The 57,671-nt window shown below is 67.5% G+C and carries 51 protein-coding genes and 1 tRNA gene (1 of these 52 running past the window's edge); 45 read left to right on the top strand and 7 right to left on the bottom strand.

What is annotated here, in order from left to right; translation table 11 throughout:
- Positions 1-1,967, bottom strand: the 5' portion of a protein-coding gene (locus tag FYJ68_RS06020) for a transglycosylase domain-containing protein (RefSeq protein WP_154435024.1). Its footprint begins 247 nt before the window's first position; the window shows 1,967 of its 2,214 coding nt (coding positions 1-1,967); its start codon is at positions 1,965-1,967; its stop codon lies off the left edge, out of view.
- A gap of 288 nt (positions 1,968-2,255) precedes the next feature.
- On the opposite strand from FYJ68_RS06020, the gene tyrS reads away from it, so the two are divergent.
- Together tyrS and FYJ68_RS06010 are read left to right on the top strand one after the other, a co-directional pair.
- On the top strand, positions 2,256-3,476 hold the full coding sequence (gene tyrS, locus FYJ68_RS06015; protein WP_154435022.1) for a tyrosine--tRNA ligase: 1,221 nt from the start codon (positions 2,256-2,258) through the stop codon (positions 3,474-3,476).
- 82 nt (positions 3,477-3,558) lie between these two features.
- Positions 3,559-5,151, top strand: coding sequence for a hypothetical protein (locus FYJ68_RS06010; RefSeq protein ID WP_154435020.1), 1,593 nt, complete (start codon positions 3,559-3,561; stop codon positions 5,149-5,151).
- Between the two features lie 334 nt (positions 5,152-5,485).
- Here FYJ68_RS06010 and FYJ68_RS10185 read toward each other — a convergent pair whose 3' ends face one another.
- Positions 5,486-5,710, bottom strand: coding sequence for a glycosyltransferase (locus FYJ68_RS10185; protein ID WP_229772072.1), 225 nt, complete (start codon positions 5,708-5,710; stop codon positions 5,486-5,488).
- Complete coding sequence (locus FYJ68_RS10180; RefSeq protein WP_229772071.1) at positions 5,707-5,883, bottom strand: hypothetical protein; 177 nt, start codon at positions 5,881-5,883, stop codon at positions 5,707-5,709. Before FYJ68_RS10180 ends, FYJ68_RS10185 begins: the two co-directional genes overlap by 4 nt.
- Positions 5,884-6,097: 214 nt before the next feature.
- On the opposite strand from FYJ68_RS10180, the gene FYJ68_RS06000 reads away from it, so the two are divergent.
- The 7 genes from FYJ68_RS06000 (at position 6,098) to FYJ68_RS05970 (ending at position 20,230) form a co-directional block, all read left to right on the top strand.
- Positions 6,098-8,638 (top strand): U32 family peptidase, encoded by a 2,541-nt coding sequence (locus FYJ68_RS06000; protein WP_154435018.1) that lies wholly within the window; start codon positions 6,098-6,100, stop codon positions 8,636-8,638.
- A 223-nt stretch (positions 8,639-8,861) separates the two neighbouring features.
- Positions 8,862-9,068 (top strand): NifU family protein, encoded by a 207-nt coding sequence (locus FYJ68_RS05995; RefSeq protein WP_326832256.1) that lies wholly within the window; start codon positions 8,862-8,864, stop codon positions 9,066-9,068.
- A gap of 101 nt (positions 9,069-9,169) precedes the next feature.
- Positions 9,170-10,009, top strand: coding sequence for a prolipoprotein diacylglyceryl transferase (gene lgt / locus FYJ68_RS05990; RefSeq protein WP_154435014.1), 840 nt, complete (start codon positions 9,170-9,172; stop codon positions 10,007-10,009).
- A gap of 362 nt (positions 10,010-10,371) precedes the next feature.
- Positions 10,372-16,755, top strand: a complete 6,384-nt coding sequence (locus FYJ68_RS05985; protein ID WP_154435012.1) for a DUF4430 domain-containing protein — start codon at positions 10,372-10,374, stop codon at positions 16,753-16,755.
- A gap of 3 nt (positions 16,756-16,758) precedes the next feature.
- Complete coding sequence (locus FYJ68_RS05980) at positions 16,759-17,922, top strand: DUF4430 domain-containing protein (RefSeq protein WP_154435010.1); 1,164 nt, start codon at positions 16,759-16,761, stop codon at positions 17,920-17,922.
- Positions 17,923-17,924: 2 nt separating this feature from the next.
- Complete coding sequence (locus FYJ68_RS05975) at positions 17,925-18,809, top strand: energy-coupling factor transporter transmembrane component T (protein WP_154435008.1); 885 nt, start codon at positions 17,925-17,927, stop codon at positions 18,807-18,809.
- A complete protein-coding gene (locus FYJ68_RS05970; protein WP_229772070.1) occupies positions 18,791-20,230 on the top strand; it encodes an ABC transporter ATP-binding protein in 1,440 nt (479 codons plus the stop codon). The genes FYJ68_RS05975 and FYJ68_RS05970 overlap by 19 nt, the downstream gene beginning before the upstream one ends.
- A 33-nt stretch (positions 20,231-20,263) precedes the next feature.
- On the opposite strand, the gene FYJ68_RS05965 is transcribed toward FYJ68_RS05970, so the two are convergent.
- Positions 20,264-20,668: a hypothetical protein gene (locus tag FYJ68_RS05965; protein WP_154435004.1), complete on the bottom strand. Its 405-nt coding sequence runs from the start codon at positions 20,666-20,668 to the stop codon at positions 20,264-20,266.
- A gap of 185 nt (positions 20,669-20,853) precedes the next feature.
- On the opposite strand from FYJ68_RS05965, the gene FYJ68_RS05960 reads away from it, so the two are divergent.
- From FYJ68_RS05960 to FYJ68_RS05910, 11 genes are all read left to right on the top strand, one after another.
- Entirely contained in the window at positions 20,854-21,606 is a 753-nt protein-coding gene (locus tag FYJ68_RS05960) for an ECF transporter S component (protein WP_326832246.1), read from the top strand.
- A gap of 12 nt (positions 21,607-21,618) precedes the next feature.
- A complete protein-coding gene (locus FYJ68_RS05955; RefSeq protein WP_229772069.1) occupies positions 21,619-22,533 on the top strand; it encodes an SGNH/GDSL hydrolase family protein in 915 nt (304 codons plus the stop codon).
- Between the two features lie 130 nt (positions 22,534-22,663).
- The gene (locus tag FYJ68_RS05950; RefSeq protein WP_154435002.1) at positions 22,664-23,461 is read left to right on the top strand and encodes a YebC/PmpR family DNA-binding transcriptional regulator; all 798 of its coding nucleotides are present in this window, start codon (positions 22,664-22,666) and stop codon (positions 23,459-23,461) included.
- Between the two features lie 90 nt (positions 23,462-23,551).
- Complete coding sequence (locus FYJ68_RS05945) at positions 23,552-24,586, top strand: J domain-containing protein (protein WP_154435000.1); 1,035 nt, start codon at positions 23,552-23,554, stop codon at positions 24,584-24,586.
- A gap of 857 nt (positions 24,587-25,443) precedes the next feature.
- On the top strand, positions 25,444-26,172 hold the full coding sequence (amaP, locus tag FYJ68_RS05940; RefSeq protein ID WP_154434998.1) for an alkaline shock response membrane anchor protein AmaP: 729 nt from the start codon (positions 25,444-25,446) through the stop codon (positions 26,170-26,172).
- Positions 26,172-26,564 (top strand): DUF2273 domain-containing protein, encoded by a 393-nt coding sequence (locus FYJ68_RS05935; RefSeq protein WP_154434996.1) that lies wholly within the window; start codon positions 26,172-26,174, stop codon positions 26,562-26,564. Before amaP ends, FYJ68_RS05935 begins: the two co-directional genes overlap by 1 nt.
- Positions 26,565-26,605: 41 nt before the next feature.
- Positions 26,606-27,196 carry an Asp23/Gls24 family envelope stress response protein gene (locus FYJ68_RS05930; protein WP_154434994.1) on the top strand — a complete coding sequence of 197 codons (591 nt, stop codon included), beginning with the start codon at positions 26,606-26,608 and terminating at the stop codon, positions 27,194-27,196.
- A 1-nt stretch (position 27,197) separates the two neighbouring features.
- Positions 27,198-28,550, top strand: coding sequence for a Mur ligase family protein (locus FYJ68_RS05925; protein ID WP_154434992.1), 1,353 nt, complete (start codon positions 27,198-27,200; stop codon positions 28,548-28,550).
- Positions 28,543-29,334, top strand: coding sequence for a type 1 glutamine amidotransferase (locus FYJ68_RS05920; protein ID WP_154434990.1), 792 nt, complete (start codon positions 28,543-28,545; stop codon positions 29,332-29,334). Before FYJ68_RS05925 ends, FYJ68_RS05920 begins: the two co-directional genes overlap by 8 nt.
- Before the next feature lie 16 nt (positions 29,335-29,350).
- Complete coding sequence (locus FYJ68_RS05915; protein WP_154434988.1) at positions 29,351-30,277, top strand: ribokinase; 927 nt, start codon at positions 29,351-29,353, stop codon at positions 30,275-30,277.
- Between the two features lie 11 nt (positions 30,278-30,288).
- A complete protein-coding gene (locus FYJ68_RS05910) occupies positions 30,289-31,305 on the top strand; it encodes an acyltransferase (protein ID WP_154434986.1) in 1,017 nt (338 codons plus the stop codon).
- 1,180 nt (positions 31,306-32,485) lie between these two features.
- On the opposite strand, the gene FYJ68_RS05905 is transcribed toward FYJ68_RS05910, so the two are convergent.
- On the bottom strand, positions 32,486-33,115 hold the full coding sequence (locus FYJ68_RS05905; protein WP_154434984.1) for an SOS response-associated peptidase family protein: 630 nt from the start codon (positions 33,113-33,115) through the stop codon (positions 32,486-32,488).
- Between the two features lie 66 nt (positions 33,116-33,181).
- On the opposite strand from FYJ68_RS05905, the gene FYJ68_RS05900 reads away from it, so the two are divergent.
- From FYJ68_RS05900 to FYJ68_RS05840, 13 genes are all read left to right on the top strand, one after another.
- Positions 33,182-33,436 (top strand): hypothetical protein, encoded by a 255-nt coding sequence (locus FYJ68_RS05900; RefSeq protein WP_154434982.1) that lies wholly within the window; start codon positions 33,182-33,184, stop codon positions 33,434-33,436.
- 95 nt (positions 33,437-33,531) lie between these two features.
- Positions 33,532-34,002 (top strand): MarR family winged helix-turn-helix transcriptional regulator, encoded by a 471-nt coding sequence (locus FYJ68_RS05895; RefSeq protein ID WP_229772068.1) that lies wholly within the window; start codon positions 33,532-33,534, stop codon positions 34,000-34,002.
- Positions 33,999-35,819 carry an ABC transporter ATP-binding protein gene (locus FYJ68_RS05890; RefSeq protein ID WP_154434978.1) on the top strand — a complete coding sequence of 607 codons (1,821 nt, stop codon included), beginning with the start codon at positions 33,999-34,001 and terminating at the stop codon, positions 35,817-35,819. Before FYJ68_RS05895 ends, FYJ68_RS05890 begins: the two co-directional genes overlap by 4 nt.
- The gene (locus FYJ68_RS05885) at positions 35,809-37,695 is read left to right on the top strand and encodes an ABC transporter ATP-binding protein (protein WP_154434976.1); all 1,887 of its coding nucleotides are present in this window, start codon (positions 35,809-35,811) and stop codon (positions 37,693-37,695) included. The genes FYJ68_RS05890 and FYJ68_RS05885 overlap by 11 nt, the downstream gene beginning before the upstream one ends.
- Before the next feature lie 141 nt (positions 37,696-37,836).
- Positions 37,837-39,789, top strand: a complete 1,953-nt coding sequence (locus FYJ68_RS05880) for a DUF4012 domain-containing protein (RefSeq protein WP_154434974.1) — start codon at positions 37,837-37,839, stop codon at positions 39,787-39,789.
- Between the two features lie 276 nt (positions 39,790-40,065).
- A complete protein-coding gene (locus FYJ68_RS05875; protein ID WP_154434972.1) occupies positions 40,066-40,779 on the top strand; it encodes a CPBP family intramembrane glutamic endopeptidase in 714 nt (237 codons plus the stop codon).
- 33 nt (positions 40,780-40,812) lie between these two features.
- Positions 40,813-40,962: a hypothetical protein gene (locus tag FYJ68_RS05870; protein WP_154434970.1), complete on the top strand. Its 150-nt coding sequence runs from the start codon at positions 40,813-40,815 to the stop codon at positions 40,960-40,962.
- Between the two features lie 203 nt (positions 40,963-41,165).
- Positions 41,166-41,242 (top strand) — tRNA-Pro (locus FYJ68_RS05865).
- Between the two features lie 553 nt (positions 41,243-41,795).
- A complete protein-coding gene (locus tag FYJ68_RS05860) occupies positions 41,796-41,996 on the top strand; it encodes a helix-turn-helix domain-containing protein (RefSeq protein WP_090862052.1) in 201 nt (66 codons plus the stop codon).
- Between the two features lie 139 nt (positions 41,997-42,135).
- Positions 42,136-42,357: a helix-turn-helix domain-containing protein gene (locus FYJ68_RS05855; RefSeq protein ID WP_154434968.1), complete on the top strand. Its 222-nt coding sequence runs from the start codon at positions 42,136-42,138 to the stop codon at positions 42,355-42,357.
- 57 nt (positions 42,358-42,414) lie between these two features.
- The gene (locus tag FYJ68_RS05850; protein WP_154434964.1) at positions 42,415-42,690 is read left to right on the top strand and encodes a helix-turn-helix domain-containing protein; all 276 of its coding nucleotides are present in this window, start codon (positions 42,415-42,417) and stop codon (positions 42,688-42,690) included.
- A complete protein-coding gene (locus FYJ68_RS05845) occupies positions 42,690-43,133 on the top strand; it encodes a hypothetical protein (protein ID WP_229772067.1) in 444 nt (147 codons plus the stop codon). The genes FYJ68_RS05850 and FYJ68_RS05845 overlap by 1 nt, the downstream gene beginning before the upstream one ends.
- A gap of 40 nt (positions 43,134-43,173) precedes the next feature.
- Positions 43,174-44,079 (top strand): ATP-binding protein, encoded by a 906-nt coding sequence (locus tag FYJ68_RS05840; RefSeq protein WP_154434960.1) that lies wholly within the window; start codon positions 43,174-43,176, stop codon positions 44,077-44,079.
- A gap of 402 nt (positions 44,080-44,481) precedes the next feature.
- On the opposite strand, the gene FYJ68_RS05835 is transcribed toward FYJ68_RS05840, so the two are convergent.
- Positions 44,482-44,715 carry a hypothetical protein gene (locus tag FYJ68_RS05835; RefSeq protein WP_154434959.1) on the bottom strand — a complete coding sequence of 78 codons (234 nt, stop codon included), beginning with the start codon at positions 44,713-44,715 and terminating at the stop codon, positions 44,482-44,484.
- Between the two features lie 149 nt (positions 44,716-44,864).
- Between FYJ68_RS05835 and FYJ68_RS10175 the strand changes: the two genes are divergently transcribed.
- Positions 44,865-45,035 (top strand): hypothetical protein, encoded by a 171-nt coding sequence (locus FYJ68_RS10175; protein WP_229772066.1) that lies wholly within the window; start codon positions 44,865-44,867, stop codon positions 45,033-45,035.
- A 164-nt stretch (positions 45,036-45,199) separates the two neighbouring features.
- Complete coding sequence (locus FYJ68_RS05830) at positions 45,200-45,490, top strand: hypothetical protein (RefSeq protein ID WP_154434957.1); 291 nt, start codon at positions 45,200-45,202, stop codon at positions 45,488-45,490.
- A gap of 256 nt (positions 45,491-45,746) precedes the next feature.
- Here the strand turns inward: FYJ68_RS05830 and FYJ68_RS05825 are convergent, their stop codons facing one another.
- Positions 45,747-45,899 carry a hypothetical protein gene (locus tag FYJ68_RS05825; protein ID WP_154434956.1) on the bottom strand — a complete coding sequence of 51 codons (153 nt, stop codon included), beginning with the start codon at positions 45,897-45,899 and terminating at the stop codon, positions 45,747-45,749.
- Between the two features lie 367 nt (positions 45,900-46,266).
- Between FYJ68_RS05825 and FYJ68_RS05820 the strand changes: the two genes are divergently transcribed.
- The 10 genes from FYJ68_RS05820 to FYJ68_RS05775 form a co-directional block, all read left to right on the top strand.
- A complete protein-coding gene (locus tag FYJ68_RS05820; RefSeq protein WP_154434954.1) occupies positions 46,267-46,881 on the top strand; it encodes a hypothetical protein in 615 nt (204 codons plus the stop codon).
- Positions 46,878-48,647, top strand: coding sequence for a VirD4-like conjugal transfer protein, CD1115 family (locus tag FYJ68_RS05815; RefSeq protein WP_326832245.1), 1,770 nt, complete (start codon positions 46,878-46,880; stop codon positions 48,645-48,647). Before FYJ68_RS05820 ends, FYJ68_RS05815 begins: the two co-directional genes overlap by 4 nt.
- Complete coding sequence (locus FYJ68_RS05810; RefSeq protein ID WP_229772065.1) at positions 48,644-48,943, top strand: hypothetical protein; 300 nt, start codon at positions 48,644-48,646, stop codon at positions 48,941-48,943. The genes FYJ68_RS05815 and FYJ68_RS05810 overlap by 4 nt, the downstream gene beginning before the upstream one ends.
- A 10-nt stretch (positions 48,944-48,953) precedes the next feature.
- On the top strand, positions 48,954-49,376 hold the full coding sequence (locus FYJ68_RS05805; protein WP_154434952.1) for a PrgI family protein: 423 nt from the start codon (positions 48,954-48,956) through the stop codon (positions 49,374-49,376).
- Between the two features lie 37 nt (positions 49,377-49,413).
- Positions 49,414-51,846: a VirB4-like conjugal transfer ATPase, CD1110 family gene (locus FYJ68_RS05800; RefSeq protein ID WP_154434950.1), complete on the top strand. Its 2,433-nt coding sequence runs from the start codon at positions 49,414-49,416 to the stop codon at positions 51,844-51,846.
- Complete coding sequence (locus FYJ68_RS05795; RefSeq protein WP_326832244.1) at positions 51,843-53,573, top strand: glucosaminidase domain-containing protein; 1,731 nt, start codon at positions 51,843-51,845, stop codon at positions 53,571-53,573. The genes FYJ68_RS05800 and FYJ68_RS05795 overlap by 4 nt, the downstream gene beginning before the upstream one ends.
- A 12-nt stretch (positions 53,574-53,585) precedes the next feature.
- Positions 53,586-54,323, top strand: a complete 738-nt coding sequence (locus tag FYJ68_RS05790; protein ID WP_154434948.1) for a hypothetical protein — start codon at positions 53,586-53,588, stop codon at positions 54,321-54,323.
- The gene (locus FYJ68_RS05785; RefSeq protein WP_326832243.1) at positions 54,290-55,315 is read left to right on the top strand and encodes a conjugal transfer protein TrbL; all 1,026 of its coding nucleotides are present in this window, start codon (positions 54,290-54,292) and stop codon (positions 55,313-55,315) included. Before FYJ68_RS05790 ends, FYJ68_RS05785 begins: the two co-directional genes overlap by 34 nt.
- 57 nt (positions 55,316-55,372) lie before the next feature.
- Complete coding sequence (locus FYJ68_RS05780) at positions 55,373-55,897, top strand: DNA gyrase (protein ID WP_154434946.1); 525 nt, start codon at positions 55,373-55,375, stop codon at positions 55,895-55,897.
- An 8-nt stretch (positions 55,898-55,905) separates the two neighbouring features.
- Positions 55,906-57,671 (top strand): MSCRAMM family protein (locus FYJ68_RS05775; protein WP_268233768.1); only part of this gene is annotated, 1,766 nt, incomplete at its 3' end.

Genomic DNA, 57,671 nt, shown 5'->3' with positions numbered 1-57,671 from the left:
TTGCTGTACGAGTACGTCTTGGACGACGTGGTGCCGCTCGTCTTGCTGAACGTCCACTCGCCGTTGGCCTTGTACGTGGCCTTCTCGTCTGTGGTGGGGAACTCCTGGCGCGTCTGGCCGGCGAGCGCCTGGTTGATGAAGCTGATGAAGATGGGGACGGACGTGGTGTAGGGGTGTCCGTAGGCGCCGTTGATGGTGACCGCCGCCTCCTCGCGGTAGCCGCACCAGATCGAGACCGACAGCTGCGGGGTGATGCCGCAGAACCAGAGGTCGCGGTAGTCCTCGGAGGTGCCGGTCTTGCCGGCCACGGGCTGGTCGACGGTCATGCCTGTCGAGACCGCGCTCGCCGTGCCACCCGCCTGGACCACGCCCTCCATCACCGAGCGGACGTCCTGGGCAACTGCGGCGTCGACGACCTGTTTGGGGTCGTCCTTGTGCTCGTAGACCGTGTTGCCGTTGCGGTCGAGGATCTTGGTGATCGCAATCGCGTCGCGGTGGACGCCGTTGGTGGCGATGGTCGCGTAGGCCTCCGCCATCTGGATGGGCGGCACGCCCACGGTGCCCAGCGTCAGCGAGTCGTAGGCGGGCAGGTCGACGTCAATACCCATGTCCTTTGCCTCGCTCACCACCTTGTCGGCCCCGACTGCCTGTATCACCTGGACAAAGGCCGTGTTGGACGAGACCGCGAAGGCCTTCCTCAGGGTGATGGTGCCGTAGCTCTCGTTGCCAAAGTTCTGGACCTTCCAGGTGGAGGAGAAGGTCATGGGCGAGCTCGCGTTGATGTAGATGTCCGGGCTCATGCCGTTTGCCAGGGCCGCGGTGAGGGTGAAGAGCTTGAAGCTGGAGCCCGGCTGCCTGCGCGCCTGCGTGGCGAGGTTGAACTGGTTGGTGTTGTAGTCCCTGCCGCCGACCATGGCGACGATGTAGCCGTTGGTGGGGTTGACGGCGACCAGGGCGGAGTCGAGCTTGTCGTTGCCCAGGTCGTCCAGGGTGCTGGTGACCGCGTTCTGGGCGGCCTCCTGGGTGGCGGGGTCGAGCGTGGTGTAGACCTTGAGGCCGCCCTTCATGACGGTGTCCTCGCTAAAGTCCTCGAGCAGGACCGACTTTACGTAGTCGGAGAAGTACGGGTAGTTGCCGGTGGCGTCGTCAAACGACCCCTCGTTGCACTGCATGGGCTCAGCCACGGCCTTGTCATGCTCCTCCTGGGTGATGTCGCCCTGCGAGAGCATGTGGTCCAGGACCTCGTTGCGCCTTGCGGTGGCGGCGGAGGGGTTGACGAAGGGGTCGTAGCTGGAGGGGGACTGGGGAAGGCCGGCGAGGGTCGCCGCCTCGGCGAGCGTGAGGTCCTTAGCGTCCTTGTTGAAGTACGTCTTGGCTGCCGCCTCGATGCCGTAGGCGCTGTGGCCAAAGTAGATGGTGTTGAGGTACATGTTGAGAATCTGGTTCTTCGTGTACATCTTCTCCATCTGGATGGCCAGGTACGCCTCGCGGACCTTGCGCCTGAGGGTCATCTCAAACTGCTCGTCCGAGAGGATCGTGTTTCTCACCAGCTGCTGGGTGATGGTCGAGGCGCCCTCCGAGCCACCCGCGAGCTGCACGTAGACGGCGCGCAAGATGCCTTGCAGGTCGACGCCGTGGTGCTGGTAGAAGCGGACGTCCTCGGTGTCGACCACGCCCTCCAGGACGTAGGGGGAGATCTCGGAGATGTCCACGCTGCGGCGGTTCTGCAGGTAGTACTCGGCTATGACCGAGCCATCCGCGGCGTACACCGTCGTGGGCTCTGAGACGAGGTAGGCGTCCGCCGACGTGTAGTCGGGGAGGTCCTGCAGCCAGGTGTTGACGAGCGCCCCAAGCGAAATCGCGAGGGCCGCTACGAGCAGGGCGGTAAAGCCAAGGAAGCCGGCGAAGCCAAACGCAACGATGTGCGTGCGCGAGTGCCGGTGGGCCCTGCGGGTGCGGATTCCCATGTAATCCTCCTCATTCGAGACAGTCGGAGGACATTATAGTTGAGGACCCCATGGCGGCTCCGCGTGTGGAGGCAATCGCTCTAGTCTACAGAATCCTGGCGAAACGGGGTGGCATCCATCAGCGTATTAAAAGGTCTGTGCCGTCTACGGGCCGGCGGGTGGGGGGTGCCGGAGGAGGTCACCGCCGCCTCGCGGTGGCTTGCGGCCTGCGTGCGGTATCCTTGCAGGGGCTCCCACGCCTGCGGGCGGGGGGAGGACGTTTCGCGCAACAACATGGAGGACAGAGCATTGCTGCCAGTCGACGAGCAACTTAAGGTCATCACCTCGGGCACCATGCAGATCGTGCCGCTCGAGGAGCTCAAGGAGAAGCTGAAGAGGGGCAAGCCCCTTACCATCAAGATGGGCGTTGACCCCACCAGCCCCGACCTCCACCTGGGCCATGCCGTCCCCCTGCGCAAGATGCGCCAGTTCCAGGATCTGGGTCACAACGTCACACTCATCATCGGTGATGGCACGGCGCTCATCGGCGACCCATCGGGTCGCGACAGCACCAGGCCGCCCCTCACCGAGGAGCAGGTCAACGCAAACGCCCAGACCTACGTCACGCAGGCAATGAAGATCCTTGACCCCGAGAGGACCACCGTCGTGCACAACGGGGACTGGATTAAGTCGATGGACCTTGGCAAGATGCTGGGGCTCATGAGCAAGTTCAACGTGGCACGCATCCTCGAGCGAGAGGACTTCCACAACCGCTACACCAACGGGCAGTCCATCGCTCTGCACGAGTTCATCTACCCCGTGCTGCAGGCCTACGACTCGGTCGTGGTGAAGGCCGACCTCGAGATGGGCGGCAACGACCAGATCTTCAACCTCCTCGCCGGCCGCGACCTCATGCGTGACATGGGCATGGAGCCCCAGGTCGCGCTCACCATGCCGCTGCTGGTGGGTCTCGACGGCGTGAAGAAGATGTCCAAGAGCTACAAGAACTACGTCGGCCTGACGGACGATGCCAACGACATGTTTGGCAAGCTCATGTCCATCAAGGACGAGCTCGTGCCCATGTACTTCCGCTTGTGCTCCACCCTTCCGGTGGATGAGGTCGACAAGATAGACCAGGCCTTCAAGGACGGGTCGGCGGACCCCTACGAGCTCAAGCACCGGCTGGCTCGCAACATCGTTGACCTCTATCACGGTGCGGGCGCCGGCGAGGCCGCCGAGAAGGTCTTCATGGACACCTTCAAGAAGGGCCAGGTTCCCGACGACATGCCCGAGTTCCCCGCGTCGTCGGTCGTGCAGCTCAACGACGAGGGCAAGGTCTACCTGCCCCGCCTGCTCGCCTCGGTCGGCTTCTGCAAGAGCGCCGGCGAGGGTAGACGCCTTCTGGACGGCGGCGGCGTCAAGGTGGACGGCGTGGCGCAGCAGCCCAGGGTCTATAACGTCGATCCCGAGCCCTTCAAGGCGGGAGCAGTGGTTCAGTCGGGCAAGAAGCACTGGGCGCGCCTGGTCTAGCGACGTAGCGCAACGTGTTTGGGCGGGCGGGTGGCTTTGGCTGCTCGCCCGCGAGTATGAACACCTTGGAGGGAGTAACTCTATGAGGGTCTTGGCAGGGGAGAGGGGCGCGACACCGCGGGTCCACGACCGCGCCCTCTGGGTCGCTGGCATCATCGTCTTCGTAGCGTCCCTGGTCTTCTTCACCCAGGTGTATCCCCTTGCCATGAGCAACGCGGACGACTGGCTCAACATCACCAAGGTGCGCTCCGGTCTGCCGGAGTGGGGAGGCTTCAACCCGTCCAAGGTGCTGCCCGAGACGCTCTTCCCGCTGGCGGGGTACCTTGCCGCCTACGTGGTGTATCCCCTCTCGCACGACTACCTGGGTGCCATCACGCTCGTGTCGGCCCTCGTGGTCGCGGGGGCCATCACCTGGTACGTCGTCTCGTTCGGGCGCGTGCTCGAGCGTTACGCCAAGACTGGCGCGTTCGCCACGGCCTGCGTGATGCTCGTCTTCTTCCTGTGTCACTTCGCCTTGCTCTTCGGCGCCCTTTCGGACGGTGGGGCCGCCTACCTCTTCGGCGCCTACGACCTCACCGGGTACTACCACTACATCGTCCCTGCCCTGTGGTGTGGTGCGCTCGCCTTCTCGCTGATCGTCCGCGGTGCCGGGCTTGAACCCAATGACGGCCTCATCGAGGGCATGGGACGCAAGTCTCTGGGCGTCCTTCTCATCTACCTGGGAATGTTCTCGAACCTGTTCAGCAGCATCGCGCTGGCGGCATTCGCCGGCGCGAGCCTCCTTGTCGACCTCCCCTCTCTGGGGAGGGCGCACAGAGGCGATGCCACCATGCCGCAGGCGGTCGCGTCGTACGCCCGCAGGAACGCGGCTCTCCTGCTGGTCATCGCGTTCTGGCTCGTTACCCTGGCCTTCGAGTTCAGTGGGACTCGTGCCTCCGGGGCCATGTCCCACCAGCCCTTGGCCCTGGGCGCCGTCCTGGGCAACCTCGCGATCGTCTGGAACCTGCTCTACAAACGTCTCCTCGCGCTTCTCGCCCTGTGCCTCGTCGCCTACGTGGCGTGGCACGTGCGCGGTGCATCGCCCGCAGGCGAGGCGCGCGATGCCAGGAGGCTCGTCGTCGTGGTCTTCGTCGACCTCATGCTTGCTCTCGCCTTCTCGGTGTGCCTCTCCGCTCGGATCGACCCCTTCCGCGTGGTCGATGGGGTCACGGAATACTACATCGTGAGGGGCGACGTTCTCCTTGCGGTTATGGAGGCCCCCCTCATGCTGTGCTGCGTCGGAATGGGATACGCCCTTGGGCGTGTCCGATGGTTGCAGGTGCTGGCGCCACTTTGTGCGTTCGCTCTCGCGGTGACCGTCGTGGGCAACATCGGGTCCTACATCCCTCCCGTGAGCGGGCGCATGACGGCGAGGCAGGACATCGCCGTCACCAACGACCTCATCGGCCAGATTGTTCGGGCTGACAGCGAGGGGAAGTCCGAGGTGACGGTTGCCACCTGCAGGTTCGACAACCCCAAGGCTATCAACTGGCCCCAGACTCCGGGCATGGTCGAGTCGATGGCGCATACCCTGTACGTCCATGGTCTCACAAAGCGCGAGCTCACGACGACCTGGTACGCTGACCCGGTGCTGAACGAGCGCTACGGAATCTCGGAGGACATCGGCGTGGAGTAGGGCATTCGGTACCCAGTCCCCAGACGCCCTCGATCGAGTCGGGAACGTCGCCCACCACGCACGAGATGATGTAGACGGGGCGGCGCTTTGCCTCGAGGTAGGTCTTTTGCCCACGTACTCGCCGACAATCTCCAGGCTCACCAGCTGGACGCCACCTACGAAGCAGATGATGCACGTGGTGCTCGCCCATCCCCTGGAGCAGGCGGTAGTAGTAGTGCTTGGCCGTCCCGCGCTTGAACGCCGTGTCGGTTGTGCGCGAGCTCCGGACCCCATAGACCACGCCGTAGCCCTCGCGATAGCGCTCGACCATGGCAGTCATGGCATGGATATCGTCCTAGCCGTCGCAGTCGGCGCTGATTGCGACGTCGGCGAACGCCCTCGCCTCCACGAGGCCTGCGACGACCGCAGCCTGATGCTCACGGTTTCGGCTCTGCTGGATGTCCGCGAAGTGGAGGTCCCGGGAGGCAAGCGCCACGGTGACCTGCCATGTTGCGTCGCAGCTCCCGTCGTCCGCATAGAGGATGCGGCTCTCGTTGCTCACCAGGTCACCCTCGATCATCGAGCGCAGCTCGTCCAGGAGGATGGGGCGGTTGCGGGGAGGGCCTCCTCCTCGTCGTAGGCGGGAATGATCACGCAGAGCACCAGGGGCGCCACGTGTTCCGCGGTGCGCTTCACCTGACCCGTTCGTGTCGCGGGCACCGCCTCCCGAGGTGCCCCCAGGCTGTATCGCATGTGCCCCTTCCCCTGGTTGCATCGTCTGGGCGTCGCGTCGAACGGTATTCCCAATCGATGCTATGCGAGTGTTCCGTCGGGACGGGGCAGGCTGGTTTGTTTTTGCGTTGCTTTGGGCGTGTGCGTTCCCTGCATCTCCGTCACGATAGACTTGCAGGGTCACATGCATCGGGAGGGGCGGAAGTGACGCCCCACTTTTGGGAGACTCATCACCTTGGCATTTAGAGACACGCATAGCGTTCCGGAGCTTCTTGCCCCTGCGGGCGGGCCCGAGCCGTTCAACGCAGCCCTCGCGGGTGGCGCCGACGCCATCTACTGTGCGTTGGGGCACGACTTCAACGCCCGTCGCGGAGCGCACAACTTCACCTACGAGACCTTCGAGGCCGCCTGCCGCTCCGCGCACCTGGCTGGGGCGCGCGTGTACGTGACTGTGAACGTGGTGGTGAGGACCGACGAGATGCCCCGCGCCCTCTCCCTCATCCGCAAGGCGTGGACGCTGGGGGCAGATGCCTTCATCATCCAGGACTGGGGTTTGCTCGACGAGGTCCGTCGGCGCTTCCCCCAGATGGAGTGCCACGTCTCTACCCAGGCAAACGTTCATGATGCGCGTGGGGTCGCGTGGTGCCGGGACCTTGGCGTGGAGCGCGTGACCCTGTCGCGCGAGCTCAGCGTGGACGAGATCGCACGCATCTCTCAGGAGGGCGTGGAGCTGGAGGGCTTTGGCCACGGCGCCCTGTGCTTCTGCTACTCCGGCGTGTGCATGATGAGCTCGCTTGCAGGCGGCCGATCCGCGAACAGGGGCCTCTGCGCGCAGCCGTGCCGGCTCCCCTTCGACCTGGTGGACGGTGACGGCAAGGTCATCTCGGCCCCGGGAAGGGGGCGCCCCCTCTGTCCCAAGGACTTCTGCACCATCGACGACGTGGAGCGTCTCACCAGGGCGGGGCTTGGCTCGCTCAAGGTCGAGGGCAGGATGAAGGCCCCGGACTACGTGTACTCGGTCATCTCCGCCTACCGTGGAGCCCTCGACGACCTTGCGGCGGGACGGACCCCCTCGGCCCCTGACGACGACCGCCGGCACGAGATGCTCCGCCGCGCCTTTAACCGCGACTTCACCAACAGCTACCTGGACCATCGCGCGGACGACGACATGATGAGCTACGAGCGCTCCAACAACAGGGGAGAGCTCGTGGGCAGCGTGGTGGCGTCCCGCGACCTCGGCGGCACCAGGGTGCGCAGGGGCGGCTCCAACGGCGGCCGCGAGCGGTTCAGGTCCAAGACCGTCGCCGAGGTGGACGTTCGGCTCGACCGCCACGTGGGGGAGGGCGACCTCCTCGAGATCCGTCCCGTCGACGACCCGTCGCAGTTCCTCACCACGCATGCCCCGGCGGACGCGCCGGCTGGCGCGACCATCACCTGCAAGACCGTCCGCCCCATGAGGCCGGGGAACCCGGTTCGTGTGATCCGCTCCAAGCGCGCCATGGACGAGGCCGCTCGCGTCTCGTCCGGCGACGAGCGCTACAAGCGCGCGGTGAACGTGAGCGTCACCTGCCGCCTGGGGCAGCCCCTCGTCGTATCCCTCTCCTGCGTTGACGGCGCGGCGGAGGCAAGCGCGGAGGGGCCCGTGGTGGAGCCCGCCCGCACCAAGGCCCTCACGCGCGACGAGCTCGTGGAGCACGTGGGGCGCATGGGCGGGACGCCCTTCGTGCCCGCCGCGGTCGACGTGAGGATGGACGAGGGCTGCGGCATGGGCTTCTCCGTCGTGCACCGGCTGAGGGCGCAGGCGTGCGAGCTTCTGGAGGAGAGGCTCCTCGCGCCGTACTCGGGGCGCGAGGGGTCGCTCGCGAGGGTCCCCGACCTCCCCGACCTGGCGCTCGAACTCGCCAACGTCCGGAGCGGTGCCGGAATTGCCCCGGCGGGGGTGCGCCCCGAGGGCACGCCCGCGGCGGAGGTCTGCGCCCTGGTCCCCACGCCCGAGGTTGCGGCGGCGGCGCTCGCAGGCGGTGCAACCAGGCTGTATGCGACCGACGGTGCCCTGGAGGAGGCGCGCCTTCGGGGAGCGAGCTGGCCGGAGGGCGTGGACGTCATCCCCTGGCTGGACGAGGTGTGCCGCGAGTGCGACCACGACCGCATTGACCCCCTCGTGGAGAAGCGCAGGCCGTGCGGGGTGGGCAACGTCTCCGAGCTGGCGCTTGCCGCGGAGAGGGGTGCGCTTCCCGAGGTCAGGCCCTGCATCCCGGTCCACAACGAGTCGTGCCTCGTTGCCCTGGAGCGTGCCGGCGCCCGCGGGCTCTGGCTGTCCCCCGAGCTCACGCTGGAGGAGTGCCTCGCCCTCGGCCGCGCCGCATCGGTCCCCGTTGGGCTCATGGTCCTGGGGAGGAATCGTGCCATGACCAGCGAGCATTGCGTGCTCAAGGTCGCCGACCGCTGCATCCACGACTGCGCGAGGTGCGCACTCAGGAGGGGGAGGAACTCGCTCAGGGACCGCGACGGCAAGCTGCTGCCGGTGCGCACCGACCTCCAGGCTCGAAGCAGGATCTACGCCGCGTACCCGCTCGATGCCACGCCGCAGGCAGCGGAGCTCGTGTCGGCGGGCGTCTCTCGCCTCATGGCGGACTGCACGCTGCTGACACCGCACGAGGCTGAGTTTGCCTGTGCGCGGGTGGCCCGTGCCGCCCAGGCGGCGCTGAGCGGGAGGAAACCCGCCCCGTGCATGGCGGGGGCGACCTCCGGCCATCTGTTCTCGGGGATCGGATAGGGAAGTCGCGTCTTCCCTGCGTCGGATTTTCCGCCACGGGCAAATCGCGTCGGCAAACGGGTACCATCAGATTCAATTGCAACAATGGCGGTGGGATTTCCACCGCGGTGGAGAGGACACTCACATGGCAGAGAACCAGGAGAGCACGGAGCCCACGGCCGAGGCCACGGGTGCGGCAGAGGGTCAGGCCCCCAAGGTCAACAGGGAGCTCCTCGAGGCGACCATTGACGTCATTCGCCAGAGCCTCCAGGCGGACGGCGGCGACGTGGTGCTCGTGAGCTGTGACGACGACGGCGTGGTCACCCTCGAGATGCAGGGCGCTTGCGCAGGCTGCCCGCTCTCGACCTACGACATGAGCGAGGGGATCGAGCGCATCCTCAAGGAGCACGTCCCCGGTGTCACCAAGGTCCAGCCGGCAATGGCTTGGTAGGGAGTACGCAGTAGTACGGTATGGGGCGAGGGGAGCGGTTCCCTCGCCCCTCCGCTCTGGAACGGTTTCGGGGCGGAGCACATCGAGCGCTTGGAGGGCCCATGTGGCTTGACACCATCTACCATGCCACCAACCCGGTCGCGTTTGCGCTTGGGCCGCTCACAGTCCGCTGGTACGGGCTCGCGTACCTCGCGGGGTTCGTGTGCGCGGGGCTCGTGATGATGCGCACCTCGCGGCGCTGGCGCCTGGGGCTCACGTCGGACGAGGTCCTCAACATCGTGGTGGGTGTCGCCTTCGGGGTCATCGTGGGCGCGCGCCTGGGGTACGTCCTGTTCTACGGCGCTGGATACTACCTGGCCAACCCCATCAAGATCCTCGCGTTCAACGAGGGCGGCATGAGCTTTCATGGCGGGCTGGTGGGCGCCATCGTGGGCGGCGCCCTCGTGTGCCGGCAGATGCGGATCTCCATCCCCACGGTGTGCGACCTCGCGGTCATCGGCGCCCCCATCGGCCTGTTCTTTGGCCGCTGCGCCAACTTCATCAACGGCGAGCTGTGGGGCAAGCCGACCGACCTCCCCTGGGGCGTCATGTTCTCCAACACGGGCGGCGGCTACGTGTATCGCCATCCCTCCCAGCTCTACGAGGCCATCCTCGAGGGCATCGTGATCTTCGTCGTGCTGTACGCGCTCTCGCGTCGCGTCCCGCCCCGGCCGCAGGGCACCTTCCTCGGTACCTTCCTGGCGCTGTACGGTTGCTTCCGCTTCCTGATTGAATTCGTGCGCATGCCCGACAGCCAGCTGGGCTACCTGCTTGGCACGGGCTGGCTCACCATGGGGCAGTGCCTATCGGTTCCCCTCGCCATCCTGGGCGTGGTCCTCGTGGTATGGGCGCACAGACTGGACCGGCCGCAGGTGGGGCATCTGGAGTCCGCGCGGGGGTAGGCCCAGGGGGAGCCAAGTCGTCCCGTCCGAGGGGGCGCCCCTCTCGCCTGTGTGGGCTTTGGGTCCACTCGCGCCAACGGTGGCGCCACTTCATTCGTGCGATATCGAGTTTGTCAATCCTTTTCGCCCGCTGGTCATTTTTCCTGCTGCTAGAATGCATGCAACTGAACAGACTCTGAGGGCACGGTCCAACAGCTGTCATGCCTAGGTAAAAGGATTCCGGTTCTACTCCGGATCAGCGGAAACTGTGTTCCGAGGTTGCAGGGGAGAGGTGCGTAGCGCCACCCCCGCAGATGGGTTGCCTTCCTGGCTTCCAATCCTGCCTGCCCTCTTTGTGTCCGATGGGACCGGAGGTGCGGGACATGCTTCCCAAGCAATGCACAACCGCCAGCCGAGCGCTGGCGATCATCCTCTCTGCCGCGATGGCGTTTGGCGGGGTGCCCACGAGGGCGCTCGCCGAGATTGCCGACGAGCTCTCGACCCAAGACGGGGCAACGGAGGCATCCCAGTCGTCCGATGCGGGCTCGTCAGCAGGGTCGACCGTGCAGCCTACGACGGGCGAGACGGGCGAGACCGCTCCGACTGACGGGGGTACCGCCACGGCGGGTGCGGCGGGTGCGAGCGAGGGCCCCTCGACCACCGCTGCTCAGGACGCCTCCTCGGACTCCAAGTCCTCCGAGCCTGCCGCGTCGGCACGCGCGACTGCCCTTGACTCCCAGGCCTGCGTCTCTATCCAAGACCAGAAGGACAAGGGCGGCGCGGCGGACGAGGCCTACGGCGACCAGGCGGTTGGCACCACCCTCTGGGCAAACGTCTACGACTGGGTCGAGGACGAGGACTACGGCGATGGCGACTACGAGACCTGGGCCAACGACGGCAGCGCCTCGTATCAGTGGCTCGAGTGCGACACGGCATCGACGGACGTCTCCTCCTACGCACCCATCGCCGGGCAGACCTCGCAGTCCATCACTCTGACGTCGGACCTTGCAGGCAAGTACCTCGCCGCGCGCGTGACCGTAGGCTCGTCCACGCTCTGGGCGCCCTCCGCCGGCGGGTCCATCCAAGCGCAGAGGCTCCCGCACGTCTCCGCTGCGTCCACCCCGGGCGAGGGCGGCAAGTCCACGCCCGTCGACATCTACAGCGCGACCACGAGCCTCTCCCAGGACGGGTCCAGCACCTCCCTCTACGGGGAGGGCGACACGCTCTGGGCGCAGGGGCGCGTCAAGGACGGGTCCACGTACGTTCTTGCGGACCCCTCGCTCCTCGCGTTTCAGTGGCAGGTCTCCAGCGATAACTCCACGTGGGAGGACATTGCGGGCGCGACCTCGCAGTCCCTCTCGCTTGCCGGCTATGCGGGCAGGTACGTGCGCTGCAAGGTGAGTGACGTGGCGGGCACCAGCACCAAGGTCACCAGGTCGCGCAACCCGGTGACGGCAGCCGGGGCGGTTGCGGTCACCAGCGTGTCGCTCGACCGAACGGGTCAGGTCCAGCCGGGCGAGACGGTCACGGCAACGGCGAAGGCGTCGGGCACCGATGTGAGCGACTCGCAGGGGGTCGCATGGTCGTGGTACGTGACGTCGTCCCCTTATGCCTACGGTGGGACCAAGATCGAGGGTGCCACCGGTCGCACATTCCAGATTCCCGCCTCCGATGATTCCTTCCTGGGCAAGTACGTGTATGCGGTGGCCGATGGCGGCACCGGCGGCGTGTCGTCCACCACCGCTGCCGGCCCCGTGAGGGAGGCGGGCTCGGTCTGGCTCCACCACGTGAGCGTGTCGGGCTCCGCCAAAATTGGCTCCACCCTCACCGCCACCGCCTACAAGAGCTCGTACGCGACGGTCGCGAGCGGCGACAAGGTCACCTACCAGTGGCAGTACAGCCGGACCAAGACCACGAGCGACTACGCGTTCAGCGACATCCCGGGTGCCACGTCGCAGACCTACACGGTCCCCCAGAGCATCACGGTGGGAGGCCAGACTGTCTCGCTTGTTGGGTGCTACCTGCGCGTGAGGGCCGTGAGCGACGGCAGCGTGGTGAGCACGAGCGTCAAGGGGTACTACGGCACCACGGCGGTGGACCCGGTGGGGCCCGTCTCGCCCGACGGGGGCTACGACCTCAGCAGCGTGGCGCTGTCCTCCTCGGATGTCAACGCCAAGGTCGGCGACACCATCACCCCACAGGCAAGGTACGAGGTTCAGGGGACGTATTCCTCATACGAGACGGACGTTCCCTCCGATGCCAGGCTCACCTACACGTGGTATGCGAGCGACGCGGACGGGTCCAACCAGCGTGCCCTCACGCCATCCGATGGCGTCAGGGAGGACGGGGCGCTCGTCCCCACTGCGGCGCTCTCCGGCAAGCTCGTGTGGGTGACCGCATCGGCTCTGATGAGCCCGGCCACAAGTGAGAAGGTGAGGGTCTCCCCCAAGGGCGAGTACAAGCTGGACCGTGTTACCCTGAGCCACTCCGGCACAGCGGTCTTGACGGGTGACGTGGTGAGCGCCTCCGCCTACGCTTTGGACCTTGCGGGGTCTCGCAAGGAGGTCACGGGCAGGGAGGGTGTCTCGCTCCAGTGGTACGTCGCGGACTCCGAGGACGCGCCGGCGGACCAGTGGACCCCGCTCAAGGGACAGACGTCGGCAACGCTCGTGGTCCCTGCCGAGGCCGCCGGCAAGTGGGTCGCCGTCGTCGCCACGAGCGGCACCAGCTCCGCGTCTGCGACCCTCTCCTCCAAGGCGGTCTCCGCCTCGTCCCTCGAGGGCGCTGCTGCGATCCTTGCCAACGAGGGGACGTCCGGCTGGAAGCCCAACCCCACCTACGGCATCGACACCAACGTCGACGACATGCTCCTCGCCGAGCTCGCGGCAACGGGGTTTGACACCACGGGGCTGAGCGTGAGGCTCGTCTCAGCCACCTTCTCGTCCACCAACCCCAACGCCACCGTGGGGCTCTCCACCTCGTCGGAGAGTAACGGCACGATTACCTACTACTCGGGCGACCCCGACGTCGTGGGCCGCTACGCCTACAACTTGCTTCACACCGTGGACTCCGCCACCTTCGAGCTGACCCGGGGAGGGGAGACGGCCACCTACACAACGGGCAGCTTTGGGATTCCCTGGGACCTCTCGGCCGCACGAGCCCTGCTCGAGGAGAAGGCGGAGCAGCTCTCGGTGGGCTTTGCCGACGGCGACGACGCGTCGGGCGTCACGGGGACGCTCACCCTGCCCTACAAGGCGGGCGAGAACGGCTCCGCCTCGTGGACCAACGTTGAGTGGACCTCGGACGACTCGGCCGTGACCGTGGACGGGTATGGCTGGGACGACTACGCCGGAAAGGTGACCAGGGGCTCGTCGGACAAGGCCGTGACCCTCACCGCCAAGGTGAGCGGGCTTGAGAACTACGGCCTCCCCGCAGACGTGAGCGTGGAGCGAGCGTTCAAGGTCACGGTCAAGGCCGACCCCGAGAAGGTCCAGGAGGAGCGGGAGCAGCTCCAGCAGGCGGTGGACAGGTTCTCGTACGACACCGTCACCTATGCCACCGGGGATGCCATCGCCTCTGACGGAACGGGCCTCTCCCAGGACCTTCAGCTTCCCACCACGCGCACCCTGGGCGTGGACGGAAAGTACTACAAGGTCACCTACACCGCCTCGAGCGACCAGATCGTGCCCAACGGGTATGCTGCGTCGGTCGTGAGGGGGCTGCCCGGGTCGGACTCCGGCAACGTCAGCGTGACCTGCACCATCACGAGCAAGGCGAACCCAGAGATCACGGCGAGCAAGACGCTTGACTTCACGGTGGCGCCGCTCGCGTCCTCCGACGTCGACGACGCGCTGGCGCTCATGGCTCGCGTGAAGGCCGCCTACAAGGACGCGCTCCTCAACGGCCAGGCGGAGCCCGTCTCACAGAACCTCAGCACCTTCTACGGGGCCTACCTGGACGACGACGGCAACCTGGTGTGGGCGCGCAGCAGCGCCGAGATGGCATCGCACGAGGGGATCGTGCTCGAGGAGCTTCCCGGCTACGACAGCATGGGCTCCGCAGACCAGGCGCGCACCTTCAAGCCCAGCGACACCAGTCTCCTCGAGAACGAGGACCTCAAGCTCGCCTGGAACGTCGATCCCAGCGACTACCTGGGTCGTCACCACGACCAGCCTACCTACAACAAGTCCGTCACCGTCACGTCGGTTGTGAGCGACTCCCGCTACAAGGCGCTTGCCGAGAGGTACGCGGACGACCCCACATGGGGCGCGAAGCTCTCGCAGCTGGTCAACCAGACCGTGAGCGCCACCGTGAGCGTCGCGGGCACCACGGGCGAGGACGAGCCCGTCCCAACGGCCAAGGTCACCGCCACCGTGATTGGGCGCGATGCCTTTGGCAAGCCGGAGGTGTGGGCGAGCACCGCCACCTATAACGTGGAGCAGGGGACGTCCGCGGCGACGCTCTCCGAGCGGCTCTTCTCCGCCAGCGGACTCACGGTGTCGTCGAGCCAGACGCAGTACGGCTACTACCTGCAGTCCATCTCGTCTCCCTCGACGGGGACCCCCTACGGTTACGACGCCGCCACCGGCAGGTACTGGCAGCTGTTCGTCAACGGCAAGGCCTCGGACGTGGGGGCTGACGGCGTCAGCCTGTCCGACGGCGACAGCGTGACGTGGTACTACTCCTCGTGGGGAGAGGCGCTTCCCTCCCAGGACGAGGACAACGTCACGGCCACGGTGAGGATCGTTGGCCCCAACGCGGCGGGCGACCCGGTCAACTGGGTGCCGTCGACCGAGGTCAGCGTGCCCGAGGGCACGACCGCGGCGCAGCTCACCAAGACCATCCTCGAGCGCAGTGGCATGACCTGCGACGACGGCATGTACACCATCAGCGCGGCGGGGGGCTCCACGCTCCCCAACGGTGGCACGTCCCTCTCGTACTCGCAGGATGGCCAGGGCAAATGGTCGTGGTGGCAGTTCTACGTCAACGGCACCCTTGCCGACACCATGGCGGCAAACTACGTGGTCAAGCCGGGCGACTCAATAACCTGGAGCTTTGGCACCATGGGGTCGTCCGTCCCCTCGGGAGACGTGCAGGTGTACCCAGACGCAAAGCTTCCCGGCTGGTCCTCCGAGTGGCCCGGGTACAAGGGGGCCGGGCAGGCGGGCACCACGTCTGCGAACACCCCGACCACCGGCTCCAAGCTGGCATGGCAGCAGTCGCTCATCGGAAGCTCGATGATGACCCTCATGAGCGACCCGATCCTGGTGAACGGTGACGTCTATGTTGCGGCGGGCTCTAAGCTGCAGGTTCGCGACGCCTCGACGGGCGAGCTCAGGTCAACCGCCGACCTCGCCGCCAACGTGGAGTCCACCTGCCGCCTGGTCTACGCCGACGGGCTCGTGATCGTTCCCCTGCACGGCGGGAGGCTCCAGGCGCTCGCGGCAGACTCCCTCAAGACGGTCTGGGTCACCGACGCCCTGCCCGACTCCGTCACCGCGGCGGGGGACGGCGTGGCGCAGCAGCCCATCTCCACGCTCACCGTGAGCGGCGGCTACGTGTACTTTGGCACCGCTGCGGCGACCTTCTCTGGCGGCACCGTTGGGGGCTACCTGGGCTGCGTCAACGTCCGCACCGGCGCGGTGCGCTGGATGGCGGGCAACTCGGGCACCGGCTACTACTGGTCGGGCGTCGCCGTGAGCGGCGGCAGCGCGCTCGTCGCCGACGACTCGGGCACGCTCTGGCTGCGCGACTCCTCCACGGGAGAGGTGCGCGCGAGCCTCTCGCTTGGGACCGGGTCCCGTGCCGGTGTCGTGACCAGTGCGGACGGCGCGACGGCCTACGTGGTCACCACCGACGGCGTGCTCCACCGCGTGGCCGTGGGGCAGGATGGGACGCTTGCCGAGACGGGCAGCATACGGTTCTGCGACTACAGCACGAGCACGCCCACGCTTGTGGACGGCCGCATCTACGTGGGCGGTGGCAACGGCCCGCAGTCGTCCCGCACGGGCGGGATGTACGTGATCGACGCCTCCACGCTCCGGGTGGTCGCGTCCGCGACCAAGCTCGGCACCGGCGCGACGATGTCCGGCGACTCCAAGAGCGCCCCGCTCGTCTCGACCACCGCCGACGGGACCTACGTGTACTTCACCTGCAACGGAAAGCCCGGCGGGGTGTACGTGTACAAGGTCGGCGACTCTGCGGCAAGCCTGCTCTACCTCCCCGACCAGGAGCGCCAGCAGTACACCATGTCCTCGGTCGTGGCCGCTGCCGACGGCAGCCTGTACTACACCAACGACTCCGGCTACCTCTTCAAGATCCTTACGGGAAGCACCCTTCCGGAGCAGCCCGAGCCCCAGGCGCCCCCCAAGCCGTCGGGCGGCGGCTCCACGTCTGGCGGCACGACGGGTGGGTCGACCAGTCCCAAGGCGTCGGGTTCCACCAAGGGGACAGCGCCCGGGACGTCAGGTGCCTCCGCCTCGCGGGACACCGCTGGAATCTCCGCCCGCTCGGGGGTGCCGACAACGTCGACGCAGGTCCAGGGGCGTGCCCTCTCACTGCTCGACGGCGTGGAGTCCTCAACGCTCGCCGGGGAGCAGCGCATCACCACGACCGTGACTGACAAGCCCGCGTCCCAGGGCAGCGACAACGAGTCCGCAAGCCCCGCGCGGACCCTCCCCATCTGGCCCATCGTGGGCATGGCGCTCGGGGCAATCGCACTCGTCCTCGCGCTCCTGGCGCGCAGGCGCAACGGCAGGGAGGACTAGGACATGGCAGACCTTAACGTCAACACCGCGGCCACGGGGGAGAGGGGCGCCGGCACCCCGGCCCAAACCCCAACGGATGGCGGGAACGGCGGACATCGCCCCAACGCGGCACGGGTGGTCCTGGCGGTCGCCGCCGCCCTCGTGATCGCCTTCTGCGCCTGGAGCATGGGGGAGTACGTCAACGGCAGGGACCCGCTCGCGTTCCTCTCGGCGGGGAGCAGCGTCGCCTCGCCCTCCCCGGCGGACAGCTCGGCGTCGGACTCGGCGCCATCCACCTCCACCGTCACCAAGACCTCGAGCGTCACGGGCGACGACATCCTGTCTGCCCTGGGAACCCTCCGCTTTGGCTCGGACGACGTGTCCCTCTCGCCCGACGACGCCCGCGTGGTGATTGCGAAAGACGGAGTCTGGGTGGAGGAGAGGAGCTCGGACGACCCGGCTAGCCTGGTGACTCGCACGGCCGAGCGTGCCGCGGCCCTCGCGGAGTGGGTGCGGGGGAGGGGCGTGTCCGTCTCCACGCTCACCTGGATCACCGAGGACGGCAACGGCGTCATCCGCATGGTGCTGTGCGTTGGGGGAGACGCAAAGGCATCTGGCACTCTCGACAAGCTGCTCGCGGCATCCAAGGGCTACCTCATATCGGAGAAGACCTACGCCGGCCTGGACTCGCCGTCCTTCCCCCGGACCTCGGGAGAGGCCCCGACCCTCCCGGACGGGAGCGATGCCACGGTCGACGGCACGGTGACCCTCTCGTCGGGCGGGAGGGGCGAGGTCGTCTCCCAGGGCACCGGCTCGTCCTCCGCGTCGAAGTCTGGTGCTCCTGCGTCCGGCTCCCAGTCTGGTGGAGCGTCGTCCTCCCCGTCGGGAACGGCTGCCAGCGGCTCGTCCAGCTCAACCATCTCTGTCACGGTGTCCATCGGCGGTAGCTCGCAGAGGGTGAGCGTCGCCTCCGGCTCCACGGCGTACGCCGCCCTCCTCGCGACGGGCGCCTCGGTGAGCGCCGGTGCCAACCCCTATGGCTCGGGAACCTGGGTGTACGGCATCAACGGCCTGGCCCAGGACGCCTCGCACGGCTGGACCTATGCGGTCAACGGCTCCATGCCCTCGGTCATGAGCGACGAGTGCACCGTCCACGACGGCGACGTCGTCACGTGGAGCTACGTGTAGCGATGGCAGCCCGTTTGTCTCGCCGGCACGTGGCCTTCGAGGGGTCGCACCCCCTGGTCCCCGCGACCTGCCTCGCGGGGACGCTCCTGGTGTCGATGTTCGCCATCCAGCCGGTCCTCTCCTGCGTCTCGCTCGTCGGGGCCATCTCGTTCTCGCTCTGCTGTCTGGGCCCGCGCCTCACCGCCGAGCGACTGAGGTGGCAGCTCCCGCTCCTCGCCCTGGTGTGCCTGGCAAACCCCATCTTCGTGCGCTCCGGGGTCACCACGCTCCTGGTCGTGGGCCCCGTGGAGGTGCACGCCGAGAGCCTGGCATACGGCGCCTGCATGGGGGCGACTCTCGTCTCGACCCTGCTCTGGATCGAGTGCGCGTCGCGCGTGCTCTCGGCGGACCGCCTGCTCGGCCTGGGAGGGGGACCGCTCCCCACCGTGCAGCTCATACTCTCGATGGCGGGGCGGCTCGTCCCCCAGCTGCTGGCGCGGTCGCGCGAGGTGGGCTCAACGCTCGACGCCTGCACCGCCGGCGGGGGTCCGTCCTCCGGCGGGAAGGCCGGCCGCGTCCGGATGACCGGCGTGCTATTGGGCTGGGCGCTGGAGGACTCGGTGGAGAGGTCCGACTCCATGCGGGCCCGAGGCTGGGGCGCCATGGGCAAGAGGACCAGCTACCAGCGGGAGGCCCTGCGCGCGCGTGACGCGCTTGCCGCCGCCTGTCTCGCCCTGCTCGCGCTGGGGAGCGCCGTTCTCGCATGGAAGGCCTGTTCCGAGTGGCGCTTCTATCCGTCCATGCCCACCCTGGTCCCGTGGCTGGGGTACCTTCCCTATTGCGTGCTCGCGGCGGCGCCCACCGCGATCACCCTGGTTGACCGGGCGCGATGGGCGAGGCTGGGGTGACGATGGCGGGTCTGTGCAATGCGCTGGAGGTGCGCGACCTCTCGTTTGCCTATCCGGGAACGGATGGTGGCGAGACGGACTGGGTGCTCCGGCACGTGGGCCTGGCCGTCCCGGAGGGTGCGTTCTGCCTGCTGGTTGGGCCCACCGGCTGCGGCAAGACCACGCTCCTCAGGCTGGCGAAGCCCGAGCTGGCGCCCGTCGGGAGGCGGGAGGGTTCGATCAGCCTCTTCGGCGAGCCGCTGGACCGCATCGCCGCGGACCCCAGGGAGAGCGCACGCACCGTGGGGTACGTGTTCCAGAGCCCCGAGGGGCAGATCGTGTGCGACTCCGTGTGGCGCGAGATGGCGTTTGGGCTCGAGAGCCTGTGCGTGCCCCGCGACACAATGCGGCGCAGGGTGGCCGAGACCTGCGACTTCCTGGGCATGGGCCCCTGGTTCCGGCGCGAGTGCTCCGAGCTCTCGGGGGGCCAGCGGCAGGTGCTCGCGCTCGCCTCGGTGCTGGCGATGCGCCCCCGCCTGCTGCTGCTCGACGAGCCCACGTCCATGCTCGACCCCGTTGCAGAGCGCAACTTCGCGTCCCTGCTGTTCCGCGTCAACCGCGAACTCGGCGTGACCGTGGTGGTTGCCACGCACGACCCCCGCCCCCTCGTGGACTACGCGGACATGGCGGTCTCGATGGAGGGTGGCGCCCTCCGAGAGGTCTCGCCGGACGCGCTGCGAGATGAGCCCGACCTGGCCGAGGGGCCGCTCCCCGCCGTCACTCTTGGGGCGACCCAGGTCCAGGCGAGCGACGCGTGGTTTCGCTACGGTCGGGACGACGACTGGGTGCTGCGTGGGCTCGACCTTTCGGTTTCCGGGGGAGAGACCCGCGCCATCGTGGGTGGCAACGGCAGCGGAAAGACGACGCTCCTCTCACTTGTGGCGGGCGTGGGACGTCCCCAGCGGGGACGCGTGCGCAATTGGCTCCGCGGCAGCCAGGTGCTGCTGCCACAGAACCCAAAGGCGCTCCTGTCGCAGCAGAGCGTGCTGGAGGAGCTGATGGAGTGGTCCCGCAACGTGGGCTACGGTCGCGACGAGGCGGTGGACGCGCTCGACAAGATGGGCATGGGAGAGGAGCTCCTCCCACGGCATCCCTACGACCTCTCTGGGGGACAGCAGCAGCTGCTTGCCTACGCCAAGCTCGCGCTCGCGCACCCCGCGCTCATGCTGCTGGACGAGCCGACCAAGGGGCTCGACCTCGCCGCAAGAAGGTCCCTCGCCCGTGCGCTCAGGGAGGAGCGGGGGCGAGGGACCACGGTCCTGCTCTCGACGCACGACCTCGCGTTCGTGCGGGCGGTCGCGGATTCGGTGACGCTGCTGTTCGACGGCCAGGAGGCTTGCACGCAGGCTACGGGGGAGTACTTTGCGCAGTCGTGGCTGTGAGCCGCGACGACGGGCGCTGCCCCTCTCGCCCGGTTACTCCAGGGTGAGGAACGGCTCCTCCTCGCCTTCCTCCTCATCCGAGTCGTCGTCTGCCTGGGCGTCTCCGCTCTGCCAACTGTAGGCCTCCGCCGCCTCTGCCGAGTCCTCGGTGGGAAGTACGGCGCTCACCATGCTCAGCCCGTCCACGGCGGGAACGATCTTGGTCCATTGGGTCAGCAGCGGCTCGGTGGGGATCTGCTCCAGCTCGATCAGGGAGTCCAGGTAGATCTCGCCCGCGCCGTCCAGGAGGTCGGACTTGGACCTCACGTCCTCAAACATCTCCGCCATCTTCGAGAGCGCGTCCTCGGGGTCGTCCGCCTGCACTATCACGGGCATCAGGCAGTAGTTCTCAGCCGAGTCGTTGGCATCGTCGTAGTTGAAGTTCCCAATGTAGAACATGGTGCCCCTCCCCGATCGCACGGTTGCTTGGTTTTGCCTGTCCCCAATGTATCGCTCGCGCGGCCGCATCCCCGCACCGCTCTGGCGGGCGGTCGACGTTTGGTGGCGGCGGACGGCATTGCCGGGGAGGGGGACATGCGACACTATGGGGGAACGGAACCGACGGGGTGAGAGGGGAGGAGCTCGTGGCGCGACGGATGCGTGGCAGCGGGGAGGCGGTCGGCCTGCCCGTAGTCGTGGAGGTGCTCGCCCTGGTTGCGGTGCCCGTCTCGATGGCGGTCTGCGCCGTCCTGGACGTGGAGGCAACCGCCGTGCTCACGCTCCTCGTCACGACGCTCGCGGTCCTGCTCATGTTTGCGAGCTACGAGGCGTCGAGGCCAACGCTACGGCAGCTCATGCCCACCGTGGTCCTGGGGTCCGTGGCCGCCGTGGGGCGGGTGCTCTTTGCCCCGATCCCCGACGTCAAGCCCGTCTCTGCCATCGCCATCGTCGCTGGCTCGGTGCTGGGCAGGCGCAGCGGTTTCATGGTGGGGGCGCTCGCGGCCCTTGCCTCCAACGTCTTCTTTGGGCAGGGTGCGTGGACCCCGTGGCAGATGTACGCCTGGGGCCTGGTGGGCTACCTCGCCGGCGTGCTGTCCGACCACGGCGCGCTCCGCAGGGGCTGGGTCCTCTACGCCTACGGGTTCGCGAGCGCCCTGCTGTACGGGCTGCTGCTCAACGGCTGGTACTGCCTGGGCTTCGTGCGCCCCCTCACCTGGCAGGGGGTGCTGCTCGCCTACGGTGCGGGACTGCCGCTCGACGTGGTCCACGGCGTTGCGACGGTCGCGTTTCTCGTCGCGATCTGGGTCCCTTGGAGGAGGTCCATACAAAGGGTCGTCGCAAAGTACGGGCTCGACCCGCGCGAGCGCAGGGCGTCGTCCGCGGAGGGAGAGGGATAGGTGAGGGGGAACATGGCACGTCACATGCGTCAAACGCATCAGAATGCGCCGGGGAGAAGGGATGGGCGTCGCCGCCGGTGGCTCGTCCCGCTGGCAGTGGTCGCGATTGCTGCTGTGGCGGTCGTCGTCGCCCTGCAGGCGCGCGGGTGCGGCGGAAACGGCGCGGCTCCGGCATCCGAGGGTGGCACGGAGGCTTCGTCCAAGGCGTCGGCGCCCGACTTGCAGGTGACCTCCGACAGCTCGTCGATGTCGTCGCTCGACCAGAGCTCGCTTGCCGGCATGATCCAGGCGGGCGAGGTGTCGTCGATTCGCCTTGTGGGCGACTCCATCACCGCCGGCTACGGCTGCGACGGGTACGACCAGGCGGCCACCACCCAGGTCGTGGCATACTCCGGCTCGCTCGGCACCTACTACGAGACGCCCGAGAGCGTGCGGTGCTGGGCAAACGACTTCCGCGAGTGGGCCACCGCGCACGGCGTGGGCACCTTCGTGAACGCGGGCGTGAGCGGCTTTCGCATGCAGTACCTGGCCGAGGAGCCCGACGCCTGGCTGGGTGACGGCGCCGACGTGATCGTGGTGATGCTGGGGACCAACGACGCCGCCAAGGAGCCCGTCTCGTCGTTCCGCGAGTACGCCACCCAGGCCCTCGCGGCGGCTGCGTCCAAGTGCAGGCACCTCGTGGTGGTCTCGCCGCCCAACAACCAGAGGACCGACGCCACCAACCTGTATGGCATGGACCAGATTGACCAGGCTCTTACCCAGATCTGCGAGGAGCAGGGGTACGAGCACGTGTCGCTCTACGACGCCCTGCAGGTGGGTACCAGCGACTTCAACGCCGACCAGTGCCACCCCACCACCTCGGGGTCGGACAAGCTGTGGGCGGCGCTGGAGGAGAGGCTCAACCTCACCAAGGTCGCGGCCTCGTAGCGTCGGGTTTGCGGGAGACCCGAAAAGTAAGTGCTTGACTTGAAGAGACGCGGATGATAGGCCTTCTTGCCCAGCGCGGGCGCGTATAGTAACATCATTGCGTTTGTTCCGTCACTCGAAGGAGACATGCATGTCCGGACACTCTAAGTGGGCTACCACCAAGCATAAGAAGGCTGCGATCGACGCGAAGCGCTCTGCGCTCTTCTCCAAGATGTCGCGCAACATCACCGTTGCCGCTCGCGTTGGCGGGGACCCGCTCCCCGAGAACAACGCGACGCTTGCCGCCGCCATCGCCCGCGCCCGCATGGTCTCCATGCCCAACGCCAAGATCAAGGCAGCCATCGACAAGGCGTTTGGCGCCGGTGCCGACGCCGCCGTGTACAAGGAGGTCACCTACGAGGGCTACGGCCCCGCGGGCGTTGCCCTGTACGTGGAGTGCCTGACCGACAACCTCAACCGCACTGCGGCCGACGTCCGCTCCGCGTTCACGCACGCGGGTGGCAACCTGGGCACCTCCGGCTCCGTCGCGTTCCAGTTTGAGCGCAAGGGCTCCATCGCAGTGGAGAAGGTCATCCACAGCGACGACAAGAAGGTTCCCGACAAGGACAACGCCACCGACGAGGACGAGTTCATGATGGCCGTCGCCGAGGCCGAGGGCGAGGACTACGAGGATGCCGGCGACCAGTGGATCGTCTACACCGCGTACGACAAGATGAACGACGTGGTGAAGGGCCTGGAGGACCAGGGCATCGAGGTCAAGGGCTCCGAGCTCACGATGGTCCCCACCACCCCCACGCAGCTCGAGCTCAACGACGCCAAGAAGGTCCAGCGTCTCATCGACCGCCTGGAGGAGCTGGACGACGTCCAGAACGTCTACAGCACCATGAGCGTGTCCGACGAGGTCGCCGAGCAGCTCGACGAGGACTAGGGTTCATCGGGCGCGACTTTGTGCGCACGAAATTGAGGTAGATCAGGGCGGTGGCCTTCGGGTCGCCGCCCTGTCACAAGGAGGGACCGTTTGAGGCAGGACATGACCCAGGCAGAGGCGGAGGAGGTCCTCGGCCTCCCCGAGCGCTACGACCAGGGGGAGCTCCGCAGACACCTCACGCAGCTAGCCCGTCGCTTCCACCCCGACAACGCGGAGCGCAACGGCATCCCCGCGAGCGAGGCGCAGGAGCAGATGACGCGGGTCAACAAGGCCTATGCCACGCTCAAGCCCCTGTTCGATAGTGGCGTCAAAGTCGTGCACCGCGACCTCGTGGGAGCTGACCCCTCGCGCGGGGACGGCGTGCACTTCTCGCCCACGGGGGAGAGGGTCGCTCGCACCCAGGTCGATGACAGCCTCTTCTGGGACCAGGACGGCAACGCGCGCGGCAGCTCCGCCGTGGGGAGGGCCGACGCCGCCGCCGACGCGCAGGGGCACGATCTGAGGCGCGTCCTTCTCGGCCCGGTCCTCCTACGCCTTGTCCTGGTGGCGCTGTTCGCCCTGCTGTGGTGGAGGACATTCCCGCTCCTGGGGTCCGGGACGCCCGGGCACCAGGAGATTCCCGGCTTGGACCCCCTGGCGTGGGCGCACCTCTCCGCTGCTGCGATCTACCCCACCTACCTGCTTGCCTACGAGGCCCTTACAGGCAATGTGTCGTCCGCCCTGCGAGAGGCAATCAACGGACTCGTGAGCTACCAGACCAGGGTCCACGTGGACATCCGGCGCAAGGGCGCGTACCGCTCCGCGCTCTCGACCCTGGTCGAGACCCAGCTGTACGGCATCCTGGTTCTGCCGCTCGCCCTCTGGCTGGTGGGGACGGGGCTCTCGCAGCCGGAGGGCCCGGCGCACGTCGTGCTCCTGGTCGCGGGCGCGGTCGTCGCCGTGGACGTGCTCCTCTCTACGCTGGGGAGCGGCATCGCCTCGTCCCTCTCCCATGCGCTGGGCGCCGCGATCGAGCGCCGCTACGTGGTTGCGAGGATGGCTCTGCTCAAGCGCTGTGGGCAATGGGAGACGGACCCGGACGAGCCGGCAGCCAGCGGTCCCGCCGGGAAGCACGCCGTCCGATAGGTTGATGCGGCGACGACGAGGTTGCCCGTGGCCGGAGTCCGCCTGGCCACCCAGGGGGCCTGGTCTTGGCTGCAAACTCCCAAAATGAGCACTCACATCGGGCTTCCCCTGCCACTCGCTGAGGCCCAAGGGGTCACCTGGTCCTTTCAACTGCGCAAACGTAAGATCAGATAGATTGTCGAAAGGAGATTGCCCCAGCGAAAACGCGCATATCCGGCTTCCAGGCCTGCGGCTCCGCGTCCCTGCTGCTCGCGGACCGCAATGGTTGGGTCCATGTCAGAGAGCACGTCCAACGTGTACACGCGGGACGCACTTTCTGGCGGCACTGAGGCCTGAATGCCCCACCAACTGGGGGAACACTGTGCTACGACGGACCTTTGTCAGAAACCACGTACCGTGTGTACACACGGGATGGGTTTTCTGGCATCCGTCCACCCGCGAGGGATGGTCCTGCCTACAGTCACGCCCCGTGTGTACACACGGGATGCACTTTCTGGCGACGCCCTGACGTCAACGGGTCGCGCGGATGGGCCCCGGGGCAAGCCCACCCCGATGACTGCCCCGTTCAACCTGGCCAGCCTTCTCCCATTCCTTGACTTCAGATGGCTTACCAGCTGGCGTTGGAATGGGATTGTAGGAGATTGGGCTTCGTGTTCACGATGAAGGTCATCTCTACCGTTCGCCTGACCCTGCGGGTTGGCAGACACGGGAGGGCGTCACACGGCACACATGGCAGAACTCGTGGCGGTGGAGTTGGTGGCTCCCCTTAGGGGTATCCTTTATGGGTATGAGCGCGACCGGTGCGATTGGTCCGCGCGCGTACGAGGTTGTCCCAGGCGGATCCGGAGGTCGAGGGAATGGGTATCTTCAAGCGTCTCTGCCTGCTCGTGTTTGGAGTTGCGGGACTGGCGGCGCTCGCTGCCCTCTGCCTGCCGTGGGTTGGCCCATGGACGGTGGAGGCGGCTTCTCTCATCAACGAGGACTGGTACTTTCAGATACTCCAGGTTCTGGTTCTGATCACGGGAGTGGGGCTGCTCGTGTGCCTGCTCCGCGCGCTCTTCACGCGCAATCGCAAGACGGTCACGGTCTCGCGCGAGGGCGGCGACCAAATCACGGTCACGCGCGACGCCATAGCCTCGCAGGCGCGCCACGTGGTTGAGGACGACGGCAGGTTCGTTGCCAAGAGGGTGCGCGTGAAGGCAAAGAAGCGCGGTCACGTGCGCGTGTCGGTTCGCATCCAGCCAACTCGCACGGTCGACGTTGTCGCAGCGGGCGGCGAGTTGCACGACAGGCTCGTCTCGGGCCTGATGACCGTCTGCGGCGACAACGTGGATTCCGTGGGCATCGAGTTTCTGGAGGCGGACGAGTACGAGGGCGAGGAGGTCGAGCCATTGGCGACGGACACTTCGTTTCAGCCGGCGGCGGGCGACCCGACACCCACCATCGGGCAGGAGTCAGGCACCTCGGGAGAGGAGCCCACGCAGGTTCGTCCGGAGCCCGCGCCGGAGCCGACGGGAGAGATCGTGGTCCCCATGGGCAGGGCGGACCGCGGTGGTGACGAGGACGGGATGGGAGGGGAGCAGTGATGTCAGAGACTGGTCCCAGGCTCAGCGTTGAGGAGGCCCGACCGGACGAGGAGGCGCCCCACGCGGATGTGCCTGCGGGTGCGGGGAAGCCTCGGCGGGAATCCGCGGGCGAGACGGACGCCACCACGGGGAAGGACGCTCCCAAGTCGTCCCCGCGCGACTTCGCGGTTGCGGCACGCAGCTGGTTTAGGCAGAGCTTCCCGGGACACGAGCACGCGGTGTTCGGCGGCATCTGCGGCCTGGTGGTGGCCATCCTGGTGTTCGCCATCGGGTTTTGGAAGACGCTCTTCATCGTGATCTGCGTGCTCGTTGGCGTGGCGATTGGCCAGTACGCCGACGGCAACACCACGGTGGTCGGGGCAATTAGCAGGTTCTTCTCAGATAACAGGTAGTGCGCCTGCGGGCGCCGCACATACCCACGGGAGGGGTCCACATGGCTGAAGACAAGAACACGGTCGCCGCGAAGGGCGATGCGGCCGAGGAGGTCCTTCGCGACGAGGCGCTGCCCACCGACGCGACCGCGTCGGACGGGACGGCGGGCGACTCGGGGGAGCACGGCGTTGACATCGTCTCGCGCGACCCCGAGGGTGACGAGGACCTTGACTCGGAGGACTCGCTCACCTTCTCCAACGGCGTCATCGAGAAGATCGTCGCCATCGCGATGCGCGACGTCCCCGGTGTCATCGGCATGAAGGGCGGCTGGCTCAACCGCGTGCAGGACGCCTTTGGCGCCACGGACCCCCGCAAGGGCGTCACCGTGGAGGTCACTCCGGACTCGGCGGTCAAGGTCAACATCTCGGTCCTCATGGAGTACGGCGCCTATGCGCCCAAGGTCTTCGAAGACGTCAAGCGTACCGTGGTCAAGCAGGTCACGGGCATGACGGGGCTGGAGGTCGCGGGCGTCAACCTTAGGATCGAGGACGTCCTCACGCCCGAGGAGTACGAGCAGGGCAAGCACGAGGAGCAGGGCGTCTCCACCGCTGGCGACGAGGCGGACGCCAAACCGCAGGCAGACGGAGAGTAGCATGGGGCTGAGAAGCGCCGTCGCAACCGGGGCGGGCAGGTTCACCCACTGGGCGCTGGGGAGCGTGCTGCACCGCAGCGCCTCGCAGCTGCCGGGCAGGGTCGCCCTCGCTATCGATCCCGGTCTTATGGGCGAGCTCGCCGGCAAGCTCCGGTGCGGCTCCATCGTGGTGTGCGGCACCAACGGCAAGACCACCACCAACAACGTGCTGGCATCTGCGGTGGAGGCGGCGGGCAACTCCGTCCTCTGCAACCGCGTGGGTGCCAACATGGCCCCGGGGGTCACCTCGGCGCTCCTTCCCGGGTCGTCGGCTGACTGGGCGGTGATGGAGGCGGACGAGCTCTCCACCATCGACATCCTCCCGGCGCTCAAGCCCACGTATCTGGTCCTCCTCAACCTCTTTCGCGACCAGCTGGACCGTGCGGGCGAGATTGACCGCGTGCAGGACACCATCGTGCGTGCGCTGGCGGCTTCGCCCAATACCACGCTCGTTGTCGACGGCGACGACCCGCTGTGCGTTGGGGTCGCCTATCGGGCTGCTGCCGCGGGGACCAAGGTCCTCGCGTTTGGCATAGGGGAGGACCTGCACCAGCGGCCCGACCGCGTGCCCGAGGCCCGCTTCTGCCAGCGCTGCGGCGCCGAGCTTGAGTACGACTACCGCAGCTACGCGCAGCTTGGATCGTTCCGGTGCCCCAACGGCGACTTCCAGCGCCCGGAGCTCGACTTTGTGGCAACGGGCGTCAAGGCGGACCGCACGGGCGTCTCGTTTGACGTAACGCGCAGGGGAGAGAAGGCGCCCGTTAGGGTCTCCGCCAACTTCGGTGGCATCTACATGGTCTACAACCTGCTTGCGGCCTACGCGGCGGCGTCGCTCGCCGGCGTGGACGCGCAGACGTTCCAGCGGGCCCTTGACGACTACCACCCGCAGAACGGCCGCCTGCAGCACTTCCAGATTGGCGGCAGGGAGGTCGTGCTCAACCTGGCCAAGAACCCCACCGGCCTCAACCAGAACATCAGCCTGATGGAGGAGGACCCGCGCGAGAAGGGCGTCTTCATCCTGGTGAACGACCACCCCAACGACGGCACGGACGTCTCGTGGATCTGGGACGTGGACTTCGAGAGGCTCGTGGGACGCCCCGGGCTCAGGGTCTTTGCGGGTGGCACGCGAGCCGGCGACGTCCAGGTGCGCCTGAAGTACGCGGGCATCGACGCATCCATCGCGCGCTCCGTGGCGGAGGCGCTGGGCAGGATGGGCGACATCCCCACCTCGCACCCGCTGTACGTGCTCACAAACTACTCGGCGCTCTTCCCCACCAAGGCCGAGCTCGAGAGACTGGGGGGCAAGGATGCCTAGCGCTGAGGTCACAAGGGCAGACGCCACAAGAGGCGCATCGAGCGGGCGCAGGGTCCGCATCGCGCACCTGTACCCCGAGCTCCTCAACCTCTACGGTGACTCGGGCAACATCCTGGTGCTGCGCAAGCGCCTGGAGTGGCGTGGGCTCGGCGCCGACGTGATGGAGGTCCACGTGGACGACACCCCGTCCTTCTCCAACGTGGACCTGGTGTTCATTGGGGGCGGGACCGACCGCGAGCAGAGGATCGTGTGCGAGAAGCTCCTGGGTGTGCGCAACGAGCTCGCAGCGTTTGTGGAGGACGGCGGCGTGCTCGCAGCCGTGTGCGGCGGCTACCAGCTGCTGGGCGAGAGCTACGCCATGGGGGACGAGAAGCTCCCTGGCCTCTCGCTCGTCGACCTCCGCACCGAGCGGGGGACTCCGCGACTGATTGGCAACGTTGCGGTCAAGAGCCGCATCTGCCCCCACGTCATCGTGGGCTACGAGAACCACGGCGGGCGCACCTACCTGGGCGACGGCGTGGAGCCGCTCGGGCGCGTCGCGTACGGAAACGGGAACGACGGCACCTCGGGGTTCGAGGGCTGCCTGTACAAGAACGTCGTGGGCACCTACGTGCACGGGCCGCTGCTCCCCAAGAACCCGGGCGTGGCGGACTACCTGCTGTCGCGCGCGCTGGAGCGCAGGTACGGGGACGGCTCGCTCGAGCCTCTCGACGACACGGAGGAGCTTGCGGCAAACCAGGCGATGTACGATCGGATGATGAGCGGGGACATCGAGACGCAGTAGGGCAAGGAGGACCAGGATGGCAAAGGTTATCGTTTTCGGCAGCCTCAACATGGACATCTCAGTCGAGTGCGACGACTTCCCCAAGAGGGGGGAGACCATCACGGGAGGGGGCCTTCTCATGACCCCCGGCGGCAAGGGCACCTGCCAGGCCGTTGAGTGTGCCCGCATGGGCGCCGACACCTTCATGGTGGGCAAGGTGGGAGACGACCAGTACGGCCGCCAGATCGTCGCCGCGCTCACGAAGCACGGCGTCTCTCCCATGAACGTCAGCATCACGCGCCGCGCCGCGACGGGCGTCGCCCTGATCACGCGTGCCAAGGGGGACAAGACCATCGTCACCGATCCCGGCGCCAACTACAAGATGACCTACGCCGAGGTCCGAGCCGCCATCCACGGGCTTGGCCAGCGCGGGAACATCTTCCTTGCCCAGCTGGGCTGCGACCCCGACGCCACGTTCGAGTCCATCAAGTGCGCCAAGCGCAACGAGCTGTACACGGTGCTCAACGCGTCCCCCGTGCAGTCGCTGCCGCTCGACCTGTACCCCTCGCTCGACCTCCTGTGCGTCAACGCGACCGAGTGCCGTTCCATCTGCGGAATCGCGCCGATGAACGATGGCTCGATCAAGGAGGCGATCGACTGGTTTGGCGAGCGCGGCGTGGGCAGCACGGTCATCACGCTGGGCTCGCAGGGCTCCGCGACTGTGATCGACGGCAAGCTGGTCAAGGTTCCCGCCTATCACGTCTCGGTTGTCGACACCACCGCGGCGGGAGACGCCTACGTGGGCGAGCTGGTCGCGCACCTCGCCTTTGACGGCACCCTCGAGGAGTCCATGAAGTACGCCTCCGCGGCGGCAGCCATCTGCATCACCCGCGTTGGGGCGCAGGAGACCATGCCTCGCTGGGATGAGGTCGAGGAGTTCGTCAAGATGCGCGAGCAGGCGTAGTCCTCGGTCTCGTGGCGTCGTCGCAGGGGAAGATAGGGTACTTCGAGTGGGCCAGGGCGCTTGGCGCCCTGGCCATCGTTGCGTTGCACGTGCAGGTCGCGTGCGCGCTGTCACAGTCCCTCTCGGACGCCCATGCCACGTCCCTGTTCGTGGAGGCGGAGATCCTTGTCCCCCTCACGCGCTGGGCGGTCCCGGTGTTCTTCATGATCTCGGGTGCCTTGTTGCTCGATCCGGAGCGGCAGATGGGGTGGCGCAAGGTCGGGAGGCACGTGTGGCGCCTCGCCCTCGTGCTCCTCACCTTTGGCCTTGCCTTCTGCCTCATGGAGCAGGCCTTCGACGACCACGCCCTGGGGCTTGCCCAGCTGGGCGCCGCCGTGGTCGCTCTTCTCTCGGGTGACACCTGGGATCACCTTTGGTTCCTGTACGCCCTCATCGACCTTTACCTCCTGACCCCGCTGGTGAGGCCGTTCGTCGCGGGAGCCTCCAGGAGGGAGCTCGGCTGGGTGATCGTGGGGCTGTGGGCCATGCACTGCGTGGTCCACACCGTGAACGTGCTGAGCGGAGAGTACTTCGTGTACCTCTCCTCGCTGCCGTACGCGCTCGTCTACTACCTGGCAGGATACTGGCTTCACCGCTATGGCCGGCTGAGTCGTGGCGTCGTGGCAGCTGGTCTCGTCTCTGTTGTGGCCTGCATGGTGCTCTACGCGCTGCCCGACGATGCGGGTGCCGGGGTCGTGCTGCCCGAGCATGCCTTCATGCTGCCCTATGCGGCGATGGTGTTTCTCGCACTCAAGCGCTGGCTCGACCGTCCCGTGGAGACGCACCCGGTCGTGGCCCTGCTGGCAGACTACAGCTTTGGCATCTACGTTATCCACCCGCTGTTCGGGCATGTGATCATCCTGCTGGGGCATCCCATGGAGTGGCCGTTTCCGCTGGTGCAGGTCGCGATCTTCGTGACCGGCGTCCTGGGCTCGATCGCAATCACGTGGCTCGTACGTCGCATCCCGCTCTTCAGGGGAAAGATCTAACGGGTTCGGCCCTCGCTCCTCATGAGCGCGGTCGGCCCCAGCTTGGTGGGCTCGGACCAGCCGTGCGGGCAATGCCCCCTGACGACCCACCGAGGCGAGGGCTCGTATCCAATCGTCAGCCGGAGGGTCTTCAAGGTAAAAGAAGGGGAGGGTGCGTCCCCGACGAGACGGGTAGACCTCGCATGCATCGGTGACTCCTCATGCCAGAAAGTCCATCTCGTGTGTACACGCGGTACGTGATTTCTGACATGGGATATTCTTCAGCGGCGCGTTGCCCCTTATGGAGTCGCATCTGGACTGCGTCCTTGTCAAAAAGCGCACCCCATGTGTACACGCTCTGCGGGATTGATGACAGGATTATCCCTCCAGACCCTCTTGATGTCAGAAAGTTCGTCCCGTGTGTACACACACCACGAGGTTTCTGACGGAGGTCCTTCCTTCCATTGTGTTGTCCCTGTTGGTGAGACGTCGGGGATACTGACGCTGTCAGAAAGTCTCTCCCGCGTGTACACACGGCATGCGGTTTCCGACAGGGGGTCATACCGTTGCGGGTCTCCGACAGCAGCAGCTCGGAATCGCCATTCGGAAGACGCCCTGGATGTCCTAGCACGTGCGGCCTGCCCTCGCATCGGAGCACCGGAATCCCTGCCGCGGATTGCAGGGGCGTGTTATCCTGCCCTGCCCCCTTCCATCCCCTCAATGGGCCCTTTCGCAGACGTTCGCCCGCCAAAGAGAACATTGGGCTCTAGCCTCGGCGCGGAGCGAAGGGCTCCGAGGTCAAAGAGAGGAAAGGGACATGTTCCCGCAGCCGAGACCAGTGGATTGTGACCACTGCCCTCCTCTGAGCTCTTCTGGATGGTCTTGGTCTGGTGCCAAGGCGTGAACCATGGCAACGGAAGCCCGATGTGAGTGCTTACTTCGGGAGTTTGCTGCCATGGATTGGGGGGATGGCATCTCCGCTGGCCCCTCTTAACTGGGAAAGCGTCAATCTGTCCCGGTTCCTGGGGGCTGCCCTGCGGGAAAGTGCTCACTTCGGGAGTTTGCTGCTGATAACGTTCAGCGATTGATATGTTGCCAACTGCGGAAACGCAGAGGCCCCGACCATTGCTCCCAGGGGAAGGTGCTCACGCGAGGCTTTCTGCGCCATGGGGAAGCGAGACAACAGAGTGGGCGTTTACTCTCAACTCTCCAATTCGGACGTGAGCTTGATCGAGCCCCGGTTTGCCAGCCCGGCAAAGTCGCCGTTGAGCCAGCGCTGCGACTCTCCCCGTCCCAGCACGAGGGGCATGCGGTTGTGCACCGGGAACACCGTTGAGTTGGGAACCGTGGTGACCACGGAGAACCGGTCCTCCGTCCGCACGCAGGCCATAAGGAACACGGGGTGCCCGTCTAGGCGAAAGAGGACCTGCCTCCTGCTCTTGCGACCCTTCCCTCCGGGCGCATCTCCCTTCCGTGCGGGAGCGTTGGGCTGGGTCCACGACTCGTAGAACCCGTGCACGGGGACGAGGCACCGCCCCTCTGTCATTGGGCCCGCCCACATGCCGCGGCCGGCGCGCGTCTGCTCCAGGGCGGTCTCGAGGCGGGTGTTGAACACGAGTCCGTCTCGTCCGGGAAGCGCGAAGCCCCAGGTGAGAAGTGTCGGCTCCAGCTCCCCGCCCTTACCCGGAACCAGGAGTGGCAGCTGCGTGCCGGGATAGGCGTCGGGGGTTCGCGTGGGCTGGCTGGGTGCACTCGCCCTACCGCCCTCCCGCAGCTCCTCACAGATCCTGCGCACCTCGTCCATGGTGAGGGGGTTCATGCGGTGGCACATGCGCGTCTCCCTTCGCTCGTCGCCACCATCGTACGACGTCGCGTCACAGGGCGTCGCAACGGCCCCATGGATGACCCTCGGCAACCATCCTTAAACACTTACGAACTCGAATGTTGGTTAGTATGCTCGCTGGAGCAGCTGGTCTCGTGGGCGCACCGCATCCACGACGCCCTTGCCGCGGCGGGGGCCTTCCTCGCCCGCAACTGGACGTCTCACCCCATGGTCGTGGTGGACGGCCTGGGCGACGAGTTCCTTGAGAGCGTGCGCGACGGCAACCAGGTCGAGGTGCGCGAGGACGGCACGGTCGTGGTCAGGGGGTAGCCCCTCCTCCAGCCCTCAGTTGACACGCCCGTCTCGCCTCCGTATCGTTTTGCGAGAAATCATCCGAACTCGTATCAACGGAGCGTGAGATGGGCGTGGGCGCCAATGGAGGTCGCGCGGGCTGCACCGTGCGCGACCTCGACTGCATCTATAGGGAGACGGACAAGCTCTACTATCGGTTCGCGCGCAGCTGCGGGCTCTCGGAGTCTGCGTACTGGGTGCTGTACGGCGTGGTTGTGGGAGGGGGCAGCGCCTCGGTTCGCAGCCTCGTGGAGGACCTGTCGATCCGGCCCCAGACAGCCAACTCGGCTCTGCGCTCGCTTGAGTCAAAAGGCCTCGTGAGCCTGGAATTTGAGCCGGGAAGCAGGAAGAACAAGGTCGCCCTCCTCACCGATGCCGGCCGAGCCTTCTCGGCAGAGCGCGTTGAGCCCGCCCTTGCTGCGGAGCAGCGTGCGTTCGAGAGGCTCGCGGAGAGGGACCGCTCGGAGCTCGTCCGCCTGGTGGGGGAGTTCGCCGCGGCGGTGTCGGACGAGTTCGACGCCCTAGGGGAGGTCGATGCCCGATGAGCGCGGGGGAGAGGGACGTGGAGGCGGAGGTCGCAACCGCCTCCATCGGCCGCGAGGGCAGGAGGGCGGCACTCGCGCTGTTCCGCGAGCTGGTTGCCCCGTACAAGTGGCTCGTCGCCGGCATGGTGGTCACGCTGCTCTGCGACATCGTGGGCATGCTGTACATCCCCACCGAGCTCGCGGCGCTCGTGAACACCGCCATCGCGGCTCGTGACGCCGACGCCCTGGCGGGGCATGGGGTCTCCATGCTCGTCGCCGCCGTCGTGGGGTCGGGCGGCTGCATTGCCTCCTACTACCTGGCATCCAAGTTTGCCGCCAACGTGGGCAGGGACCTGCGCGTGAGGGTGTACCAGAAGTCGCTCGAGCTCGCACACTCGGACTTCGAGCAGTTTGGCACGGGGTCCATGATCACGCGCACGCTCTCGGACGCCAACGTGGTGCAGCAGATGCTGCTCATGGGGTTCATCATGATGGGGCCGGTCCCCGTCACGTGCGTGGTGGCGATCCTGCTCGCCTTTGGCGTCGACCCCGTGATGGGCCGTCTCCTGGTGGCTGTCACCCTCGTGATCCTGGTGATCTTTGGGCTGGCGGTGTGGAGGTCCGCCCCCATCTTCGTGATGCTGCAGTCGTTCATCGACCGCATGAACGTGCGCCTGCGAGAGTACATCACGGGCGTGCGCGTCATCCGTGCCTTTGGGAGGGAGTCGCGCGAACGCGAGCGGCTCGACTCCACCTTCGAGTCGTATGCGGACCGTGCCATCCGGGTGAATCTGGTCTTCTCCACCTGCGACTGCGCCACGTTCTTCCTCATGAACGTGGTCGAGTCCACCATCCTGTGGGTTGGCGCCGACCGGGTGGGGGCGCACGCCATGCAGATAGGCTCCATCTCGGCGCTCATCGAGTACGCCATGCTCATCATGTTCTTCATGATGATGGCGCAGTTCGCGATCCTGCAGATGCCACGCGGCCTTGCCTGCCTGTCCCGTGCCGCCCAGGTCCTCTCGGCAACGCCCGTGATCCTGGATCCGGAAGTCCCGGCAGAGCTGCCGTCTGGTGATGACGTTCCGGCGGAGGTCGCCCGCTTTGACCACGTCAGCTTCCGCTTTGGCGACGCGGACGAGGACACCCTGCACAATCTGGACTTCGCGCTCCGGAGGGGCGAGGTCACCGCGGTCATCGGCAACACCGGCTCCGGCAAGTCGACCATCGCCAAGATGCTCCTGCGCTTCCACGACGCCACGGGTGGCAGGCTGCTGTTCCTGGGCAGGGACGTGCGAGACGTGTCGCAGCACGAGCTGAGGGACCGCATCTCGTACGTTCCGCAGCGAGCGTGGCTGTTCTCGGGCACCATCGCCCAGAACCTGCGTGACGGGGACACCAAGGCGACGGACGAGCGGCTGTGGCACGCCCTGGACGTGGCCCAGGCGTCGTTTGTGCACGAGCTCCCGGATGGGCTGGACGCCCGCGTGTCGCAGGGAGGCACCAACTTCTCGGGCGGCCAGCGGCAGCGCCTGGCGATCGCCCGCGCTCTGGTGCGCAAGGCCGACCTGTACGTGTTCGACGACTCGTTCTCGGCGCTCGACTTCAAGACGGACGCGGCGCTGAGGCACGCCCTCTCGGGCGAGCTGGAAGGGGCGGCGACGCTGCTCATCGCCCAGCGGGTGAGTACGATCCGCGGCGCCGACCAGATCGTTGTTCTGGACGAGGGCCGCCTGGCGGGCGTGGGCAAGCACGACGAGCTGGTAAGGACATGTCCGACATACCGGGCAATCGTGGAGTCGCAGCAGATGGAGGGGGGCGAGGCAGATGGCGAGTGACGAGAGGGACAAGGCAGCCGCGCTGCGGAAGGCACCCGACGGCATCGAGGGCGAGCGGGTCGGCGCCGCTCCCGCCGATGGGGGCGCGGAGGGCGACTCCGAGGTTCCCTCGGACGCCATGGGGACGGCGCGCCGCCTGTGGGAGAGCGCCCGGGGCATCCGCTGGAGGCTCGTGGTGTCCGCCATTGCGACGGTGCTGTACGTTGCGTTTAGCCTCGCTGCGCCCGCCTACAGCGCCTACGTGGTCGACCTGGTGTGGAGGAACGTGCAGGAGTCCTTTGCCCAGGGCAGGGACTACGTGGTGACCATGGAGAACGGCGGCAGGCAGATCCTGACGTTCTTCTCCCTCTGGACCGTGTCGTGGGCCTTCTACAGCGTGCAGTCCTTCGTGATGTCGAGCTTTGCGGAGAGGCTCAACCTCCGCCTTCGCGGGCTCATCTCGGCCAAGCTGGGACGCCTGCCGCTCTCGTACTACGACCGCCACCAACCTGGTGACACCATCAGCCGCGCCACCAACGACCTGGACAAGGTGTCCGAGGTGCTGCAGCGCGGCGTGATGCAGCTGATCATCTCGGCCGTCACGCTCGTGGGCGCCGTCGTGATGATGGCCAGGTACAGCGTGGTGCTTACCCTGGTGTTCTGCTGCTTTGCGGCGGCGTCCGCCCTCCTCACCAAGGTCGTCGCGGCGCGCACGCTCTCCATCGCGTCACGGCGCCAGGAGGCGCTGGGGACCCTTACGGGCAAGGTGGAGGAGGCGTACAGCGGCCGTGCGGTGATCAAGGCGTTTGGCCGGGAGGGCGACAGCCTGGACGACATCCGCGCCTGCTCGGAGGACCTCGCACGTACGAGCGCCCAGGCGGACTTCGTGACCAACGCCATCAGCCCCGCCATCCGCTTTCTCACGCGGCTGTGCCAGGTGGTCGTGGGCCTGATGGCGGGGTCCATGCTCATCGCCGGAAGGCTCTCGGTCGGCGTGTTCCAGGCCTTCTTTCAGTACGTGACTCAGGCAACCGAGCCGCTCACGCAGCTCTCGCTCACGGTGAACATGCTGCAGGGGGCGCTTGCAGCCGCTGAGCGCGTGTTTGCCCTGCTGGACGAGGACGAGGTCGAGCCCGACCCGGCGGAGCCCGAGCTCCCGGCGAGCCCCGTCCGCGGCAGGGTCGCCTTCGAGCACGTTCGCTTTGGCTACTCGCCCGATCGCCCGCTCATGCGCGATGTCTCGTTTGTGGCGGAGCCGGGGCAGAAGGTCGCGATTGTGGGCGCCACGGGCGCCGGCAAGACCACCCTCGTCAACCTGCTCATGCGATTCTACGAGGTGGATGGCGGCCGAATCACCATCGACGGCGTGGACACCCGGCGTATGGCCCGCTCCGACCTGCGCGCCCAGTTTGGCATGGTCCTGCAGGACAGCTGGCTGTTCGAGGGGACCATAGAACAGAACATCGCGTACGGCAGGCCCGGTGCCACGCACGACGAGGTCGTGGCGGCGGCAAAGGCGGCGCACGTGGACTTCTTCGTGCACACGCTGCCCAAGGGGTACCAGACCATGCTCTCCAACGAGGCGGAGGAGATAAGCCAGGGCCAGCGCCAACTGCTCACCATAGCGCGCGCCATGCTCGTGGATCCGGCGATCCTCATCCTGGACGAGGCGACCTCGAGCGTGGATACCCGCACGGAGCAGGCGATCGTCCACGCCATGGAGACGGCGATGGAGGGCCGCACCAGCTTTGTCATCGCCCACAGGCTCTCGACCATCGTGGACGCCGACCTCATCCTGGTGATGGACCACGGCACCATCGTGGAGCAGGGAAGCCACGCCCAGCTCCTGGCGGCAGGCGGTGCCTACGCGGAGCTGTACCAAAGCCAGTTTGCGTAGGGGGTTGCCATGTTTGGATGGTGTTGTCCACACCGCAAAGACAGATTGGCCAAGAAGTCCTAAGCTGAAGAGTCGTGGAAGGCTGGCGGGGGATTCGTCCCCCGCCATTTTGTCGTATTCGCGCAACACGATTGGCTGGTCATGGGCAAGCACTTTTCTAATGCAGGGGAGAGCCGCGAGGACGAGGGCAGGCACGTCTCCGTCCCCAGTGGCTCCGAGCCAGATGACGCTCGTGTCGATGCCCCCGTCGCGGGAATGGGGGACGGCGGCGCGGGCGAGAAGCCCCCGGCAAACTGGTTCCTTCCCAACCCCACCGGCGGGTCTGACGAGCCGAGGGGGAGGGGGCACGGGCGCCATCCCCACGGGCACCACCGCCGTCGCGTGGTGGCGATCGTGGCGTGCGTGATCGTCGCGCTCGTCGTTGCCCTTGGCGCGTCGCTGGCGCTCACCGCTAGGACCGCGAAGGCGGACGCCGAGCAAGCGGTCGCGGCGCTTGAGCAGGCCAGGGACGCCGTCTCCAACGGCGACTCGTCCGCGCTCAAGGAGGCGGCCTCCACGGCGAGCGACTCCGCCCAAGGCGTGCAGTCGGCGCTCTCCGGCCCGCAGTGGACGATTGCCTCCCTCGTGCCCTCGTACGGCCAGGACGTGACCACTGCGAGGAGCCTGGCGGGCGTCCTCGTGGACCTCTCGGACAACGTGCTGTCTCCGCTCGCCTCCAACGCGGAGTCGACCGACCTCAAGGCGCTCGTCTCCGATGGCTCGGTCAACGTCGATGGCGTCAAGGCGCTGGTGGGCGTCCTCGACCAGGCGGCGCCCGCGCTCCAGAGGTCGGCACAGACCGTCGATGGCTTTCCCCAGGCGCACGTGAGCCAGCTCGCCTCCGCCATCGACAAGGCCAAGGACAAGATCGACACGGCCAACTCGGTGGTGTCCAGGCTGAGCGACCTGGCCCCGTACCTGCCCACGATGCTGGGTGACGGCGGCCAGACCAAGACCTACCTCCTCGTGGCGCAGAACAACTCCGAGATCCGCGCAACGGGCGGGTTCCCGGGCTCGATGGGGATCATCACCGTGACCGACGGCCAGATCAGCGTGGGCGACTTCACCACGATCGTGGGCCAACGCGGCAAGGAGTTCCAGCTCACCGAGGACGAGGCGGTCACGTTTGGCGCCGCCATGGGCGTGAGCCCCGGCAACCTCAACTCCACCCCCAACTTCGAGCGCGCCGGCGACCTTCTCGCGCAGGCCTACGAGGCCTACGTGGGGACCCACGTGGACGGCACCATCGCGGTTGACCCGGTGTTCCTTCAGAGCCTGCTCAAGCTCACGGGCGGGGTCACCGCCAGTGACGGAACGGTGGTGGACGGCTCCAACGCCGCCGAGGAGCTGCTGAGCAAGGTGTACTGGCGCTACGGCAACGACAACGCCTCCGAGGACGCGTTCTTTGCCGAGGTCGCCGGTGCCGCATTCAAGCAGGTGATGGGCAACCTGGGCAAGGCGGGCGCCAGCAACCTCGCAGAGGTCATCGACTCCTCCGCCTCGGAGCGTCGCCTGCAGGTGTGGATGGCCGACTCTGATCAGGAGAAGGCGATCGAGAAGGCGGGCCTTGCCGGCGAGGTCTCGGGCGACACCTCCAATCCCGTGCTGGGAGTCTACTTCAACGACGACACCTGGGCCAAGATGGACTGGTATCTCTCGACCAAGACCGAGGTGGGCCAGGCGACGACCAATTCCGACGGCACCGTGAGCTATCAGGTGACCACCACGGTCGGCAACACCATCACCGAGGACGAGGCAAAGTCCGCACCCGCCTACATCTCGGGCGGCAACCCGGCAAAGGCCGATGTCAGCACCATGATCATCAACTGCTTCCTGATTGCCCCCGCGGGCGGCAACATCACGGACGTGACCCTCAACGGCGCCACCTCGGGCGATGCCATCATGCTGTACGGGCATGCGGGCGTGCGGCAGTCGCTGAGCCTCGACGCGCAGCAGTCCGCCACCCTCAAGTACACGGTCACGGTGCCAAAGGAGGCCACCGGCGACCTCACCGTGGACCAGACGCCGCTGGGCAACGTGAGCCTGCAGCAGTAGGGGAGAGGGACGGGCCACGGGGTCCAGTACGGCGAGCGCCTGTGAGGGGCGTGGGACGGCGTCGGGAGGCGTCAGCCCCGCGCCCCTCTGCCGTGCGCGCAGGTGGCTCAGGGGCTGCGTGCGTCCGTTGGGGGCGATTCCTGGGCCATGGGGCCTCTATTCCGTTCCCCGGTTTGTCCAGTGGTTCGCACGGGGCTATGATTGCGACGGGTACGGACGGTTTCGTCGGTGTTGGCAGCCTGGTGTCGCCGCGTCCTCGTGACGGGAGGCTCTCGCATGGACGGTAGGACATCGCGGGGGAGAGTGGCGCTCTTCCTCGTCCTCGCGTTCGCCATCGACTGGGTTTGCTGGGTCTGGGCGGGGTCGCAGACCGGCTGGAGCGTGGCGGAGGGGTCTGGCCCGTGGCCGGTCGTGCTGCCCCTCACGATGTTTGGCCCCCTGGTCGCCGCGCTCGTGGTGAGGGTCGTCCCCGGAGCCGACGTGCCCAGGGGCTGGAGGCCGCGCGTCAGGGGCAACGTCCGCTGGTACGTGGTGGCGCTCCTCGCCCCGTCCGTCCTCACGCTGCTGGGCGCCCTCGTGTACTTCGCCCTCGTGTCGGGGTCCTTCGATTCCGCCGCTACCGCCTACGCCCAGGCGGCTAAGGCGCAGCTCGGTGCCCATGGCTCGCGGGTGCCCATGCTGATGGTCGCGCAGTTTGCGTTTGCGATGCTTGTCGCCCCGTTCCTCAACATGCTCTTCGCCATCGGCGAGGAGGCGGGATGGCGCGGCTTCCTGTACCCCGCCCTCAGGGGTTGGCTGCCCCGTCCCGCGGCGATGCTCGCCACCGGTGCCATCTGGGGTCTGTGGCATGCCCCGCTCATCGCGATGGGATACAACTACGGTACGTCCTATCCTGGGTTCCCGATGGTGGGTATCCTCGCGATGATGCTGTTCTGCATGGGGTTTGGCGCCCTGCTCTGCCTGCTGAGGGACGCCACCCAGAGCGTGTGACCCTGCGCCCTCGCGCATGGTGCCCTCAACGCCGTGGCAGGGCTCCCCGCGTGGTTCTCCACCGATGGGATCGGCATCCTTGGTCCCGCGCCGCTGGGGCTTCTCGCTTGCATCCCAACACTGCTGCTGTGCGCTTGGATTCTCGTGGGCGCAAGCAAGCACGCCCCGAGCGGGGTGAAGTAGGGGAGAGGGCCGTTGCCTCTCCCTCGCGGGAATTCCTACCGTGAATTCCTGCCGTCCGTCACGCCCGCGGGGAATGCCTCGCCCTTCTCCCCTCGCGGGAGGCTGTCTGCGAGTGGTAAATGTTTTTGCATTCTCGGTTGAATCCGACGTTCCTAAAGTGTTACTATTGCCAAGCGCTGCGAGGGAGACCGAGCAGAAGCAGACGGGTGGTGGCGCAGTTTGGTAGCGCACTTGACTGGGGGTCAAGGGGTCGCTGGTTCGAATCCAGTCCACCCGACCACGAAACCGCAGGTCAGAGGCTTAAGCCTCTGACCTTTTTTCTTATACGTACTATTTGACGTACTATTTACGTACTACAAACCGTGTTCCTCGTTTCTTCTGAAGTCCACTTTTGTCTTTTCTCCCGCCGCGAGAAACTCCTCGGCGAACGGTTGCGATACGCGTCTTCGTGCAGTATCGCCACATCAGGAGTGCGTCAGTTCGCGCGCCTCCATGGGGCTCCCAAGCCGGCTTGCGCGCATGAGGTCAGACCGCCGTTCGACCTCTCGCCTTCGCATAGTGGATCGCCTGTCGACAAGTGCCCGAGACTCTGCACGCAGCATACGAACCATCGGCCCGCCTTGTGTATCCTCGGCTTGGGCGCTTGTGAAGGAACCGTGGCGTCCTGGGGGAATTCCCGGCCATTGCGGACGACGCGGACAGCGGGGACAGGCCGGCAGACGCGGCCAGAGGCACCGACACCAGCGGATAGCATGCGAATCGTCAGGTAACCCAAGGGCGTCACGCTCCATCCGAGGATGGGAGGTGACACCAGATGAGGGAAGGCGACACGCATGCAGGAAGAGCAGACACCAGACCTCTCCCGGATGAACCGGCCGCTCAGTACGCAGGAGGTCTCGCGGTACCTCGGGCTCTGCGAGCGCCAGGTCCTGCGCATGGTCCATAACGGGCAGATTCCAGCAAAGAAGTTCGGCCACAACTGGTACTACTCGCCAAGGAAGATCGCCCAGCTGGTCGGGATGCTGGACCAATGACGCCGCCCATGGGAGTGGCGTCATGCGTTTTCCGCGAAGGCCGCCGTTGCAGAAGCTTGCAGAAGGCTGTCCCGTGGCCTGCCGACGGGGGATGCAACATCCCGCCGTATCCTCGCTGCCGAGGGGCAAGGGGGTCCAGATGAGTCGTCGGGAAATCGGAAGCAGCTTGGACATGATATCGGCGGACGAGGCCGCGAGGATCCTCAGGGTCTCCCCGAGGACGGTCAGGCGGCTCTGCATGGACCGGAAGATCCCCGCCGTCAAGGTGGGCAGCCAGTGGCGCATCGACAGGACGGAGCTCATGAGGACGCTCGCCAGGGACAGCAGGATGTCCTGCTGGCTCGGAATGGATGGCAAATAGGCTCGGATCCCGTCTGCGGTCGGTCTCGCGCGGCGTCTCGAATGGAGCTGATCAGAGATGAGACAGACCACAAACGCAGGGAGAATCAACGGCAGCCGCAGCACCATCCTCATCAAGGAGTACTACTCCGTCGAGGAGGTATCCCGCCTCCTGCACATCAGCGAGAGGACGGTGAGGGAGCTCGCGCACCGCGAGGAGGACCCGCTCCCGTTCCGGCTCCTCTTCGGGCAGCAGAGGAACTCCTTCATACACCGCGAGGACCTCATGGACTGGCTCGAGTCGAACTCGCAGCTCGTCCGCGACGCCGCGAAGAAGCAGATGGGCCAGGCGTGATGCAAAGGCACTCGGCCGGCGAGTTCGCCACGGTGTACCGCTTCATGACAGAGGGGCTGGGGCTCAGGGGATCCGACCTCCTCGTCTACGCGAGGGTCTTCAGCTTCTGCCAGGAGGAGAGCGGCACCTACTTCGAGTCGGCCGAGAGCTGCGCCGCGTTCCTGAACATGTCGGAGAGACAGGTCAGAAGGTCCCTCGGAAACCTCGTCTCGAGGGACCTCATAGCAGAGACCGCCGACGCCGAAACGTGCCCGAGGGGCAGAACCTTCGTCCTCCGCAGGGAGGCCGTCAGCGCGGCGATAACGCGCGTGGAGGGCGGCGAGACCACGGACAAATTGTCCGCGGGCAAGGCGGGAGGCGGACATATTGTCCGCGGCTCCGGACATCCTGGCCACGGCCGCGGACAGATTGTCCGCCCCTATATAGATAGAAGAGAAGAGTAGAACGAATCTCATACGAGAGACCGGAGAGGAGACGGGCGTCGTGGACTCGGTTGGCAGGATCGGCGCGGACGCGGAATGCGACGGGCGGCAGCCGTGTCGCCAGGCGCTCGTGACGCCCGAGGAGGCGCTCGCGCAGGGACTGGTCCGCGAGGTCCCGCCTCCCGCGAGGTGCGCGCACTGCGGGAGGCCGCTCAGGCCGCTCGGAGTCCCAGTCTTCGGGAGCGTCGCCTGGGTGTCGCACGAGCCATGCGAATGCGACGGGGCCGAGCGCGAGAGGAGAGAGGAGGAGAGGAGGGCCCTGGACGAGATGGCCGCGGAGAGGGAGCGCAGGCTCGAGAGGTCGGGGATCCCGCTCAGGTTCCGAAAGGCGACCCCAACAGAGGCCCGGTGCGCCGCCTATGCGGACGCCCTTCCCGGGTCGGGGCCCAACGGGCTCTTCATCCACGGCCCGGTCGGCACGGGGAAGACCCACAACGCCGCGGCGGTCGCCATAGCGGCCTCGGACCGGGGGCTGAGGACCGTCTTCACCTCGGCGATCGCCATATTCTCGAGCATCAGGGAGACCTTCGACGGGGGAGGCTCGAGCAGGAGGGCCCTCGAAAGGTACTCGTCGTGCGAGATGCTCGTCCTGGACGACCTGGGCAAGGAGTCCAGCTCGAGGTGGTCCCTCACGACGCTGTTCACCATCGTCAACGCCAGGTACGAGGGCATGAGGCCGACGGTCGTCACGTCGCAGTACACGCTGTCGCAGCTGAGGTCGAGGCTCGCGTCGACCGGCGAGGCGGAGACGGCCGCCGCCATAGCCTCGCGAATCGCCGCGACGTGCGCCGACGTGGAGCTCACGGGACCCGACCTGAGGAGGGGCGCCTGGGGGCAGCGGGACGCGCGGCCCGCACGGGGCACGGACCCCGGCAGGGGGCGATCGAGGCTTGATGGCTTCAGGTAGCGGCGGGCCCGCAGCGCCCTTCGCCCCGGTCTGCCATGCCCGATTGCCTGGGAGCCAGTCGTGCGCCTGACGGCGAGTCGCGCTTGAAGGCCTCGGGGTTGCGGGATGCTGATAGGAGGCACGCGCGGGGCTCGCAAGGAGAGACGAACTCACCGAAGCGCACGCGCCGGGCGGCGGCGAACCCCGCCATCGCAAAAATGGCCCGATGGCCCGCCCCCACAGGCGGGAGGTCCCGTCGGGCCAGACGATCCATGCCTCAGTTCTTGAACGATGGGGCATTTCGCCCAGCCGCCAAACCACGGGGTGACGTAACCCCGCTGACCGGCAAGAGCGCGGGCAAAACGCCCGTCCGTCATGACGCTAGGCCTACTTCCCGTCGCACGAGATAAGGCACGATTGCCGCTAAGAGATGCGCTTCGCGCCGAAGCTCCAGAGCAGATCGTGGTACCTCGCCGCCCGCTCCTCGTCCGAGACGCCGGGGTCGTCGGGGGCGAGCCCGGCGTCGATGCCGCCAATCATCTCGCACCAGGTGCGCACCCTGCCGTCATCGCACAGGAACTCGCTGCTCGGCGTCACGGTCCTGAAGTCCTTGAGCTCTTCCGCCGCGATGCGGGAATCGGGGTCGAGATTCGGCATGCCTTGGCCTCCTCCTCAGCCTGAATGGAAACTTCCCGTCGGTCCGACCGAGGTCGAGACCAACCACGGGCAACATTCTACCTCGCTTCCATCAGCGCCTCTTCAGTGCATCCGCAAAGTGGAGACCTCTCTAGGGTGGTAGGCGTCAGATGCGCAACGGCAAAGGTCCGCCCATCGTTCAATTGGAGCGCGCACGACGTCAGGCGCCACGGGGCAGCACGTCGGCAAAGCGCCTCAGCCCCGACATAGACGGCAGGACGCTGGTGCGTGTCATTCGCGGCAGGAGGGTCCATGGCGGCGTGCGGCAGCTCGACGGATAGAATTGACGATGGCGGCAATTGCATCGCACAGGAGCTGGCAGACAGGCTTGGAGCCAAGGTGTCTGCACCGAACGACACGCTATACGTCAACCCGGACAGTCGCTCTACATAGGCAGACGCGAGAACGGCAACATGGTGGAGTTCACGCCGAGGAAGGAGAGGCGATGATATACGCAAATTCGAGTGACTACGATAACGGCATTGCCCCGAAGCTCGGCGTGCCAAGGCGCGACAAGGAGGCCCTGCTTCGCGCCATGACAAGCGAGGAGCCGATCGCCATTGCGGCTGGGTACCTGGTCGACTACTCGACGGGCAAGCCGACAGATATTGTCGACATGCTATACGAGAAGAACGGCGTACGCTGGTCAAGGGAAGAGGCCTGGAACCTCGAGCACAATGACATGGAGATCTCTGACGAGTTCGCAGACGCGCTCCTCGGCAGGGGAAAACGATAGGCGTCAAGGACCATCTGCCACGGTGGGAACGGGGCCGCCCTTCGGGGCGGCCCCGTTCGGTAGGACGACGGACGTTTTCGCCCGGTCGTTCAACTCCGCCTTGCCAGTGCGCTGGAACTTGGCGGGCGGCACGTCGCGTCGCCCCTCGCGGGCTCCCAGGGCCTTCGGGCTCACGGAAGCCACGCCGACCGGCCGCTCATCACGCGAGCGGATGGCTCACAAGATGCAGGTCATGGAGCGGGAGTCGCTTATCCGTCTACCTGCCTCTTGAAATTCTGTCGAGGAACTCGACGACGAATGGGTCGTTGATGTCGAGGTCTTTGAAGTCAAAGTCGTCACCATACCTCTTCTCCATTTCCTCGCACAGTTCCTCTTCGCTCATCGCTCTGGGGTCTCGCTCTCCTGACATGCTTCCGCTACGCATTCTCGACCGCCTCGTTCTCGAACTCGGTCAGGCTCCTGTCGTCAACCCCCATTATCCACAGCCGGCCGCTTCCGCCAGTGCGCTTTCTGAGCGTCCCGCCGATCTCTCTGAAGCCCCCGGCGTGGGTCCTCGCGGAGCCGGGCGACGCGTCTCTGACTCAATCAAACGCACGTGGCCCCTCAAGCCAGCCCAAGGTCCCGCTAGGGTCGGCCACCACGGACAACTCGGCCCACGGGGACAGCCGCCTCGCATTGAATCGTAGGCGGCGGGCCGAAACCGGCACCCAGCTAACGACGAGAGAGACAGGCCGCGCAAGCCGGCCCGTCCACGAGCCGCCCGCCATGGAGGGAACATGGCAGACGACTTCGGCGACGACGCCGGCCAGCAGATATTCGACTGGGCGCTGCGACTCGGCCTGGAGGGGTACCGCCGCGGCGGAGGCCCCGCGGGGCAGCGCGCCGTCGAGGAGGCGATAGGGCGCCTCGAGGCCGCGCTGGAGAGCGCCAGGGACGCCATAGGCGCACAGCCCGAGCAATCCGGCGGAGCCCCGAAGGAGGCTCGGACCGATGCGAGGTTCGCGCGGCTCGACATGTCGGAGTTCGCCGAGCTCGAGGACGGGCAGAGGGTGATCTCCGCGGTGGACGCGAAGCTCGCCGCAAACGACATCTGGCACGGGATGACGGAGGACGGCGGCACGCCCTGGCTCGTCTTCAAGACGGCCGACGCGCCGGCGGTCGCGTCGACCTTCGACCAGCTCGTATCGGACACGAGGAAGGCCGCGAGCAGGGCTGCGGAGCGGATCCGCCAGGAGCAGGAGCGGGAAGGCGGGTCCCGCGGCGCCGACCGCGACCGGGAGCCCCTCAAGGAGAGGGCGGAGCGTGCGAGGAGGGCCTCCGAGGCCCAGTCGCATGACGCAGAACGCGACCGCGTGCCGGAGCAGGACCGCGTGGAGACGAGGTCGAAGTGAGGGCGCGAGGAACGGGCGCCGCGACCGCGGCCGGGCTCTCCGCCGCCGCGTTCGCGATCGGCAACGTCGCCGCCGCGGCACTGCCAGCCGGCGCGCCCGCCGACCCAGAATCCACGGTTCGCGGAGTCCTTTCAGGGATCATCGAGGGGACGGTGTCGCCGAGCGCGGAGCCGATCCCGCTCGCCGTTGGGCTAGCCTGCGCCGCGGGAGTCTGGCTCGCCTGGGCGAGGAGGCTCTCTCTCGCCGGGGAGCATAGGAGCGGCGAGGAGCACGGCAGCGCTAGGTGGGCGAGCCCGAGGGAGGCCAGGGCGTTCGCCGACCGTGGGGACCCAAGGAACAACATCATCCTCACGCAGCACGTTTCCCTCGCCATGTCCAGGGCCGACCACGACCCCAGGCTCGAGCGCAACAGGAACGTCCTCGTGATCGGAGGGTCCGGCTCCGGCAAGACCCGCTCCTACGTGATCCCCAACGTCCTACAGATGAACGCGAGCCTCCTGGTGACCGACCCCAAGGGCACGCTCGAGGCCGAGCTGGGGCCGGCCCTGCGCTCCGCCGGCTACGAGGTCGCCAGGATCGACACCGTGGACTTCGGCCGCTCGGCGCGCTACAACCCGCTCGCCTACGTGCGCACGCAGCAGGACGTGCTCGAGGTCGTCGACTGCATCATCGCCAACACCACGAGGGAGGGCTCCTCCTCGGCGGACCCGTTCTGGGAGAACGCAGAGAGGCTCCTCTACAGCGCGCTCGTGGCATACCTCGTCTGGCACTGCCCGGAGGCCGACAGGAACCTCCCGGGCCTCATGACGCTCCTCTCGCTGGCGTCGGCGAGCGAGGGGGACGAGGGCTACAAGAGCCCGCTCGACGTGCTCTTCGACGAGCTCGAGACAGGAAAGAGGTGCGTCGTCGACGATTGCCCCCGCGACGGGGGCGCGCGCTCCTTCTCGGGCGGGAGCCGAGTTACGTGGGTCAGGGTCGCGGAGCCGCTCGCGCCGGAGGAGGACTTCGCGCTCGGCCGCTACCGCGCCTTCAGGGTCGCCGCGGGCAGGACCCTCAAGTCGATAATCATCAGCTGCAACGCGAGGCTCGCCCCGCTCGGCGGCGAGGAGATCCGGCGCGTCCTCTCGGGCGACGACCTCGGGATCGACCTCATGGGCGAGCCGGGCCGCAGGGTCGCGGTCTTCGCTACAACGTCGGACACGAACGGGACCTTCTCGTTCCTCCTGGCGCTCCTCGTCTGGCAGGCGACGAACCTGCTCTGCGAGCGAGCCCTGAGGGTGCACGGCGGGTCGCTACCGACCCCCGTGCACCTCGTCCTGGACGAGTTCGCGAACATCGGGAGGCTACCGGACTTCGAGCGCACCATCGCCGTCGTCCGCTCGAGGAACATCGGGGTCTCGGTCATCCTCCAGTCGCTCTCGCAGCTCAAGGCCCGATACGGGGAGTCGGCGCAGACGATCGTGGACTGCTGCGACACGACGCTCTTCCTGGGCGGCAACTCCAACGAGACGAACAGGGGAATCTCGGAGAAGGTCGGCAAGCAGACCGTCTCGGTCATCGGCGCCAGCGAGAGCAGGGGGGCGTCCAGCAGCTCCACCCAGAGCAGGCAGGCCGCGGAGCGCGACCTGATACAGCCCTCGGAGCTCGCGAGGCTCGACCGGAGAAAGGCGATCGTCCTCATCGCCGGCGCAAACCCGGTCCTGGACAGGAAGTACGACCCGAGGAATCACCCGGCATGGCGCGGGGAGGTGGTCGCGATGAAATGAACGGCCGGCCCGGCGAGAGGGCGGCGGCGCCGGGCCGAGACCACGCCGCCACCATGGGTCCCTACGCTTCGGAGGACAAGTTGCTCAACCAAATCATCAAGCTCGTGTCGGGCTGCGTCTCGTTCCTCGGCGGGTTCCTCGTCGTTTGGGGCGCCGTGAGCCTGGGCCTCGCGATACGCGAGCAGCAGGGCGGCGCGCAGATCGCGAGCGCCATATCGACCATCGCGGGCGGGGCGATCATCATCGCCGCCTCGGTCTACTTCGGGATGCTAGACACGTCCTGGCTCCCGGCCTAGGGGGGCGGCGATGGCGTCGCTCTCTGTCGCGGTCCACAAGGACATAGGCGAGTACCAGGAGAAGGTCGTGGGCAAGCTCAGCCTGAGGACGCTGCTCTGCGTCACGGGCGGGCTCGCCACGTCGGTGGCGACAGCGTCCGCGCTCTACGCGGCTCTTGGCGTGGAGCTCGCCGACGCGAGCCTGCCGGTGATGTGCGCGTCCCTCCCATTCTGGCTGCTGGGCTTCTGGCGGCCGCACGGGATGAGGGCTGAGGAGTTCGCCCCCATGCTCTGGGAGCACGCGACCTGGGACGGGGTGCTCGCGTACGGGACGTCGTGCATGCTCGCCGCACCGCCGGAGCCGATCGCAAAGCGGACGACCAGGAGTCACAGGAGGAAAGCGAGGAGGAAGGGGGCGGAGCTCCGTGAGCCGAGCAGGGAAACAGAGGGATAGCGCGCGCGGCGCGGGACCCTGGGAGAGGCTCTCGCTGATGATATCGGGCGGGGCCTCCGCCGAGCGCGACCTCAGGGAGCACGACCGCGAGGCGAGCGAGAGGGCGGCCGCCCGAAGGAGGTCGCTGCGCGCGGCGCGCGACGTATACAACGCGGTCGGCTTCGACTCGCTGTGGGCCGACGGCATCTGCGAGGTCGACCCGGGAATCTTCTCGCAGACCCTCGAGTTCTCCGACATCAGCTACCAGAGCGCCCGCAGGGAGGCGAAGGAGTCCGTCTTCTCGGCCTGGTGCCAGCTCTTCGACTCCATCGGCGAGGACGTCGCGCTTCAGCTCTCGGTCGTGAACACGCCCATCCCCGCCGAGGAGATCGGGCACCGCTCCTTCTTCGCGGAGAGGGGGAGGACTGCCGCGCTCGCCGAGGAGTACAACCGAATCCTCAACGACAAGATGCGCGAGGGCGTCTCGAACCTCGTTCGCTCGCGATACATCACGTTCTCCGTCGGGGCGAGAGACGTGGAGTCCGCCGTGCCCAGGCTCGCGCGCGTGCGCGGGGACGTGACCCAGTCCCTCCAGAGGATACGATGCGACGCCACTCCGCTCGACGGCCCGGCGCGCCTGCGCGCCATCGCGGAGCTGCTGCGCCCCGGAAACCCTCCCGCCGCCGGGTGGGAGGCGCTCGGGGCCACCTCCGGGCTGCGCGCGAAGGACCTCGCTTGCCCCAACTGCATCGAGGCGAAGCCCGAGGGGTCCGCGTCGTGCCTCAGGGTCGACGGGACGTGGTGCCAGACGCTCGCCTTCCGCTCGTTCGGCTCGGAGCTCTCGGACCGGTGCGTGGCCGAGATCGTCGACCTTCCCGTACCGCTCGCGGTGAGCCTGCATGTGAGGGGCATGGACAAGTCGCGCGCGATCGCCTTCGTGAAGAAGCGGCTCGCGTGGATGGACAAGGAGATCATCGACGAGCAGATGACCGCCGTGAAGCGCGGCTACGACTTCGACATCCTCCCCTCCGAGCTCAAGTACTCGAAGGCGGAGGCCGAGGACCTCCTCGACCACCTGCAGAACAAGAACCAGAGGCTCTTCCGCTACACGGGGCTCGTGTACACCTACGCGGACACCCGCGACGCGCTGCGCAACCAGGTCGAGCAGATCATGCGCACGGCGCGATCGAACTCGATCGACGTGGGGACCCTCGACTACCGGCAGAGGGAGGGGCTCAACTCGGTGCTCCCCCTCGGGGCCAACCGCGTGGATGTAGGCAGGATGATGACCACCGCGGAGGTGGCGATCCAGATGCCCTTCGCGACGCAGGAGCTCAACCAGGAAGGCGGCGGCTACTACGGCCAGAACAAGGAGAGCTCGAACCTGGTGATCTGCAACAGGCGCAGCCTCGCGAGCCCCATGGGGTTCGTCGCCGGCAAGCCTGGCAGCGGAAAATCCTTCTCCACCAAGCGCGAGATCCTCAACACCATCCTCGCGTACCCCGACGACCAGGTGATCATCTTCGACCCCGCGGGGGAGTACTCCGCGGTGACGGAGCCGTGCGGCGGGACCACGATCAGGCTCGGTCCGGACTCCGACTCGCACCTCAACCCCTTCGACCTCACCGACGTGGCAGATCTCAGCCCGAGCGCCCAGCGGGCGTTCAAGATCGACGCCTTCCTCGCGCTCTCCGCGGCGACAATGTCCGAGGGGAGCCAGGGGCTCCCCGAGGCGGACAAGTCCATCATCGCCCGCTGCGTCGAGGCGTGCTACGAGAGCCGCTCCGGGGACGGCGGCACCCCCACGCTCGGCAACCTCTACGAGGAGCTGCTCGCGCAGGAGGAGCGCGAGGCGCGCGACATCGCGCTGCGCTACGAGCGCTACGCCGTGGGCGCGCAGTCCTTCTTCAACCACGAGTCGGACGTCGACCTCTCGAACCGGATCGTCGACGTAGACCTCAGGGACCTCACCTCGAACCTCCGGACCTTCGGGATGCTCACGGCGCTCGAGTCCGTGCGCAACCGCATGTACTCGAACTACGAGCGGGGAGTCACCACTTGGCTCTACATAGACGAGGTCCAGTCCCTCTTCGAGCACCCGGCGATCGTCTCGTACTTCTCGCGCTTCTGGGCGGAGGGGCGAAAGTTCGGCCTCGTGGCCACCGGCATAACGCAGAACTCGGTCTACATGCTGGAGCACGAGGAGGCCAGGAACATGGTGCTCAACTCGGACTTCATCCTCCTCCACAAGCAGTCGCCCGTGGACCGAAGGGCCTGGGTCGACCTCCTGGGCCTCTCCGAGCAGGAGTCGCGCTACATAGACGAGTCGATCAAGCCGGGCGAGGGGCTCCTCGTCGCCGGTGGCGCGCGCGTCCCCATAAAGGACGACTTCCCCAGGGGCGCGCTCTACGACCTCTTCAACACGAAGCCGAGCGAGCAGGCGCCGAGTCGGCGCCGCAGGAAGGCGACGGCGCGGAGGGGGGAGAGGTGAGCGCCCGGGAGGCCGGTGCGGCAAGCTCCGCAGCGCACGAGGCCCCGAACGCGTCCGCCGTCGCATTCGAGGGGCGCACGGACGCCGTGAGCGCGGGAATCGCGCACGACGAGGCGGAAACGGCCCTGTCGGAGCTCGGGGGTCGCCGCGCGGCGGCGATGGGGCGCGCGGCCAGGGCGCGCAGGGCGACTGCAACGGCATCGCGCGACGCGTTCGGGGAGTCCGACGAGGAGCTCGGGGCGGACGCGCTTTCCCGCCCCGCCGGCGCGGCGTCCCGCGCTACATCAAGGCGCCTGCGGCGCGCACGGGGAGGCGACGGCTCGCCGGGGACCGGCGGCGGAGGCCACGCGGGGCCCCGCCCCGCACCGGCGCAGGGAGTGCCGCCCGCACCGGAAGGCGTTCCGGCGGTGGCGACCCGCGAGGAGGCGGCGATCACGGCGACGGGAGCGACCGGAACCCCCGGGGACGCTCGGCCGACCTGGGCGGCCGCCCCGGTGCGAGAGGCGCCCCGCCGACACGGCGCGCGGTCCAGGCTCGCAGCGCTCGACGGCAGGGAGGGCGCCGGACCCGGCAGGGCGCGCCCGCGCAGGACCGGGCCCCTTCGGAGGGGCTGGAGGCGCGAGGCGGCGCCGCCTCGCGAGGAAATGCCGGGAACGACAAGGGCCGCGGAGACGGCGAGAGCCGCCGGCAAGGCGGCGTACGCGGCGGGCGCGCCAGCGACGGTCCCGATAGCCGGCATCCTCGCCGGAGCCGTCGTCGCGGTGCTCGCCGCGGCGATGATCTCGCAGGCGGTCGGCTCGCTCTTCGGGTTCTGGGACAACGAGGCCTCGAGGCGCGCGTCGGTGGAGGGGCTCCCTCCCTACGTCACCTACTCGATGGTCCTGGCGGCCCTCGAGTGCCAGGACAAGTACGGTCACCCGGCGGGCTGCACGCTCGCCCAGGTCATCGTCGAGTCGGGCGTAGGAGACCACCTCTCTGGCCTCGCCACGAGGGACAACAACCTCTTCGGCATCAAGTGGGCACCGAACTTCGCCTCCTGCCCCGAGGTCGCGGGAAAGGAGTCCTGGCAGACGCGGGAGGAGTACGGGGGCGCCTCGGTCACCGTCGTTGACGCATTCACGAGGTTCAGGTCCTACGAGGACTGCATACGCTTCCGCTCGCGCGTCCTGCTGCAGGCGGGAAGGTACTCGGGAAACGAGAAGATCCGCAGGGCCATCGAGGGCAGAGACTCGGACCTCATGGCCGAGGGCCTCAAGGACGCGGGCTACGCCACGTCGTCCTCCTACGTCGACTCGCTCAAGGCCGCGATGGACGCCTACGGCCTCAGGCGCTTCGACTCGATGAGCGCGGACGACCTCAGGCGGGCCGGGCCCGCTGGCGCCGCATCGGGCAAGGGGGCGACCATAGTCGCCGCTGCCCAGACCCAGCTCGGCACGCCCTACGTCTGGGGAGGGTCCACGCCCAACAAGGCGCTCGACTGCTCCGGGCTCACGCAGTGGTGCTACGCGCAGGCGGGAATCCGGATACCGCACCAGAGCGACGCGCAGCTGAGGGCGGGGACGATGGTGCCGATCTCCCAGGCGGAGCCGGGCGACATCCTCTGGAGGCCCGGCCACGTCGCCATCTACATCGGCGGCGACTCCTACATACACGCGCCGCAGCCAGGGGACCACGTCCGCGTGGGTACCGGGATAAGCCGGTTCACGTGCGCGGTCAGAATCCAGTAAGGAGGAAGGGACATGGAGAAGAGGCGAAAGGCCGTCGCCGCGCTCGCCGCCGGGGCGGTCGCCGTCGCGCTGGGGGCGGGCGCGGCGCGCTGCGCTGCGTCACGAGCCGACAAGGCGGACCCAACGGACAATGGCTCGGAGACCGCCGCCTGGGTCGACGCCGCGGACGGACAGGGCTCCGACTCTGGCGCAAGCGCGGAGGAGGCGCGGCAGTCGTGCGCGGAGGAGCTCGAGTCGCGGGAGTGGATGGGCGCCGAGGACGCGTCGCTCAGGATGACGGCGTCCGGGGGCAGGCTCGTCGAGACCGACGGCACCGACACGCGCACGTCGTCCTACGAGGTCACCTCCGACGGCGACGGGGAGTGCGTCCTCAGGGTGACACGCGCCGACGGGACCGTTGTCCAGGCCACCGTGACCATCAGGGGCAGGGGCGACGGCGCGAGGCTCAGGTGCGAGCAGCTCCAGACCTCGTTCGACTGGGTTCCCGCCCCGCCTGGCGGCGAGGTCAGGGTCACGGGCGTGGACGAGGAGTACCTCGCGCTCGTCGGCGGGAGCGAGGACGCGCTCGACCTCGCCGTGTCCCTCTGGGTGTCCGAGCACGTCCCCGGGGCCACGGAGGCCGCGTTCGACGGCGAGGTGTACATCGACACGAAGGCTGACAGCGTGACGGCGACCTTCACCTGCGACGACCCGGGGAGGTCGATCGTCTCGGTCACGTGGGCCGACGGCGCCTTCTCGGTGACGGGATAGCCGTGGGACGCCACGTGCCGAGCCGAGCGTGCCGCCTGGCCCTGGCGGCCGCGCTCGCCATCGGCATCGCCCTCCTCGTCCCGCGCCCCGCCTGGGCTTCCATCGGGGACGACATCAACTCCTGGATGTGCGGGGTCCTTCGCGACACCTGCAACTGGATCTTCGACGCCCAGGCCAGGGTGCTGGCATCCATAGGGGTCGACGGGGTCCTTTCGAAGCCCTTCGACAGGATGCTGGGCACGGCGGGCGAGGTGACCCTCTTCGACATCGCCCGCGGGGTGTGGAGGACGGCGATCCTGCCCATAGGCTGCGGGGTCCTCAGCATGATCTTCACGGTCCAGCTGATACACCTCTCCCAGCGCATGGACGGGAACGCCTCGATGCCGGCGGTGCGGGAGGTCGTGTTCCTCCTCGTCTTCTTCGCCGTGTGCCTCTTCCTCGTGCAGAACTCCTTCGAGCTCATGCGCGCGGTCTACGAGGTGGCGCGGCTCGCGATCACGAGGACGACCTCGGCGTTCGGGTCCGGCGGCGCGATGGACCTCGCAAAGGTCTCGATCGTCACCACCGAGGACAGCGTCCCCGCCCTCGTGGCGATGATCGTCGTCGCGCTCGTGAGCTGGGTCGTGGTCATCGCCGCCTACGTGGTTGCGCTCGTGGTCTCGTGGGCCCGCGCCATACAGCTCTACCTCATGGCGGCCCTGAGCCCGATCCCGCTTTCGCTGCTGGGGCTCGAGGACACGCGCCAGGCCGGCGTCGCGTACCTCAGGAGCTTCGCCTCCGTGTGCCTCGCGGGGCTCATCATCACCGTCACCCTCATCGCCTTCCCGGTCGTGCTGGGAGGGCTCAACGCGGCGAGCGCCGGGGCCGGGGCAGCCGTGGACAGCGTTGTCGGGGGGCTCAGCTACGCGCTCCAGTACCTCGCGATGTGCGTGCTGCTGATCCTCTCGCTCACGAAGAGCGGCTCCTGGGCCAGGGACGTCCTGGGCGGGTAGCCGAGAGGCGCCAAGGGGCCGGGACCGTCCCGGCAAGCGAAGAGAAGGAGGAAGGAAATGGAAGGTCCGGGAGGCAAGCGAAGGGAGCGGGTCTGGCTCTCGTTCCACGAGAGGTACGTGCGGCGGACGGAGTACGCCGACCGCAAGACGGGTGAGGAGAGGGTCCTCTTCACCGTGACCCTTCCCAGGGGGACCGAGGTCGACGGCGTCGACCTCGGCGGGTGGCAGTTCCACCCGAGGTACGTGGAGCCCAACCACTCCAGGTACCACGACGAGCACTGGAGGGAGGTCCCGCTCCTCGCCGACAGGCCGGTGAGGCTCAGCCGGGACGTACTCGACGCTGACGGCAACCCACTGCCGGACGGGGAGGGGCGCAACCAGAAGGAGTGCGCGGAGGTGGACCCGTCGAGGCTCGGAGAGGCGCTCGTCGAGTCGAGGCGCAGGTGGTACGAGCAGAACTGCCGCGGGCGCGCAGAGGAGCGGACAGACGGCGCCGGGGGACTCTCCGCCCGGGCGCAGGAGGCGCGGGCCGCCTCCGAGGCGATCGGCACGCCATGCGACGCCACACCAAGGAGAAGATAGGGGAAGAGATGAGGATCGCTAAGGAAAGGGCCCACTCGGCCCGGCGCGCCCTGCGGGCGTGGAGACGTGACGGCGGGGCCAAGCGCGTGAAGGCCGCCCTCCTATCGGTAGCGCTCGTCCTGAGCCAGCTGCTCGGAGCGCTCGCGCCGACCGTCGCGCTCGCGGCGGAATCGAGCTCATGGTTCGACAACCCGAACGGCACGAGGTACATAAGCGACGTCGTCGGCGTCACGCGAGAGCAGGTGGTGGGCGAACTCGAGTCGCACCAGGGCGACTCGTTCTACCTCGGCACGCCCTACCTCGGGCTCGGGGACACCGGCGACATGCCTAGACCGAACGGTGACCACGGCTCGTACCGAGCGGGGATGCAGTGCACGGGCTTCGTCTGCTACGTGATGGCCGCCGCCGGCGGGAACCCCTACTCGGCACTATCCACGAACGGCGCCAACTGGTGGAACACCAACGTGTGGGAGAGGATATGCAAGGCGCAGGACGTCGTGTCCTACCGCTTCGACACCAAGGAAGAGCTGCTCGCCTCGGGACTCGCGCAACGGGGAGACATCATCGTCGCGACCCCCGACTCGTCCGTGCCCGTGGGCGGGACCGACCGATACGGCAACACCTGGGACGGCCATGCGGGCTTCTTCTGGGGCTCCAGCCCCTCCGAGGACCTCATGTGGCACTCCGTGCACTCGAGCAACGGGTTCGGCACGATCGAGAGCGGCAACCAGACCTCCGCGATCCAGGGGAAGGTCTGGCCGTCGCACTACATCCTCATCCCGCTCGGACAGTCGAGGGGAAGGGTGACCGTCACGAAGGCGTCAACCGACCCCGCGGTCACCGACGGCAACACACTCTACTCCGTCGGGGGAGCCGTATACGGCCTCTTCTCTGACGAGGGCTGCACAAAGGACACGGGGGTGCGCCTGACCACCAGGGAGGACGGCACGAGCGAGGCCGTCGAGGTCTCGCCCGGGACCTACTGGGCGCGCGAGCTCTCGGCGCCAAGGGGATATGCCCTCTCGAACGCGACGACGAGGGTGGAAGTGCCCGCGGGCGGCGAGGCCGACGCGAGCGCGTCGGACGTCCCGCAGACGAACCCACTCGGCCTCGTGCTCGCGAAGGCCGACGCGGAGACGGGCGAGGCGTCCCCGCTCGGCGCGGCCAGCCTCGCGGGCGCGGAGTTCGAGGTCCGCTACTACGCAGGCCAGTACGACGAGGGGAGCCTCCCCGCGAAGGCCACCCGCACCTGGACCGTCTCCACGGGGGAGGACGGCACCGCGGACCTCTCGTCCGCCACGGGCGACGACCTCTACCGCGACGCGGCAGGCAACGCCGTCGTTCCGCTGGGCACCGTGGCCATAAGGGAGACCAGGGCGCCGGAGGGATACGTGGCTTCGGACAAGACCTTCGTCACGCGCGTGACCGCCGAGGGGACCGCCGAGCACGTCTCGACCTACGCCGCGCCCACGGTCGCCGAGCAGGTCCGCCGCGGCGACCTCGAGCTCGTGAAGGCGGAGTCCGGAAGCATGCGGCGCCTAGCGGGCGTGCCCTTCCGGATCACCTCCGCCACCACGGGCGAGTCCCACGTCATCGTGACCGACGAGAACGGCCAGGCCAGCACCTCGTCGTCCTGGGCCTCCCACGCCACGCGCACGAACGCCAACGACTCGGCGGGCGAGGGGACCTGGGACGCCTCCGCGGGCGTGTGGTTCAGCGGCACCGCGGACTCCCAGACCGCCCCGGACGACTCCAAGGGCGCCCTGCCCTACGA

Source organism: Olsenella porci, assembly GCF_009695875.1.
Classification (GTDB): domain Bacteria; phylum Actinomycetota; class Coriobacteriia; order Coriobacteriales; family Atopobiaceae; genus Olsenella_H; species Olsenella_H porci.
This window is presented reverse-complemented; position numbering and strand designations above follow the sequence as displayed.

What these genes read in the sequence shown, in the direction of transcription:
- FYJ68_RS05875 (WP_154434972.1), top strand. Translation starts at nt 40,066, where the DNA reads ATGGACGGTAGGACATCGCGGGGGAGAGTGGCGCTCTTCCTCGTCCTC.
- FYJ68_RS05975 (WP_154435008.1), top strand. Translation starts at nt 17,925, where the DNA reads ATGGCAGCCCGTTTGTCTCGCCGGCACGTGGCCTTCGAGGGGTCGCAC.
- FYJ68_RS06010 (WP_154435020.1), top strand. Translation starts at nt 3,559, where the DNA reads ATGAGGGTCTTGGCAGGGGAGAGGGGCGCGACACCGCGGGTCCACGAC.
- FYJ68_RS05860 (WP_090862052.1), top strand. Translation starts at nt 41,796, where the DNA reads ATGCAGGAAGAGCAGACACCAGACCTCTCCCGGATGAACCGGCCGCTC.
- FYJ68_RS10185 (WP_229772072.1), bottom strand. Translation starts at nt 5,710, where the DNA reads ATGATCGAGGGTGACCTGGTGAGCAACGAGAGCCGCATCCTCTATGCG.
- FYJ68_RS05810 (WP_229772065.1), top strand. Translation starts at nt 48,644, where the DNA reads ATGAACGGCCGGCCCGGCGAGAGGGCGGCGGCGCCGGGCCGAGACCAC.
- FYJ68_RS05985 (WP_154435012.1), top strand. Translation starts at nt 10,372, where the DNA reads ATGCTTCCCAAGCAATGCACAACCGCCAGCCGAGCGCTGGCGATCATC.
- FYJ68_RS05915 (WP_154434988.1), top strand. Translation starts at nt 29,351, where the DNA reads ATGGCAAAGGTTATCGTTTTCGGCAGCCTCAACATGGACATCTCAGTC.
- FYJ68_RS05835 (WP_154434959.1), bottom strand. Translation starts at nt 44,715, where the DNA reads ATGCCGAATCTCGACCCCGATTCCCGCATCGCGGCGGAAGAGCTCAAG.
- FYJ68_RS05820 (WP_154434954.1), top strand. Translation starts at nt 46,267, where the DNA reads ATGGCAGACGACTTCGGCGACGACGCCGGCCAGCAGATATTCGACTGG.
- FYJ68_RS05935 (WP_154434996.1), top strand. Translation starts at nt 26,172, where the DNA reads ATGTCAGAGACTGGTCCCAGGCTCAGCGTTGAGGAGGCCCGACCGGAC.
- FYJ68_RS05970 (WP_229772070.1), top strand. Translation starts at nt 18,791, where the DNA reads ATGGGCGAGGCTGGGGTGACGATGGCGGGTCTGTGCAATGCGCTGGAG.
- FYJ68_RS05805 (WP_154434952.1), top strand. Translation starts at nt 48,954, where the DNA reads ATGGCGTCGCTCTCTGTCGCGGTCCACAAGGACATAGGCGAGTACCAG.
- FYJ68_RS05880 (WP_154434974.1), top strand. Translation starts at nt 37,837, where the DNA reads ATGGGCAAGCACTTTTCTAATGCAGGGGAGAGCCGCGAGGACGAGGGC.
- amaP (WP_154434998.1), top strand. Translation starts at nt 25,444, where the DNA reads ATGGGTATCTTCAAGCGTCTCTGCCTGCTCGTGTTTGGAGTTGCGGGA.
- FYJ68_RS05965 (WP_154435004.1), bottom strand. Translation starts at nt 20,668, where the DNA reads ATGTTCTACATTGGGAACTTCAACTACGACGATGCCAACGACTCGGCT.
- FYJ68_RS05790 (WP_154434948.1), top strand. Translation starts at nt 53,586, where the DNA reads ATGGAGAAGAGGCGAAAGGCCGTCGCCGCGCTCGCCGCCGGGGCGGTC.
- FYJ68_RS05780 (WP_154434946.1), top strand. Translation starts at nt 55,373, where the DNA reads ATGGAAGGTCCGGGAGGCAAGCGAAGGGAGCGGGTCTGGCTCTCGTTC.
- FYJ68_RS10175 (WP_229772066.1), top strand. Translation starts at nt 44,865, where the DNA reads ATGCGCAACGGCAAAGGTCCGCCCATCGTTCAATTGGAGCGCGCACGA.
- FYJ68_RS05845 (WP_229772067.1), top strand. Translation starts at nt 42,690, where the DNA reads ATGCAAAGGCACTCGGCCGGCGAGTTCGCCACGGTGTACCGCTTCATG.
- FYJ68_RS05830 (WP_154434957.1), top strand. Translation starts at nt 45,200, where the DNA reads ATGATATACGCAAATTCGAGTGACTACGATAACGGCATTGCCCCGAAG.
- FYJ68_RS05825 (WP_154434956.1), bottom strand. Translation starts at nt 45,899, where the DNA reads ATGTCAGGAGAGCGAGACCCCAGAGCGATGAGCGAAGAGGAACTGTGC.
- FYJ68_RS05855 (WP_154434968.1), top strand. Translation starts at nt 42,136, where the DNA reads ATGAGTCGTCGGGAAATCGGAAGCAGCTTGGACATGATATCGGCGGAC.
- FYJ68_RS10180 (WP_229772071.1), bottom strand. Translation starts at nt 5,883, where the DNA reads ATGCGATACAGCCTGGGGGCACCTCGGGAGGCGGTGCCCGCGACACGA.
- FYJ68_RS05850 (WP_154434964.1), top strand. Translation starts at nt 42,415, where the DNA reads ATGAGACAGACCACAAACGCAGGGAGAATCAACGGCAGCCGCAGCACC.
- FYJ68_RS05925 (WP_154434992.1), top strand. Translation starts at nt 27,198, where the DNA reads ATGGGGCTGAGAAGCGCCGTCGCAACCGGGGCGGGCAGGTTCACCCAC.
- lgt (WP_154435014.1), top strand. Translation starts at nt 9,170, where the DNA reads ATGTGGCTTGACACCATCTACCATGCCACCAACCCGGTCGCGTTTGCG.
- FYJ68_RS05900 (WP_154434982.1), top strand. Translation starts at nt 33,182, where the DNA reads ATGGATGACCCTCGGCAACCATCCTTAAACACTTACGAACTCGAATGT.
- FYJ68_RS05950 (WP_154435002.1), top strand. Translation starts at nt 22,664, where the DNA reads ATGTCCGGACACTCTAAGTGGGCTACCACCAAGCATAAGAAGGCTGCG.
- FYJ68_RS05905 (WP_154434984.1), bottom strand. Translation starts at nt 33,115, where the DNA reads ATGTGCCACCGCATGAACCCCCTCACCATGGACGAGGTGCGCAGGATC.
- FYJ68_RS05930 (WP_154434994.1), top strand. Translation starts at nt 26,606, where the DNA reads ATGGCTGAAGACAAGAACACGGTCGCCGCGAAGGGCGATGCGGCCGAG.
- FYJ68_RS05800 (WP_154434950.1), top strand. Translation starts at nt 49,414, where the DNA reads ATGATATCGGGCGGGGCCTCCGCCGAGCGCGACCTCAGGGAGCACGAC.
- FYJ68_RS05885 (WP_154434976.1), top strand. Translation starts at nt 35,809, where the DNA reads ATGGCGAGTGACGAGAGGGACAAGGCAGCCGCGCTGCGGAAGGCACCC.
- FYJ68_RS05955 (WP_229772069.1), top strand. Translation starts at nt 21,619, where the DNA reads ATGGCACGTCACATGCGTCAAACGCATCAGAATGCGCCGGGGAGAAGG.
- FYJ68_RS05890 (WP_154434978.1), top strand. Translation starts at nt 33,999, where the DNA reads ATGAGCGCGGGGGAGAGGGACGTGGAGGCGGAGGTCGCAACCGCCTCC.
- FYJ68_RS05980 (WP_154435010.1), top strand. Translation starts at nt 16,759, where the DNA reads ATGGCAGACCTTAACGTCAACACCGCGGCCACGGGGGAGAGGGGCGCC.
- FYJ68_RS05920 (WP_154434990.1), top strand. Translation starts at nt 28,543, where the DNA reads ATGCCTAGCGCTGAGGTCACAAGGGCAGACGCCACAAGAGGCGCATCG.